Annotated in this window: 43 protein-coding genes and 3 pseudogenes (1 of these 46 running past the window's edge); 22 read left to right on the top strand and 24 right to left on the bottom strand. The window is 47.4% G+C overall.

What is annotated here, in order from left to right; all coding sequences use genetic code 11:
• The 6 genes and pseudogenes from AXFE_RS19130 to AXFE_RS07260 all read left to right on the top strand — a co-directional run.
• Positions 1–915, top strand: a pseudogene (locus tag AXFE_RS19130) (IS1595-like element ISAxf1 family transposase); the annotation flags it as partial.
• Between the two features lie 11 nt (positions 916–926).
• A complete protein-coding gene (locus AXFE_RS07240) occupies positions 927–1,421 on the top strand; it encodes a hypothetical protein (protein ID WP_052605230.1) in 495 nt (164 codons plus the stop codon).
• A complete protein-coding gene (locus tag AXFE_RS07245) occupies positions 1,414–1,893 on the top strand; it encodes a GIY-YIG nuclease family protein (protein ID WP_052605231.1) in 480 nt (159 codons plus the stop codon). Before AXFE_RS07240 ends, AXFE_RS07245 begins: the two co-directional genes overlap by 8 nt.
• 83 nt (positions 1,894–1,976) lie before the next feature.
• The gene (locus AXFE_RS07250; RefSeq protein WP_052605232.1) at positions 1,977–3,416 is read left to right on the top strand and encodes a DNA sulfur modification protein DndB; all 1,440 of its coding nucleotides are present in this window, start codon (positions 1,977–1,979) and stop codon (positions 3,414–3,416) included.
• A gap of 81 nt (positions 3,417–3,497) precedes the next feature.
• On the top strand, positions 3,498–4,907 hold the full coding sequence (locus AXFE_RS07255; protein ID WP_052605233.1) for a DEAD/DEAH box helicase: 1,410 nt from the start codon (positions 3,498–3,500) through the stop codon (positions 4,905–4,907).
• A 555-nt stretch (positions 4,908–5,462) separates the two neighbouring features.
• Entirely contained in the window at positions 5,463–6,188 is a 726-nt protein-coding gene (locus AXFE_RS07260; protein ID WP_052605234.1) for a hypothetical protein, read from the top strand.
• A gap of 275 nt (positions 6,189–6,463) precedes the next feature.
• Here the strand turns inward: AXFE_RS07260 and AXFE_RS07265 are convergent, their stop codons facing one another.
• The 5 genes from AXFE_RS07265 to AXFE_RS07285 form a co-directional block, all read right to left on the bottom strand.
• Positions 6,464–7,408, bottom strand: a complete 945-nt coding sequence (locus tag AXFE_RS07265; RefSeq protein ID WP_052605235.1) for an SPFH domain-containing protein — start codon at positions 7,406–7,408, stop codon at positions 6,464–6,466.
• Positions 7,389–7,913: an NfeD family protein gene (locus AXFE_RS07270; RefSeq protein ID WP_052605236.1), complete on the bottom strand. Its 525-nt coding sequence runs from the start codon at positions 7,911–7,913 to the stop codon at positions 7,389–7,391. Before AXFE_RS07270 ends, AXFE_RS07265 begins: the two co-directional genes overlap by 20 nt.
• A 685-nt stretch (positions 7,914–8,598) precedes the next feature.
• Positions 8,599–9,177 carry a beta-class carbonic anhydrase gene (locus AXFE_RS07275; protein WP_052605237.1) on the bottom strand — a complete coding sequence of 193 codons (579 nt, stop codon included), beginning with the start codon at positions 9,175–9,177 and terminating at the stop codon, positions 8,599–8,601.
• Positions 9,178–9,581: 404 nt separating this feature from the next.
• Positions 9,582–10,916: a hypothetical protein gene (locus AXFE_RS07280; RefSeq protein ID WP_052605238.1), complete on the bottom strand. Its 1,335-nt coding sequence runs from the start codon at positions 10,914–10,916 to the stop codon at positions 9,582–9,584.
• Positions 10,904–11,575, bottom strand: coding sequence for an RNA polymerase sigma factor (locus tag AXFE_RS07285; RefSeq protein ID WP_052605239.1), 672 nt, complete (start codon positions 11,573–11,575; stop codon positions 10,904–10,906). Before AXFE_RS07285 ends, AXFE_RS07280 begins: the two co-directional genes overlap by 13 nt.
• 1,686 nt (positions 11,576–13,261) lie before the next feature.
• Here AXFE_RS07285 and AXFE_RS18385 point away from each other — a divergent pair.
• Together AXFE_RS18385 and AXFE_RS07290 are read left to right on the top strand one after the other, a co-directional pair.
• The gene (locus tag AXFE_RS18385) at positions 13,262–13,678 is read left to right on the top strand and encodes a transposase family protein (RefSeq protein WP_160291761.1); all 417 of its coding nucleotides are present in this window, start codon (positions 13,262–13,264) and stop codon (positions 13,676–13,678) included.
• Positions 13,647–14,513, top strand: coding sequence for an ISL3 family transposase (locus AXFE_RS07290; protein WP_152625924.1), 867 nt, complete (start codon positions 13,647–13,649; stop codon positions 14,511–14,513). Before AXFE_RS18385 ends, AXFE_RS07290 begins: the two co-directional genes overlap by 32 nt.
• A 33-nt stretch (positions 14,514–14,546) precedes the next feature.
• On the opposite strand, the gene AXFE_RS07295 is transcribed toward AXFE_RS07290, so the two are convergent.
• From AXFE_RS07295 to AXFE_RS07310, 4 genes are all read right to left on the bottom strand, one after another.
• Entirely contained in the window at positions 14,547–15,191 is a 645-nt protein-coding gene (locus tag AXFE_RS07295; protein ID WP_152625925.1) for a hypothetical protein, read from the bottom strand.
• 250 nt (positions 15,192–15,441) lie between these two features.
• Positions 15,442–15,765 carry a nucleotidyl transferase AbiEii/AbiGii toxin family protein gene (locus AXFE_RS07300; protein ID WP_407071673.1) on the bottom strand — a complete coding sequence of 108 codons (324 nt, stop codon included), beginning with the start codon at positions 15,763–15,765 and terminating at the stop codon, positions 15,442–15,444.
• Between the two features lie 9 nt (positions 15,766–15,774).
• On the bottom strand, positions 15,775–16,065 hold the full coding sequence (locus tag AXFE_RS07305; protein WP_052605243.1) for a hypothetical protein: 291 nt from the start codon (positions 16,063–16,065) through the stop codon (positions 15,775–15,777).
• Positions 16,066–16,092: 27 nt separating this feature from the next.
• A complete protein-coding gene (locus tag AXFE_RS07310; protein ID WP_052605244.1) occupies positions 16,093–16,821 on the bottom strand; it encodes a MarR family transcriptional regulator in 729 nt (242 codons plus the stop codon).
• A gap of 289 nt (positions 16,822–17,110) precedes the next feature.
• Here AXFE_RS07310 and AXFE_RS07315 point away from each other — a divergent pair, with 289 nt between their 5' ends.
• A complete protein-coding gene (locus AXFE_RS07315) occupies positions 17,111–22,699 on the top strand; it encodes a DUF3320 domain-containing protein (RefSeq protein ID WP_052605245.1) in 5,589 nt (1,862 codons plus the stop codon).
• A 93-nt stretch (positions 22,700–22,792) separates the two neighbouring features.
• Here the strand turns inward: AXFE_RS07315 and AXFE_RS20735 are convergent.
• Positions 22,793–23,240 (bottom strand): annotated as a pseudogene (locus AXFE_RS20735) (IS1595-like element ISAxf1 family transposase); the annotation flags it as partial.
• 364 nt (positions 23,241–23,604) lie between these two features.
• Entirely contained in the window at positions 23,605–24,075 is a 471-nt protein-coding gene (locus AXFE_RS18390) for a glutaredoxin domain-containing protein (RefSeq protein ID WP_082058560.1), read from the bottom strand.
• 760 nt (positions 24,076–24,835) lie between these two features.
• Between AXFE_RS18390 and AXFE_RS07330 the strand changes: the two genes are divergently transcribed.
• Complete coding sequence (locus AXFE_RS07330; RefSeq protein ID WP_052605247.1) at positions 24,836–26,725, top strand: DEAD/DEAH box helicase; 1,890 nt, start codon at positions 24,836–24,838, stop codon at positions 26,723–26,725.
• Here the strand turns inward: AXFE_RS07330 and AXFE_RS07335 are convergent.
• From AXFE_RS07335 to AXFE_RS19925, 3 genes are read right to left on the bottom strand one after another with little or no spacing between them, the layout of a single operon-like run.
• A complete protein-coding gene (locus tag AXFE_RS07335; RefSeq protein WP_152625927.1) occupies positions 26,670–27,779 on the bottom strand; it encodes an IS3 family transposase in 1,110 nt (369 codons plus the stop codon). The two genes, AXFE_RS07330 and AXFE_RS07335, sit on opposite strands and share 56 nt — an antisense overlap.
• Positions 27,725–28,096 carry a hypothetical protein gene (locus AXFE_RS07340; protein ID WP_152625928.1) on the bottom strand — a complete coding sequence of 124 codons (372 nt, stop codon included), beginning with the start codon at positions 28,094–28,096 and terminating at the stop codon, positions 27,725–27,727. The genes AXFE_RS07335 and AXFE_RS07340 overlap by 55 nt, the downstream gene beginning before the upstream one ends.
• Positions 28,053–28,220, bottom strand: a complete 168-nt coding sequence (locus tag AXFE_RS19925; RefSeq protein WP_160291766.1) for a hypothetical protein — start codon at positions 28,218–28,220, stop codon at positions 28,053–28,055. Before AXFE_RS19925 ends, AXFE_RS07340 begins: the two co-directional genes overlap by 44 nt.
• Before the next feature lie 173 nt (positions 28,221–28,393).
• Between AXFE_RS19925 and AXFE_RS07345 the strand changes: the two genes are divergently transcribed.
• The 5 genes from AXFE_RS07345 to AXFE_RS07365 all read left to right on the top strand — a co-directional run bounded on the left by AXFE_RS07345 (position 28,394) and on the right by AXFE_RS07365 (position 43,205).
• Positions 28,394–31,696 carry a helicase-related protein gene (locus AXFE_RS07345; protein ID WP_052605250.1) on the top strand — a complete coding sequence of 1,101 codons (3,303 nt, stop codon included), beginning with the start codon at positions 28,394–28,396 and terminating at the stop codon, positions 31,694–31,696.
• The gene (locus tag AXFE_RS07350) at positions 31,693–34,512 is read left to right on the top strand and encodes a helicase-related protein (protein WP_052605251.1); all 2,820 of its coding nucleotides are present in this window, start codon (positions 31,693–31,695) and stop codon (positions 34,510–34,512) included. Before AXFE_RS07345 ends, AXFE_RS07350 begins: the two co-directional genes overlap by 4 nt.
• Complete coding sequence (locus AXFE_RS07355) at positions 34,509–38,417, top strand: Eco57I restriction-modification methylase domain-containing protein (protein WP_082058561.1); 3,909 nt, start codon at positions 34,509–34,511, stop codon at positions 38,415–38,417. The genes AXFE_RS07350 and AXFE_RS07355 overlap by 4 nt, the downstream gene beginning before the upstream one ends.
• Before the next feature lie 117 nt (positions 38,418–38,534).
• Complete coding sequence (locus AXFE_RS07360; RefSeq protein ID WP_052605252.1) at positions 38,535–40,682, top strand: GmrSD restriction endonuclease domain-containing protein; 2,148 nt, start codon at positions 38,535–38,537, stop codon at positions 40,680–40,682.
• A 438-nt stretch (positions 40,683–41,120) separates the two neighbouring features.
• Complete coding sequence (locus AXFE_RS07365) at positions 41,121–43,205, top strand: nSTAND3 domain-containing NTPase (protein WP_152625929.1); 2,085 nt, start codon at positions 41,121–41,123, stop codon at positions 43,203–43,205.
• 348 nt (positions 43,206–43,553) lie between these two features.
• On the opposite strand, the gene AXFE_RS19930 is transcribed toward AXFE_RS07365, so the two are convergent.
• A complete protein-coding gene (locus AXFE_RS19930) occupies positions 43,554–43,718 on the bottom strand; it encodes a hypothetical protein (protein ID WP_160291767.1) in 165 nt (54 codons plus the stop codon).
• A 765-nt stretch (positions 43,719–44,483) separates the two neighbouring features.
• Between AXFE_RS19930 and AXFE_RS07370 the strand changes: the two genes are divergently transcribed.
• Both AXFE_RS07370 and AXFE_RS07375 read left to right on the top strand, forming a co-directional pair.
• The gene (locus tag AXFE_RS07370) at positions 44,484–45,557 is read left to right on the top strand and encodes a helix-turn-helix domain-containing protein (protein WP_052605254.1); all 1,074 of its coding nucleotides are present in this window, start codon (positions 44,484–44,486) and stop codon (positions 45,555–45,557) included.
• Positions 45,548–46,027 carry a PIN domain-containing protein gene (locus tag AXFE_RS07375; RefSeq protein ID WP_052605255.1) on the top strand — a complete coding sequence of 160 codons (480 nt, stop codon included), beginning with the start codon at positions 45,548–45,550 and terminating at the stop codon, positions 46,025–46,027. The genes AXFE_RS07370 and AXFE_RS07375 overlap by 10 nt, the downstream gene beginning before the upstream one ends.
• 769 nt (positions 46,028–46,796) lie before the next feature.
• Here AXFE_RS07375 and AXFE_RS07380 read toward each other — a convergent pair.
• Positions 46,797–47,462, bottom strand: coding sequence for a helical backbone metal receptor (locus AXFE_RS07380; protein WP_052605256.1), 666 nt, complete (start codon positions 47,460–47,462; stop codon positions 46,797–46,799).
• 247 nt (positions 47,463–47,709) lie between these two features.
• Between AXFE_RS07380 and AXFE_RS21025 the strand changes: the two genes are divergently transcribed.
• Complete coding sequence (locus AXFE_RS21025) at positions 47,710–47,835, top strand: hypothetical protein (RefSeq protein WP_268749146.1); 126 nt, start codon at positions 47,710–47,712, stop codon at positions 47,833–47,835.
• Positions 47,836–48,270: 435 nt separating this feature from the next.
• Here AXFE_RS21025 and vapC read toward each other — a convergent pair whose 3' ends face one another.
• From vapC to AXFE_RS07405, 3 genes are all read right to left on the bottom strand, one after another.
• Positions 48,271–48,681, bottom strand: a complete 411-nt coding sequence (gene vapC, locus AXFE_RS07385; RefSeq protein WP_052605257.1) for a type II toxin-antitoxin system VapC family toxin — start codon at positions 48,679–48,681, stop codon at positions 48,271–48,273.
• Positions 48,678–48,887, bottom strand: a complete 210-nt coding sequence (locus AXFE_RS07390) for a type II toxin-antitoxin system VapB family antitoxin (protein ID WP_052605258.1) — start codon at positions 48,885–48,887, stop codon at positions 48,678–48,680. The genes vapC and AXFE_RS07390 overlap by 4 nt, the downstream gene beginning before the upstream one ends.
• 1,272 nt (positions 48,888–50,159) lie before the next feature.
• Entirely contained in the window at positions 50,160–50,474 is a 315-nt protein-coding gene (locus AXFE_RS07405; RefSeq protein WP_268749148.1) for a PIN domain-containing protein, read from the bottom strand.
• Between the two features lie 272 nt (positions 50,475–50,746).
• Between AXFE_RS07405 and AXFE_RS19140 the strand changes: the two are divergent.
• From AXFE_RS19140 to AXFE_RS07420, 4 genes and pseudogenes are all read left to right on the top strand, one after another.
• A pseudogene (locus AXFE_RS19140) lies at positions 50,747–51,708 on the top strand (IS1595 family transposase).
• Between the two features lie 61 nt (positions 51,709–51,769).
• A complete protein-coding gene (locus AXFE_RS07410) occupies positions 51,770–51,994 on the top strand; it encodes a hypothetical protein (protein ID WP_052605268.1) in 225 nt (74 codons plus the stop codon).
• Positions 51,995–52,010: 16 nt separating this feature from the next.
• On the top strand, positions 52,011–52,568 hold the full coding sequence (locus AXFE_RS07415) for a Clp protease N-terminal domain-containing protein (RefSeq protein ID WP_052605262.1): 558 nt from the start codon (positions 52,011–52,013) through the stop codon (positions 52,566–52,568).
• A gap of 666 nt (positions 52,569–53,234) precedes the next feature.
• A complete protein-coding gene (locus AXFE_RS07420; protein ID WP_052605263.1) occupies positions 53,235–54,653 on the top strand; it encodes an aldehyde dehydrogenase family protein in 1,419 nt (472 codons plus the stop codon).
• 109 nt (positions 54,654–54,762) lie between these two features.
• Here AXFE_RS07420 and AXFE_RS07425 read toward each other — a convergent pair whose 3' ends face one another.
• From AXFE_RS07425 to AXFE_RS07440, 5 genes are all read right to left on the bottom strand, one after another.
• Positions 54,763–54,957: a HipA N-terminal domain-containing protein gene (locus tag AXFE_RS07425; protein WP_052605264.1), complete on the bottom strand. Its 195-nt coding sequence runs from the start codon at positions 54,955–54,957 to the stop codon at positions 54,763–54,765.
• 4 nt (positions 54,958–54,961) lie between these two features.
• Positions 54,962–55,093 carry a hypothetical protein gene (locus tag AXFE_RS21030; RefSeq protein WP_268749147.1) on the bottom strand — a complete coding sequence of 44 codons (132 nt, stop codon included), beginning with the start codon at positions 55,091–55,093 and terminating at the stop codon, positions 54,962–54,964.
• 174 nt (positions 55,094–55,267) lie between these two features.
• Entirely contained in the window at positions 55,268–55,570 is a 303-nt protein-coding gene (locus AXFE_RS07430) for a hypothetical protein (RefSeq protein WP_052605265.1), read from the bottom strand.
• A 242-nt stretch (positions 55,571–55,812) separates the two neighbouring features.
• Positions 55,813–57,087: a BREX system ATP-binding domain-containing protein gene (locus AXFE_RS07435; protein ID WP_235347704.1), complete on the bottom strand. Its 1,275-nt coding sequence runs from the start codon at positions 57,085–57,087 to the stop codon at positions 55,813–55,815.
• Between the two features lie 2 nt (positions 57,088–57,089).
• Positions 57,090–57,671 carry the 3' portion of a BREX system ATP-binding domain-containing protein gene (locus AXFE_RS07440; protein WP_052605267.1) on the bottom strand. Its footprint extends 438 nt past the window's final position, so 582 of the gene's 1,020 nt are visible here — the last part of the coding sequence; the start codon falls outside the window, past its right edge; the stop codon is at positions 57,090–57,092.

A 57,671-nucleotide genomic window follows, 5' to 3' on the forward strand; every position in this document is an offset into this window, starting at 1 on the left:
TACGCTTCGCTTCAGAGGAAGCATGTGAAGATCATTTGATCAAATTGCGGTGGAAAGAGGGATTTAGATGCCCAAAGTGTGACTCTGACCAGTTTACCTTAATCAGGCCAAANCATCGAAGAAATGCAGCATCTTCGAGCTCCACTTTTTCAATGTAAATCTTGTCACCGTCAAACTAGCGTTACCTCCGGAACCATCTTCCATCGAAGCCATATCTCTTTATCCAAGTGGTTCTCCGCTATCTATCTATTGTCCAACGACAAGCGTGGTCTTTCGGCTACTACCATTGCTAAATTCGTTCAAGTATCTTATTCGACTGGCTGGTTGATGCTAAATAAGCTACGAAAAGCAATGGCTGACCGAAATGGTTTATATAAACTTGGAGAAAACGCCTGAGTAGATGAGTTCTTTTTAGGTGGTGAGAGCCATGGCGAAGGCAGAAGAGGAAAGGGAACAAAACAAACCAATGTCCTAATTGGAGTGTCGATTAGCAATGGTGCTCCTACTCATTGCTTCATGGAAGTAATCAAAGATACCACTGCTAAATCATTCAAAGATGTTTTTGTGAGACGTTTAGATTCCGATACCAAGCTGATAAGTGATGGTAACCCAAGTTACGGGGTATGTGCTCGAGACCTTGGACTAGCGCATTCGATCACTCTATCCAAAGACGAACAAGCACATGTAACATTCAAATGGCTCAACATCCTGATAGGGAACTGCAAGAAATTTATCGACGGAACATACCACGGACGTGAGGAACATAAGCAACTTTACCTCGAGGAATTCGCATACCGATTCAACCGAAGGCACTTTGAAATGTCCTTGGTAGAGCGACTTCTCAATACATGTGTGTTTGCGTCTCCACATCCGCTACTCCGCGAATCTGATTCCAAAATGGCTCTTGCTTACTAAACTTGATAAGTATGCAATATTATACAAATGCGTATACCGTAAGCTTCTTGGCTCTTATTGAAGGGAAGTTAGGCGAACCCTTAAAGGCAGACAAGTCGACCTTCTTCGGACCGAACGAAACCCTCATAAATTTACAAGATAGAGAACCACTTGCAATCTCATCATACGAAGATGATGAGATCAAACAAAGATACAGAAAGCTTCCGTCGATCTACGTAGCTTCAAAACGAAGAAGAATCACGGCACCATTTATTCCAACCACGTTCAGAATAGAAACCGAGCCATTCATCTCCTTTTCAGATGAGGGGTATATGCCGACGATAGTCGTAACCTTGCCTAACAATGAGATTTGCGAAATCGCTATAGCCTCATCTTTGGCGAGTGACTTAGAAGTAATTCGTAAGAATCACGGTGCCATCCGAAACGCAGTAGTTAAAGTTGATCAAGTGCCTAACCACGAGGGAAGTAGAAGCAAAATTAAATTCATGGAGTACAACTATGATTGAGCACTCAATACTGTTTGAAAAGTCCAAATTTGAGAGCCTTTCGCAAAGCTCAATTGTCCTCAAGCCGCATGGCGGAAAACGACAGCTCAAGGAAAGTACTATTTCAGCTGTACCTGCTGAACCTGGGATTTATGTACTTTGCGCACGAAGCCGCTTTGAAGATCCAAAAAATCGCACCGGTATCAACTTACTGCTGTCGAGCTTGTACTACGTTATATATGTTGGGAAAAGCAATGACTTGCGCAAGCGATTGAAAGAACATATCAAGGCAAGCCATAATCCTGATCTTTCAAGATACATTAGGGGATTAGATACCAACTCTACAATTGATTTTTGGTGCTTCACGTGTCCTGCCGAACAGCTAAATGAAGCTGAGTCCCATTTAATTAGCCTTCTCAATCCAGCAACGAACAAAATAAATGGTGCACGGATATTGGAAGGGGTACCTGCATCTGGATATAGATCAAAATAAAACCCTGTGCGTCATAAATTGGATTACAAACAATATCAGCAAAAGTAACGAGAGCGTTTAGCTACAACAAGGAGAAATATAAAGTGAAGACCTTTCCCGCAATACGTGCACATATGGGCAGATGGACTTATTACATCACGAAGATGTCAATGACGGAACTAGCCATGCACGTAAAGTTATCCACAGGCGTATACGAAAGTCGAGATATCAGTGACGCTCTGCAACGTGAACTTAATACCTCCCGTGCTAAGGGTGAAATTCTCTCGTATATTCAAAAGCATGAAGATAGGTTTTTCAATTCGTTAGTAATCGCTGCGATAGGGGGAGAAGCTGAATGGTTTTCAGTCGACGTCTCGCAAGATGAGAAATTCATAATGCTAAAAAATGATCCTTCATTGAAAGACTTTGGAATTCTCCTCTTTACAGGGAAAGAGCAGTATTACGCTTTAGATGGCCAGCACCGGCTCACTGCAATCAAAGAATTGCTCAATCCGGACTCGCCCGAATACCGAAATGCTCCTGATGACTTTCGAAACGAAGAGATCAGCGTCATTCTAGTAATGCCCACGATTGACGAAAAGGGTCAAGAGACCCAAGAACGGATGGCAGAATTTCGCCAACGATTTAGGCGACTATTCGGCCATCTCAACCGGTACGCAAAGCCGATGGATAACGCTACCAACATAATTATGGACGAAGACGACGTTCTCGCAATTATTACTCGTCGCTTGCTTCTAGAGAGTTCTATCTTTGCGAAAACAGATGATGCGGTTATCGGAGGAATCAACGTTGACACTACCAAAGGTAAAAATATGAAGGCTTCCTCTCAATACTTCACGAACATCGAAACGTTCTACGACCTAAATACGACCCTAATTTCCTCTAAAACACGTGAGAATTTGGGGTGGGGATCGAAAAACGAAAAACTGAAGGACTATAAGCGATTTAGGCCAGAGGATAACGAGATAGACGAGCTTTACAATGAATTGGTAGAAATATGGAGCGGAATGGTAAAAGCGCTTCCTGAAATTTCAACACAAAATCCTTCTAACTTCCGTGACCATACAGCCGCGAATGAACAAAGTGACAGCAAGAAAGATACCTCTTTCTTCTGGCCGATTGGACAGATGGTTCTAGCACGTGTAGTCCGAGAGCTTCTTGACGTAATAAAAGCAGACTCCGTATCTGAAAAGCTTGCTTACTTGTCTAGGCTCCCATGGGAACTAACAGAATTTCCATGGCGAAATCTTATCCTAGTCCAGACCGCTAACGGCGAGATTGACCATACGGCCAATGCGTCTTGGAAAATGCGCAGCGAAGAACGAACTAAGGCGCTTAGCGCCATTACCAATATTATGCTGCAAGCAGTGGACTTCGTAGTTGGCAGTATCGATGAAAAAGACTGCATCGACGATATTGTGAAAAACTACAGTACGGTGGCGATACCTCCAAATGGGTCAATCTTGAATCATGATGAACTTCGAGTGGACGCGGAATTAATGCTTCGTAAAGCTAGTGAATAAGCGTTTTATCAAAACCTTTCAGTGTTCGATAACGCTGCGAGACTTAGGTTCAATAAGCTCCGCTTCAAAAGGAACATTTAGTTGAATCATTTTGAACTAGCCCTTGAGGAGGAGTGTGAATCACTAAAGAGGCATATCCATGGCGAACGATCGCACCTCCCGCAGAGGGATTTTGCGAGACCAAGCCTTTATAGCGCTGATGTCAGGTCAGAAATCGATGGAAATAATTCGGGAATGATTCCACTCTACAATTTTCAGCGCGAAGGTGTTGAATGGCTGTCAAATAATACGCGAATCCTCTTGGCCGATGACATGGGACTCGGCAAAACGGTACAAGTATTGTCCGCGATTGAGAGAATGATTGGCGATAGACGCATTAATCGTGTTCTGATCATTGTGCCACGTACGCTGATTGGCAACTGGCTAGATATTGCGTCGAGATTTACGCCGTCACTTTGTGTTTCTGCATGTATCGCGCCGGAGAAATCCATCGACTATGTATGGCATGCGGCCTACATTCATAACCACGTAACCGTCACAAGTTACGAAGTAGCGCAATATTTCTCAAAAGCCGCTTCAAAGCGATTTGATCTCCTCGTAGCGGATGAGGCCCACAGAATAAAAAATCCTGCTACCAAGAGAACTAAGGCAATCGGTGAATTTGAGACTCAACGGATGTGGTTACTTACAGGTACACCTCTAGAACGACATCCCGAAGACTACATAAACCTTATGGTCCTTCTAGATCAAAATAAATTCTCAAAACGAGATCTCAATAGAGGTTTGCCTACTTTAAGAAACAGAGCCGCACCTTATATATTGCGAAGAAATAAAGCGGAAGTACTAAGTCAACTGCCTCCCCTGACCGAACGGTCAGAAATTCTCGAGCTATCGGAAGCGCAACGAAAGAGCTACGAATTAGTAATACGTCGAATGAATAATCGAAACCACTTGGCTGACTTTAACGAACTTAGGAGCGTTTGCGATTTTGATCCAGTCACTAAAGAGTCATCCAAGATCGATCGAACTTTTGACATCATCAATAATGCAATCACCGATAACGAAAGCGTCGTAATCTTTTCGTTCTGGAGAGGGTTATTAAAGTTAGCAAACGACCTCGTAAATGAAAAATTTAATGACATTCCTAAATACTTACTCACCGCGGAGACGTCTTCAGCAAAGAGGCAAGAACTAGCAGCCCAATTTGGAAATTCAGGAGGCATATTCTTGGCATCTGGAAAGATTGGATCAGAAGGCCTAACGCTGACAAGAGCTAACCACGCAATCTTTCTTAACCAATGGTGGAATCCTTCCCAAAACCATCAAGCGGCAGATCGAATACGACGAATCGGACAGGATAAGCCAACATTTGTATATAAGTTCACCTGTAGAAATACAATTGAAGAAGCAATCAAAGAAATCCATGCGAGGAAGGACTATAGTTCGAAGATTCTTGTCGAAGCATTATCTGAAACCATTAGCACGAGTTAGTACCTAACAAAAAGGAAGAACTTAGAATAGCAATCCAATGAGCTAAAATCTCAAGTAGATCATAGACCTGCGCTGATGAAAATGAAATCCGATATCTTGGCTACTTCACAACCGTGGTAATCTTGATCCTATCAACGAGATAGTCAACCATCCCAGCTTGTTACTTAGCATGGTCGGTTAGAAGCGAAACATTTAGGCGCAGCCTGATAGCTATTAAGCGTTTGATCAGTTCGACAAAAAATTAAATTAGGACTAGGAAAGGAAGTTAATATAATGGTCAAGTTCGTGAAAATGACATCGATTTCAACGATCGCTGGTATTGCGCCAATAAGTCACGTGCGTAAGTAACTAAATTGATGTTGAACAAAGTCGATAATTTTCAACTCAGATTACGCCCATAGGCAATGGTTACGTGCTGCATATTTCCTCCTTAAACGAAACTCAAGAAAATGGTTAAGATTTCAATAAAGTGTTTGAAGCGAGTCAACAACGGTAGTGATACAAAGAGTAAAATGTATTCCAAGTACCATTGCAAATTAGAGGTAAGGTAATTCAGTGGGCATTTTTCCTGAATTGAAAGTCACACAACTCGGAAATTGGATCGCAGGATACGTAGATAAAAGTATTTTTGAAGCGATCTCATTCTTTCCGCAGTCACAAATATACGACAGCCGTATTTGGCTACCAGGCTTTGCTCTACTTGACGGTCGAAAAAGTTTCAAAGCTATTGAAACAAATAATGAAACTTTCGCGATTGTCAATTCGGCTCCGATAATCAAGTTAGATATTGATCTAAGTCAAATTTCGATGGTTCCATTTATTGCAATTGTAAGTGGAGACCTACCTCCTGATTCGAGCTTCAATAACCACTCAACTTCACCAGCGACAATGATCGAAGATTTGAATAGAAGTTTAACGCCAGCACTTTCATCCGCTAATCGAACTCGAAGTAAATTAGGCCAGCAGGAACTAGAATTCGAACGACGACATTTAGCTAGCTATAGAGCAAGGCTTACAGTGAGCGAGACGCCTGTTGAATTCATCATCCAAAGCGAACCGTATATTCGCTCGACAGCTCTCGGTTACACTGCTACGATCGACGTTCTGACATCGGACGGGGAGGAAATGTTCATATATGCGAGTGCCAAGAGCATCGCCGAACCGCTTGAGGATCTGCGTTCAGAGATGGGAAATATAGTTGGGGCGAGATACCAAATTTACAAAGAATCACCAGATGTACGCGCACGGTTTGTTTTAGAATTCCTCGGATTTATGCAATAAGACAACCAAATACCCGAAGCAAAGTAGGAGGGACTCCTTTGGCATGGAAGGAGGCGTTAAACTTGGGGTAATGTTCGTTAGCTTTCGTATACACCCATTTATCCAACATGGAATTAACTATGAGCAATCCCACGCTCAAATCCCAAACCTAGGATACACAACATTTCTTTCGCGCGAGTAAGGACATAAGGGTCGTCAATCAATAGCTCACTAATGGATAAATCAATCTGCTTTAGCCAGCGGAGGAATTATCCCTCTGAACTTTCGATCAACTCCTAACTTTGACCACTTAACCGATCACTACTCGTGTTGCTCGCAGTAGTCGAACCCATCGCCATGTCGCGAACCCCTGACAGCAGGTTCGTCAACTCCATCGGAAAAAGGATCTTTGTAGAAGGGGAGTTGGCTAGCTCTTTCAATGCACCAAGGTATTGAAGCAGCAAAGTATTTGAGTCTGAGTCCTTGGCAATCTGACCAACAACAGATAGGGCAGTAGAAAGGCCTTCCGCCCGCAAAATCGCAGATTGCCTCTCTGCTTCAGCAGTCAAAATTGCCGCTTGCTGGGCACCTTCAGCTGAAAGAACGTCAGCTTGCTTCTGTCCTTCGGCGACAGTGATGGCAGCCTGCTTCTTTCCTTCAGATTCAGTAACAACTGCTCGTCTGGTACGCTCTGCTGACATCTGGCGAGTCATAGCCTCTTGAACTGCCGGTGGCGGATTGATCTCACGAACTTCAACGTTGGTGACCTTGACTCCCCATCGTTCTGTTACTTCATCGAGTTTTACTCTTAGCGATGTATTCATCGCCTCGCGCTTGGAGAGGACATCGTCGAGGGCCATGTCTCCGACAACGCTTCTAAGCGTGGTAGCAGCAATATTCAGTGCAGCACCGGAGAAGTCACGGATGTTGACAACCGATGTAACAGGATCAAATACGCGGTAGAACATAATGAAGTCAATAGAGATAGGAGCATTGTCCTTAGTAATAGCTGTCTGATGTGGGATCTCAAGAAACTGCTCTCGAAGATCTACTAAGGATATTCTGTCGGTAATTGGGTTTATAACAACAAGCCCTGGCCCCTTTGCGCCATTGGACTTACCCAACCTAAAGACCACCAACCTCTGGTAATCTCTCGTAATTTTGAAGGTCGAAAAGAGAACCCGCACAATTGCGAACAAGAGGACTAAAGCTACGGCTAGTTCAATGATCGTCTTTACCATTATTGTTTTCCTTACCGGTTGATTCATTTAATTCAACACTCGTTGAAGTGCTGGTATTGAAAGTGTCGATGGCGACCTTGAGGTGGATTTGGTCGGCCTCTACCACGAAGATATTGTCACCCTTACTAATGACACCCTCAAGTGCATCAGCGCTCCAGCTCTCCCCATCGACCGTTACGGTCCCCGAGGGAGCTAAATCAGTCGAAGCCACCCCTGTTCTACCAAGTAGCGACTTGTACCTCTGTGGTGTCGATGTCTTTGGCTTTGATAGAACGCCTTTGAGCCCCAAGGCAATCGTTCCCAACGAGATCAAAAAGATAAGTCCGTAGATTAGCAGCGTAAGGGTAGTAATCGATGAGGTGCGACTAGCCAGAACAGAGACGGCTACTCCTGCAACTACAAACGAAGAGACTCCTGCTCCTACGGAGGAGTGTGGGCCTAGGTGCAGTCCAGCCGCAATGACCAATAGGGTAAGTGCCAATAACACTAGGGAAACAATGACCATCGCAAACCTCGCTGATCTATTGCCCTAACTCTATTGCAGTTTCAACCACTATGTCGTTCATCAAAGGTTATTCGTTCGCGGCGCTTAATTATTGAGAACTGAAGTTCGCTGGCGATTCAAACATAATTCACGATGTCACAGAGCATTAAGAGGACTCCAGCACTCTATTGTCTCCCGTATAGTCCTATGGGAACGTCTTTGTCACGAAGACCCTTCCCTCGATATATTCGCGGCAGCTCAGGTAGAACGTCGCGGATAAGCAAAGTCAAGATGGGCGATAATGGACCGATTCATCGTCGGAATTACCAGTTTGTTAGAACTGTGATCGTGGCAAACTCAGAAGGAACGTAGACGCGGGCATTTGGTATTCTTGGCATTCCCACACCGTTGCCATCGGCCTAAAATATCAAAGATAAAATACCAGTCCCAGTCGCCGTTACTTTACCCTTGCAACTATGGAAACGAACGGTGGGCTCCGGGAACCATTCAAGCTACCAGTGATCTCCATCGCCAACGAAAATCGCCGATGTATCGCAAATACGGTTGATTTGATCAACACAGGGGACTAACGGCGATCTCCAAATGAGCGGTCTCTAACAAACACAAAAGAGCCCACTACCTTCGAAGACAATTCGGTGGGGTAGTGGGCTCTTTTGCAAGATATCTTCTCGTGCGAGACGAATCGCTATCGAGCTTGACCAACCTTGGTCGCCTCTGGAACTTCAATTAGGCTTCCAGTTGAAACATCGTAGATATATCCATAGACCGGGATCGACGCTGGCACGAGAGCATGCGATTTGATTCGAGTTACATCCTCAAGTACTGACGATGCCTGATCAGGAATCGTCAACCAATTGATGTACTTTCCTTCATTTGAGCCAGGTCCTTGACCAACATCTTTGAATCCCGCAGCACCAAGTTCAGCGGTCTCAAGGCTCGAAGCCAAAAGGTTACTCATGAGGTCGTTGCTGAAGAACTCCATACCACAATTGGTGTGATGGATGACAAACCACTCTTTAGTTCCCAATAACTTGTATGAGATAACCAATGAACGAATGGCATCGTCGCTAGCTCTTCCTCCGGCGTTTCTAATTACGTGAGCGTCGCCTTCACTTAATCCCGCATACTTTGCTGGATCAAGACGTGCGTCCATACAGGTAAGGATTGCGAAGCGGCGTGCTGGAGGAATTGCAAGGTTGGCCTTGTCTCCGAACTCCTTTGCGTAGCCCTTATTCGCCTCTAGTATTTCATTTAGGACTGACATTTTCTAACTCCCTTGGCTTGGTTTCACCTTCGTTGAAGATTATAAAGCTAAACCTGAGTAAGTTTATCAACTTTTGTAACTTCAGTACTTGCAAGCTATATGAGTCGACGAGCAGAGTTGCTCAAATGGCGCCTCGAGGAGCTTCATGGTTATGAAGGGAGGGCGAAACGTCTTGCATTTCGAAATGAATTGACCTACACACGTCAAACCTGTTCAACTAATTGAATTACCGGGGTAGAGTCTGCCGCTTTCCCTGCTGCGTGGTTTGTTTACAATTAACCTTTTCCGTGACCGGATTCCCAAAGATCTGCCCCTCGGTAGCTCAGCCCTCGCACCTTCAATTCAATTGAGATCCTTGATAGGCGGACCAAAAGTAGTAATTCTCCAGCAGGAACTAATAAGGATCAAGCCGGTTGCGTCAATTTGAATCCACCGTAGCTCGTTTCTGTGGTCGCCATAGTGGCGTGGCCAACCACAGTTGATCCGTCGTAGAAGGTAGCAGTTACTGGCTCGGAGCACACACCATTGCAAGGGGCTGTTGCTACTCCCATGGGCAAGATAAAGAAGCTCCAGCCATCGAGTGTAGTTGGAAGTAGGGCAGTCGATTGATTGCTCGGACCTGAGACACTGACACTAGTTACCCAACTCGGCACAGTTCCAGAGAGAAAGGTCTCTCCGTTGCTTGCATTGTCCCAATTTACAGTTGCCATTGGTTTTGTGCTTCCGCTAGAGGTCACCACCACATTGCCGTATACAACTTCCATCCATGAGTTACTAGCACTCACTGAAGCTGAAAATACCCACGGCTGGTTCTTGATGGTTCCATATGCCAACTCTGTTCCACCAATTGGAACCTGCGGAGTATTGATGGGCGGCGATGCAATTATCCCTGGAGCACATTGGCCACTATGAATCGGGTTCCCGCCTGGCATGCAATTGTCGAGGGAAGGATTAATTACCAAGGCTGAAGCGATGTCCTGAATCTCTGCTGGGCTTAGGTTGAAGCCAACTATCTGCACCCCAAGTATCGGTGATAGTTGCCACTGCAAAATGGTATTGGGACCTTTATGGTTCGGTTGGGTTGTGCCTTGGCATGGATTCATTAACGGAGAACCAACGGAGTTAGTCGGTATCGCATCGGTACAAGCACCGCTAATAGTCATTGATTGGGTACCGTTTGGTCCCTTTACCGATGTGTATGAAATTTGATTAGAAACTTGCAACAAGAGAGCCTTTTGCCCCTTCACCGTTACTTGATCTATGGTTGCATTTGCAATGCCTCCTGCCGGAGGTGTTACGAAATCAGGATTCACCGTTCCCTGATTGATAGTGATGGTAAATGATTTTCCATTCGTCGTCGAATCATTTTCATAGGTGATCGACGATGAGTAGTTGGCTGGAGTCGTAGATATGTTTGTTTGTCGATCGGAGATTAGTCTCCAACCGCTTAGTTGAGGGCCAAGGCTAACCTCGCCATTCAGAAGGTGCGGCGGACCAGGGTTGACAAAGGCTGTCACTTGGGCACTTAGCAATGGTGCATTTGAACTCGAGCCCTTGTTTAGCTCAAACGTAGTTCCAGAAATTGCGACTCCTAAAACCGCGATGGCCCCAAAGATTAAACCGCGGCGACGGCGATCAATTCGCCGGCGGTTAGCTCGCTGGCTAAGTGTAGAAATTGAAGGTGCTTCGGCTAGCGGCACCTCTTGTAGCGACTTCGTAAGTTCTGTCAATCGTGACATTGTGCTCCTTTGGTAATCTGCGCTTTACTTGCTTGTCGCGTTTCATCGGGCAATTGTGTTGACGGGTTCTTTTGTTCATTTTCGATTTGGAAATCGTCATGATTTCCTCTGTCTTTATTGCTTTTCGCAATGTCACCCGACTCGGTAAGTGGTTCTGCCAAGTCGGCTGCGAGTCTTTGTCGAGCCGCACCCAAGGTTCGCGAGACTGTACCTCTTGTAATTCCTAGTGAGTCTGCAACTTCGACTTCGGTAAGATCCCCAACATATCGAAGCATTACGACCTCTCTTTGCCGACACGGAAGTTCGTTGACCAAGAGCCAAATCTCTCCAGCTGGAGCAGGCAGGTCGAAAGGTTTTGTTTGGCGGTTCAGGAAGCGCCTTTCAAAAGTTCGCCTCCTTGCTCGCCGACGAAAGACGTTGTAGGCAACTCGATAGGTCCATCCCTCGGGTCGCTCGGCTTTAGAGATTTTGGGCCAATGGATAAGTGCGCGTACGCAAGCTTCATCGACAACCTCCTTTGCCTCTTCGAGGTCACCAATCACAAGGACCATTGTCGCTAGGAGTTTCGGATAGAACAACTCATACCATCTTGCGAAGCCGTTGTTTTCGTTACCGCTTCCATTGCTGGTTGTCGACCCGTCTTCATTGTCTGATGACACAGGATGCAATTTTCGTACGGGCCTTTCATTCAAGGTGCTGCTTCGACTCTTGCCAAATCATTAAATAGTTAAGTCACAAGTAAGGTCTTTTGCTGAGTGTATCGACGATTTTTAATTCGGAATGGCAACCTGACTGTTGCTACGGGCGTCGACGTGGGTAGGTTCGCGAAACGGAATAGTCACGTCGACCTCCTATGTTCGCTATATTCGATGTGCTGTGACCCTAGGCGTTGTTACGGAACTGAGCGTACTCGATGCAGCCCACATTACGCCAACGGAAATATCCGCGGCGAAGTGTTGCGTGACCGAAAAGCCGTCTCGCCGGTCCGACCCAAATAATGGCATAACGTAGGATGGTAAGAGACGCTACTTGAACCAGCAGTGAGCGAGGATTAACTTGCAATTAGATAACTTCTCTACCACGATGGTAGAACGATATTATCCATAAAAATTTACGCCGTGAACGCTGTAAGGCGTGTCGGCCGTTTCAAATGGCGTTTGATTCGACTAAACATCGTCGCCAGATTCCGCCTCCTTACCCGCATTGATCCCCACGATCAAAATATCGGCCCCTTCGCGGATGCCCTTCTACTAGCAATATTGAATGCATCCACTTGACGTTTGCAACTTACAATGCGCAATGCAGTGCGAACACAGCGGGGGCCAGATACCCGATCCACAAATCTAGGCGTTGGTGGTTTTAGCGGATATCTATTCATTCGATAATTGCGGACTCCGCCTGCGCACCAGTTTTAAAGCGCTGATGAAGGATCGTCTCGTTTTTCAGACGGCCCAGAAGCTGTCAACGGGGGCGACTGCTATGGCAATATCCCTTCCTCGATCTGGATGTTATAGTCCATTTTATGGATATTGGTACGGTAACTCTCTGAACGGTACTAACTTCCACGATCAGAATTTGTTCGAAGTCGGCATAAATCCGACCATAGCTCGCTGGACACAAGTTACGGGTTCAGAGAAATTCTCAGCCTCTCTCAGTTCTCCAAGTCGATGGGAAATCTCGGCGATTCACAGTTAACCGGCTAATCGTGAGGCTCCATTCCCACGAATCAATTTGCCTCGATTAGCAGGTTAACAGGGCATTATCCGGGCTCGAATCGGAGGTTCGAGCGCACTAATGTACCCATTAGCCGGATAATCCCACGACAATGCAATGGCTGAGCCGCTGTTGGCATCTTTGAAAAAAGAGCTCGTGTATCGAACGCCCTTTTAAACCAAAAGGGCGGCGAGAATCGAAATGGCTAACTGGATTCAGTTGTGCAACGGGAATAAAACTTATTCAAGCGTCGGTGATATTTCACCAACTGGGTTCCCTCAAGTCAGCTATGTTGAAGGCTGCATCGTTGAGCGGACGTACGTGTTGCGTTTGGTTACCATGGTGAGCAATCCAAATCTAGGGAATTAGTTTTTGGGTACCTTTCCGATTAGGACCTGACTACGCCCTCTTGAGCTGAAAAATCGAGCCAGTTAACAACATCATCGCCCGAGAGGGATGCCTACCATTTTCAGCTCTATTGACATAGATGTGGGTCCCAGGTGCCACTAAAGCAAGTGATAATCCCAGTACACATCTTGATTTCAGGGCTGAAATAGCCCCTTAAGAAACGTACACAGATCCAAGCCCCTAAATTTGGAGTTGCTAAACATTCAAAAAGGGAGACCGGATCCGTGCACGCTACCACTCTAGTTAAGCAGATCCTTGGCTTAAAAGGTGTCGTTATAAGTGAAGTTTCTCTCTCACAAGGAGAGATAGTTGTAAAGCTCAAGCTCACTCGTACCAAGCTTGTATGTCCGAATTGCAACTACAGTACGTACTTTCGCTACGACACTAGAACTGTCAACTCGCGCTGGAGACATATGGACATGGGAGTCCGCCAGACATGGCTTTATTGTCAACTTAGACGACTCAAGTGTCCCAGCCACGGAGTAATAACTGAATCAGTGCCATTTGCACGACCAGTAAGTGAATCACGTTTTACCAGAGACTTCGAGCACCTGGTTGCCTGGTGCACATCCAAAATGGACAAAACCACCGTTACCAAGCTCACCCGCATTGCGTTTCAGAACAGTAGGGATGATATGTGAGCGGGTAGTAGCTGAAGAGCTCGATCCCAAACGACTAGAGAACCTCTTTTTGGTAGGGGTGGATGAGATCTCCTATCGAAAGCATCACAACTATCTGACTCTGGTAACCAACCACGAAACCGGAAAGATTATCTATGGAGCAAAAGGGAAAAGTGCAAGTAGTCTCGATGGGTTCTTCAATGATCTAGGCCCGGAAAGATCTGCGGAGATAAAAGCAGTCACCATGGATATGGGACCCGCTTTTGCCAAAGCATTTACGGATCATTGCCCTGATGCACGGATCTGTCTCGATCCATTCCACGTGGTAAAATTAGGAACAGAAGCCCTAGAAGAGGTTAGAAAAGATCTCTGGCGTCAGATGAGAAAGCTTCCTTCGCCAGAATATGCCCGCAAATTCGCAGGTGCGCGGTGGGCACTACTAAAGAATCCTGGTGATCTAACGGAACGTCAGAACGAAACCCTTTACCAAATCAAGCGTACCGGTGGAAAACTCTGGCGGGCATACGAGATGAAGGAGTCCCTCCGGGCGGTCTTCGCTGGAGATCTATCTAACGATGAGGTAAATGAACTTCTAGAGAGATGGTGCTCGCGTGCAGCTCGGTCTCGGATTGAAACCTTTGTCCGATTGTCAAAGACAATTCGGACCCATAAGGCGGGCATCATGGCCGCAATCGAACTCGGTGTATCAAATGGTCGAGTTGAAGGTTTGAACACCAAGATCCGCTCGATCATTGCTAGATGTTACGGGCTTCATTCTGCTGAGGCGACTCTAGCTTTGGTGATGCTTTCTTGTGGACCAATTGATCTCAAACTTCCCTATGAGAGGGCGAGTTGATCCACATGAAGGTCAATTGAGCCCTAATAAAGATCAAGCTGGTTGCGTCAATTTGAATCCGACGTAGCTCGTTTCCGTTGTTGCCATAGTGGCGTGGCCGACCACAGTTGATCCGTCGTAGAAGGTTGCGGTTATTGGCTCGGAGCACACACCATTGCAAGGGGCTGTTGCTACTCCCATGGGCAAGATAAAGAAGCTCCAGCCGTCGAGTGTGGTGGGAAGTAGGGCAGTTGTTTGATTGCTCGGACCTGAGACACTGACACTAGTTACCCAACTCGGCACAGTTCCAGAGAGAAAGGTCTCTCCGTTGCTAGCATTGTCCCAATTTACAGTTGCCATTGGTTTTGTGCTTCCGCCAGAGGTCACCACCACATTGCCGTATACAACTTCCATCCATGAGTTACTAGCACTCACTGAAGCTGAAAATACCCACGGCTGGTTCTTGATGGTTCCATATGCCAACTCTGTTCCACCAATTGGAACCTGGGCAGTATTGATGGGCGGCGAGGCGATTATCCCTGGAGCGCATAGGCCACTATGAATCGGGTTCCCGCCTGGCATGCAGTTGTCGAGGGAAGGATTAACTACCAAGGCTGAAGCGATGTCCTGAATCTCTCCCGGGTTTAGGTTGAAGCCAACTATCTGCACCCCAAGTATCGGTGATAGTTGCCACTGCAAAATAGTATTGGGACCTTTATGGTTGGGTTGGGTTGCGCCTTGGCATGGATTCATTAACGGAGAACCAACAGGATTAGTCGGCGTCGCATCGGTACAACTACCGATTAGACGGTACCAGAGTTACAACTTTATTGGCAGGCACTGCTCCGTTCATTCGCACACGGCTAAATGAGAGGCGATAACCCTTGCCTTTGTGGGCGCCTAGATTCGGCTTGTGAACTTGGTTCGAATCGGGGCGCACGCTAAAGGCTCAATTTCGGTCGAGATTCCGTGCCACCTCTACTGTCCGGTTATGCCAGAAATCAACCACAACCTGTCTGGCTACCGGAACTGTCTCGTCCTCGACGACGTCATCTAGATACCCTAATGATTGGACCACAATTATTGCCGATTGTTCGGGTACCTGCGGGCGGTATCGCTCAAGGAAGAAATAAAACCCTTGTTCGATCGGGTATCCAGTTTGCTGATCGATAACCATGAGATCGAAATAGTCCCGCAGTTTTGCTCGCCCGGTTACCGCGTTCAATTTCATTGCCAGTATGTCAGGAATAGAGGCGACGTCTGCGGTATCTATTCGAGAAGTTTAACTGAGCTGTTTTTGCCCTTCTACAGATAGAAACTGCACGACTACTGAACCGCAGAGCACGTTCAGGGTACCTGGGGAGAGGTTCAAGACCGCGATAGGCAGGTTGTGGGCTTTTGGCGCATCAAGAATCTCTTGCGGCTCAAAATCCGAGTGCGCAAAGAAGTCAAGGTCAGTGCTTTGCCGGTGGTGGAGGTAGAGGGCCAATCCAGTACCGTCCGCCAAATAGAAACCCCACTGAGACGCAATCTCCGTTGCAATAGTCCAGGTTTCATGGCTTCGAGCAGGCATGATACCTTCTAATGGATGGGGCAATAGTTACTTGCTTTCAGCTATGTGCGAAGCCAAGGCTAGGGTCTTGGGGGAAAGTCCGCGCCGCTGGCCAGCAGCTACTGAAAATGCCTCCTTGTCGAGGTTGTTAATGATCCAAGCTAGGGCGTGAGGGTCGTACTGTTCGAGGATGGATATCGCAATCGCAGGGCCATGAGTCCTGGTATTTAGTTTACTGAGATCGGCATTCCAGAACAGGTGCTTGAAACGTTGGGGCACGTACACTGCTCGTTCGTTGCATTGGCTTGGCGTTGGTGGTACAACACTTCGGATCAGTGCCGCAAGATCATCTGTCATCCAGTAGGGGTCTATTCTTAGGGTCCACACTTCTATTTGTTTAGCGTGTCCTTCCGCGACTGTAACGCACCGGTGTTCTACGATGCCTCGCTGTTCTAGCTCACGAAGAGCATCAGATGCAGTCGAAGGGGAGATGCCTGCGCACCGTGCGACAGCTCGAGCTGACCTGAGGTCAAACGGACGCTTCTGAAGGACATGGAGGATGAACAGCTCTTCTCGCCTGAACCCATCCAGCTTTGGAGCTTTACCAAGATGTTCGAGTAGGGCTTGTGCACCCTTCTCGCTCAATTGCAGGATTCTTTTGGTACCACGACGAGGTTCGAGATTTAATCTCAAAGCTGCCCTGTGGATCGTGGGGACACTCACTCCGAGGCTTTCAGCAATTTCATTAGTGGAAAATGTAGGGCCAGTAGTGTCCACATTGTTATTCTACCACTTCGTAGTGCAGATTTCGGAATCTGTCCTCGCCTGCTGAGAGGTCGCGACAAGATAGATATTCTTTGCGTACCCGCTGGGCGATACCACCTATACCTTCGCCTTCAAGATGGACCTTTGGAAAATCCAGGGATTCGTGGTTTATAGTGGTTGAGGGATATTCAGAGTTGTCACATTTGCTTATGCTGCACTCTGGGTAAATATAGATGTAGAAAGTTCCTTTTGACGCACCGTATTGGGAATATCTTCTTCCTTGGGAGGAATCAGCGTGTCAATGTCAGAAGCGCAGAATAACCGAGAGCATATCCGAGAGCAACTCGTGCAGTGGCGAAATGATCTCATCGACCTTAGTAAACGAAATGGATTACTCAATTTTCGACATAACAAGGTGTCTACTTTTGAAATTTTAAGCCCCTCCTGGCAAATCATTACCGAACGGTTGGGTGATGGCAAAGCGTTGGAGTTCTTTTTACCCGATTTGGATGAATCCATCTTGAGCGAAGAGCCTGAAACCGAAGAGCTCGATTCGGCTTTTCTCGAGAACGCAAATCGGCCAAATCAAAATGGGTTGTATCTCCCAATTGACGAGCTCGAGATCGAGAGAATTGCCATTTCGAACGGGAAACTTCCGACTGAGTTTGAGCTAATGACCAACAAGGAAGACAATAGTTCCATATCTCGGTCCCTCAGTTCTCTTGACCGAGTTTCTGGCCAGCTATTCATGGATAAAGGGCTATGGGTACTGTACCTTGCAGTAGGGTTATTGAACTGGGTTTGGCCCAAAGATTTGGCAAGCGATAGAGTCGTAAGTCCGCTCATACTTATCCCAGTGACTCTCCAGCGAGAATCGCCAGCTGAATCATTCAAGCTACGGCGGACCGATGGCGACTCTGTCCTAAATCCAATTCTGGCTGTGAAACTGGAAAAGGATCTCGGATTTGCAATGCCAGATTTTGATCCCAATAGCGATACGGACTTTGACACTTTTTTCGACGAACTTGAGTCCATGGCTTCTGGACGTGGCTGGCGCGTGGAACGGAGAGTCGTGGTTTCCCGGTTTACCTTCGCCAAAGAAGCGATGTACCGAGATCTCGTAGAAAATGAAGAATCAATCATAGAGCACGAGATCATTGCTGCAATTGCTGAGAACTCCTTCGAGGATTCGTCTGGACCCGTATTCGAACCCGTTTCACAAGAGCAACTTGACGAGAAGGCTCCGCCCGAGCAATTAGTTAATATTCTCGATGCTGATTCCAGTCAACTTCAGTGCATTGTAGCAGCAAGATCTGGTCAGAGTTTTATTATGGATGGACCTCCAGGGACAGGAAAAAGTCAAACCATAGCCAATATCATTGCAGAACTTCTTTACCTTGGCAAAACTGTCCTCTTCGTCAGTGAAAAGGCTGCTGCCCTCGATGTTGTGTATTCGCGATTAAAAGAAGCTGGCTTGGCTGACTACGTGCTGGAATTGCACAGTCATAAAGCTACAAGAAAAGAAGTTGCGATGTCTCTAGGGGCCGGACTAGATCAATTCCCTAAGCCGGCTGAAGGAATGCCTGAAATTGAACTCAAAACGCTTCTTCAACGCCGCCGAGAATTGAGCGCCTATGCGGATGCGATGAATATGGTTCGGCATCCCTTAGGGCTCACCGTATATTCTGCCATCGGAAGAATATCGAACATAGATGGCGAAAAGATTCCAGTTGCACCCCAGATATCGACTATCGACCGAGGTCTTGAAGCTGAAGAATTTGCTCGGCTTATTGCAATTGCGGAAAGTCTTTCGAGGAATTGGAAACCGGTGGAAGACGGAGCGAATTTTCTTTGGCGGGAACTGGGTGATGTCGAGAAGCTGATTCGGCGTCAGCCAACACTAACTGGCGAAATCAACACCGCAAAAGAGCAACTCGATCTGCTTGAGAGCTTATGGGAAGCGGGATCGGAAGAATGCGGATTTTGGACGAAACGCTCTCTCTCTGGAGCAAGGAAGCTCGCTGAGCTATTGGAACATCTCAGTGCCAAGCCAGACTACGTAAACCCGGATTGGCTGTCAAACAACGACTTCGACCCTGTAACAGTACTATTATCTCAGCTCAGGGAGCTTTCAGCTAGATATCTGGAAACTGCCTCGCAATTGAGTCAGGCATTTCCCGATTGGGAGTCGATGGACCCTGCAAAAAATGATTTGTTTGCCGCAGCGGCTAGCACTATTAAAGTCCTTGATGCAGGAATCACCCTAAGCGACAACCAGACTTCTGAAGTCTTACGACGAACGCTGAAAGTAATTGAGGAAAACTCCGGGGGCTTTGCCAATTGGTCAGAAATATCCACACGGCTGATAGAAGTGTTGGGAGTACAGGACAAAGATCCTTCTCTGAGTCGTGCCCTGGAAATTGGCCAACTCTATCTTCTTTCGAGCTCTCCGCACAAGCCGGAAGCAAATTGGCTAAACAGATCATCGCTTCGTGAACTTCAAGACATTATAAGTCTTCTCCGCAAGTCAGTTGCGGAATATCTTGAGTTGAAGACCGAGCTGGATTCAGTCTTTTCGGAAAAAGTAATCGACCTTAACCTCTCCACATTGGTTCCGCGTTTTACTGCCCTTTACAAAGGTATAGGAAAACTTAGAAGCACTTATCGTGAAGATAGGAAAACTCTCAGTACCGCAACGAAAACTGGCGTTGTCACCGAGCAGGCAATCGCCTTGCTTCCTAAGGCCCTTCAGTTGCAACAACTAGCATCTCGGATTGGACAAACCGAACTGAAGAACGCCCAGCTTTTGGGAACACACTATTTTCAAGGAGTCGATACTGACTTCGGTCAACTCGACGAAGCTCTTAGGACGGCGGAAAGAGCCATTAGTTTGGCGGGAAACTCAGTTGACGAGTACGTCTTAGCCCAACGTATAGGTTACGGTACTGAGTCAGACAGAACCCTACATGCACTTGCGACCAATCTTGTTGAAAACCTTAGCCGGTTGAAAGAAGCGGTCCTAGCTTCGGAGTTTGACCTAAAGACAGTAACCTCATCCCTTTCTCTCATGGATCTCGCAAATCGATGGAGTAGCGTACGTCATCCATTAGAAGAGTTAATCGAAGGATTCGCCACTGTGGAGCGGGGAGCCATTGCGCCAGTATCGTTGCCTGTCTGTCAGCAGGCGCTTGAACAGCGAGCAATACTGGAAGCGATCACCACTTCCATATCTCGTTTTGATGAAGAAGCCAAAATGTGTTTTGGGAAATACTATTCCGGTGCCTCGACTGACTTTGGAGCAATCGATTCAGCCCTCAGGTGGGCAAAGACTTTAGTTTTTATCACGGAGGGTCCCCTCAATGCTCATCAACTGCGAGCTCTTCTCAATTGTGCTCTTCCTCCAGATGAACTAGCCGCGTCGATTCAAAATTGGTCAAAGAGTCTGGACCAACTTTGTTCGTATTTTCAGGAAACAAGAGCTGAGGGCCTCCGGGAGTATTTCGAGGATTCGTTTGAGGATGCTCGGGAACTCTTGGATCAGTTACGAGCGAGCATTTCGGAAATCTTGATATGGAACAGTTTCCAAAACGCAAGTATCACGCTCAAGGAAGCAGGGCTTGAACCGGTAGTTTCCTTTGCTGTTGAGCAGCGAGTTCCATCCAGTGAGGTTGTGAAAGTGATTGAGAGGAGCATTCTTGCTAGTTGGCTGGAAGACGTTCTTGCTAATGATCAGCGGTTCAAGTATCAGCATTCATCCGACCGCGATGAATTCGTGCGAAACTTCAGGGATCTCGATAGAAGGGTTGTAACCGCTTCGGCCAGCAGGGTAATGCAAGCATGTAATAACCGTCGCCCGAAAACTAACGTTGGGGCACCAAGCCTTATTCGCCGTGAGGCCGAAAAAAAGAACCGCCATATGCCGGTAAGAGATCTCATTGCCAAAACTACCCCAGTAACGCAGGCTATCAAGCCTTGCTTCATGATGTCTCCACTTTCTGTGAGTCAGTTTCTACCGAGCGAAAGGATGTTCGATGTAGTGATTTTCGATGAAGCATCGCAGGTTCGGCCGGGAGATGCGGTGAACTGCATTTATCGGGGAAAACAACTAATAATTGCTGGGGACCAAAAACAGCTACCTCCAACGTCTTTTTTCGCTGGCTCTGGATCTGATGACTCAGATGTTTACGAGGAAGGCCAGCTCGAAGACTACGAGTCCATACTCGACCACTGCAAAGGATCGGGTGCCCTACCATCTCTGTCTCTAAAGTGGCACTACAGAAGCCAGCACGAGGATCTAATTTCATTTTCAAACTATTCGTTTTACGATGGCCGCCTTATCACTTTCCCAAGCAGTCTTGTAACTGGCGATGACGTTGGAATCGAACTCTTTCGAGTAAATGGCATCTACCGAAGATCTGGTGCGCGTGACAACCTAATTGAGGCTGACAAAGTGGTAGAGCGAATACTGTTTCACGCCCGTACGAATCCAAGCTTAAGTCTCGGTGTGGTTGCATTTTCGGAGGCGCAAGCGTCGGCAATCGACTCCAGACTGGAAGTCGCGCGGAAAAATGCTCCCGACTTGGACGAATATTTTTCCTCAGATCGCCTCAGGGGCGTATTTGTGAAAAATCTAGAGAGCGTACAGGGTGACGAGAGGGATGTAATTATCTTTAGCATCGGATACGGACCCGACGAACATGGAAAGTTCACCATGGACTTTGGTCCAATCAATAAGCCTGGAGGTCAGCGTAGACTCAATGTCGCCATAACACGGGCGCGCAGAAGAATCGAAATCGTTTCATCGATAGGGGCCGAAGATTTCTCAGACACTCCAAATGAAGGAGTGCGTCACTTTCGAAGATATATGGATTTCACAGAGCGCGGAATCCAGGCGTTAGCCATGGACCTATCGTCAAGCGAAGGAGATGTCGAGAGTCCATTCGAGGAAGAGGTAATTAGAGTACTCCGCAGCCATGGACACGACGTTGTGCCTCAAGTTGGCACAGCAGGGTATCGTATAGATCTTGGAGTTCGACACCCGGACAAAGCAGGACGTTTTGTTCTAGGGATAGAGTGCGACGGTGCAATGTATCACTCTTCAAAGGTAGCTAGAGATCGAGATCGATTACGTCAGCAGGTGCTTGAGGGTTTGGGTTGGCGGCTCTATCGAATTTGGGGAACGTCATGGTATCGTGACAGAGAAAATGAGATAAAGCGATTACTCGACGCCGTAGAGTCGGCTATTCAAGGTGGTCCACTCGGTTTACCGATACCTAAAGCGCCTGAGTCAACGACGGAATTGGAATATGAGCAGTGCGTCTTTAGCGCGGTGCCAGAATGGGTCAAGCCTTACCAGGTCGCTCACGTGGAAGTTGCGAGAGATCAGATAGGAATGGATCGGGCTTCTTCGCTACCAGAGATGAAGCGTCTAATCCTCCAGATAGTTGCCATCGAAGGTCCTTTACACCAAGATTTAGTTTTGCGTCGCTTACTAAAAGCATGGGGTATCAAGAGATCCGGGCAAAATATAAAACACAATTTTGCTACGGCTGTAATACAACTCATCTGGAGCGGAGAAATAATCAGGAGGGAAGAGTTTCTTTATACCGCTAAGACGAAAGAGGTCTCTGTTAGGATTCCCGTAGCCGGTGAGGAAAATAGCCGTCGTGGACCACTGCAAATAACTAGAGAAGAGTTGGGCCACGCAATCATGAATTTAGTTGACGATGCTCAAGCAATTCAACGAGACCAACTCCTGGCAGAGGTAGCTCGAATATTCGGCTGGCAGCGGAAGGGAAGTGAGGTAACGCGAGTTCTTGAATCTGTAATCGATGAGCTGGCTGAAGCTGGAAGAATATCTGAAAAAGAAGGCCGTATTCAAGTCATGTAAGTCGTCCGCCATTCCGCCGGGATTGCCAATCTTCTTCTTGATGTTCAGAGTCTGATTTATTCGAAATGGGAGTATCTTTTAGCGTCAATTGAGTCATTGGAATTCATACCTATCAATTTCGTAAGCAAGAGCTATTTTGGAGTCAGATTCTCGGATAAGCGGATCTGGAGAAGCAAGACACCCATGAATTGAGCGGTCGCTCGACTAATGACACTAAGAGTGCCTTCGGTTGAATCGGCATGCGAATTCCTCGAGATAAAGTTCACTATGTTCTTCTGAGTCAGCGGTAGGTTCCGTCGATAAATTTGTTGCAGCTTCCAATTGACGATCTTGAACCATTTGAATGTTACGTGTACTTGTTCGTCTTTGGATAAAGTAACTAAAGTGCACTAGTGCACGCTCGTTCAGCACATGCCTCAGGACTTGGGTTACCATCGCCTATTGGCTTGATATCGGAATCTAAAAGTCTCACAAAAACGTCTTTAGGTGATTTCGCGGTGGCATCCTTGTTTAATTCCATGAGGCAAGTAGACCTTTGCCCTTACTGAATCCCAAAATGAACAAGAGGGCTCTAGTCGCCTTAATTGATAGTGATCCTGATGGGGATATCGAGGTCCTTTCCTCAAGACATGGCGAGGGGTCGACGAATATTGTGGTGTAACCAAATTTCGTGGGCAGAGGTTGAACCTTGATTCCGAGATATTTTCCATCGGCTCCCGTAGATGGTGATCGAATCACTTGATCAGCGAAGACGATCGACAATGATACGTTATCCAGCAAAGAGTTCTTAGATTACCGAACAACAAGATCACTTATTACTTGCCCTGAGGTCGACTTTGACGCAAGGGTTAGCGACCGAATTCATGCTTTTCATTCATCAGGCCCGGTGGGAAAGTGGAGAGCCTTCAGCTACTTGCGTGATTCTTGATTCTCTTGCGCGATCGAAAGGTTCTAAAACTTATCCAAAAGAGAACGCTGACAACGTCAACTCCCCAGCCGTAAGAGGTAAATCCTAACTTCTCAACGTAAAAACTCAATGCAACCAGGATCGCGATCACTATCCACTGGGAAATCGCACGGCGACCATCATTATCCGGGGTACTATCACTACCCTTTATAAGTAGGCCAGGGATCAACTGTCGAATGACCTCAATAACATCTTCAACCGTTGGATTTATAAGGTTCGTATCTCCGATGGCTACGGTTGGAACGGTTTCGTTACCGCTAGCGACCTTGCGAACATATTCGCGGGCTGAAGGGTCGGCCCAGATGTTGCGTTCAAGAGTTTCAATCCCCAACTTGCTAAGACCACGCCGAAGGTACATACAATCAGGGCAACCAGGACGCCAATAAACCTCTATATTTGCATCATTCACATCGTGATCAACCTCACTTCGATATCCAAGATTTCAGCACTGTGCGATTTTAGATATATCGAAACGCGTACATTGAACCACCTAACCACCAAACCGTGAGACAGCCCAATCGCAGCAGTTAGAGACTATTTCGATTATCCAAACGTTGAGAGCGTGCTTCTGTAGCCTGGAAACGCTTGACTGGAATGGCCCGAGCCGAACTAAATGAGTGCCTCTCTCGATTGTGACTTCTATCGGAGACCTCTAGTCAATCTTTGCACCATAACTCTGTCATCATTGGACCATCAACAGGAAGCCGCGCAGTTCGGTCCCCCTAAAGTTCACAGGGTCGCGCTCGAACCATTTACGTAAAGACCGAAAAACGGCGCCAAGTATGAAGGCTAGATTCGACTTATTTTTAAAAGCTTTTGCGCAAAATCCGTTCGCTGCGAGAACCTCAATTTCAAGAATACGAATTTCTAATTTCCAGTAATTGCGCTAAAGAACTTTGCGAAGAAACCTAGTTGCACCCTTCAGCCATAGGTACATTAGCAATACCGCGCTGTCCACGTTCGGATTTTACAACTGCTTCGAATCCAGCTCTAACGTTAATCTCGCAGTCATTACGCCTCTCAATTCCCATTTGCGCTCAATGGATCGATTTTCGAACGATAATTGCCACTAAAGAGAACAGGCAGGTAGTAAGGTAAAGAAATTGAGGTGGATTTAGAAACTATATCCACGAAATAGTTCCCAGAACCTGAGATAGAAAGTTACCACCTTGGACGTCTTTGAGCTCCGAGATCAGATGGTCGGCGAGTACGCCGACTACGTCCAAAGCTTTCTGAAAATAGCAGATGAGCGCATCAAGGATGCCGTTGAGCAAGAAATAAAGTCAGGGCTCCTCTGGCCAGACCCACGCATCGGACTAAATCCAAGCTTCGAATCCGGTGGACGCATTGACACTCTGGCCGATGGAGAATTTCTCCACCAAGAATGTCGCCGCATATTTCAAATCAAAGATAGCACTGGGAATGTTATAAGTCCCTTGGAGCTCCACCGACATCAGACAGAAGCTATCGAAGTCGCCAAGCGCGGCGTCAACTATGTCCTTACTACGGGCACCGGATCCGGCAAAAGCCTCGCGTACATAATTCCAATTGTTGACGCAATCCTCCGAGAAGGACCAGGAAAGGGCATAAAAGCTATTGTCGTCTACCCCATGAACGCACTTGCCAATTCACAAGCCCAAGAGCTTGAAAAATTTCTAAACTTCGGCTATCCCAATAAAAAAGGTCCGGTTACTTTTCGGAGGTACACGGGGCAAGAGAGTGACACGGATCGTCAAGAGATCATCGAACAGCCCCCCGACATACTTTTGACCAACTACGTCATGCTTGAGTTGATCCTTACACGTACAGATGAGTCTCGTCTTGTCGATGCTGCCAGAGACCTTCGATTTCTTGTTTTCGACGAGTTTCACACCTACAGGGGTCGCCAAGGAGCCGATGTTGCCTTCCTTGCGCGACGCGCCCGTATTGCGTGCGGAGGAGAAAAACTTCAGATAGTCGGAACTTCGGCAACTATGAGCAGCGCTGGTGACTCACGGGCTGAAGTCGCACGAGTTGCAAGTCTCTTATTCGGAAGTAAAGTCACACCGGATTCAGTCATCGGAGAGACTCTCAGACGCGCTACCAAACCCTACGACTTTTCTGATTTCGCGTCGATTGAACTCCTCCGCCAGCGAATAATCTCTGGTGAAGATCCATCTTTAGAGGCCGATCAATTTGCCAATGACCCATTGTCTTCATTCGTAGAACAAAACTTTGGGCTGAGGGAAGATGAATCAGGAAAGCTCGTGCGACAGTTGCCGAGCCCTATCGGAAAAGATACGGGAGCCGCTGCAAAACTAAGTGATTTGACTGGGATCGAAATCGACACTTGCATCAACGCGATTCGAAGACAGCTTCTGGCCGGCTACAAGATCATGCGTCCAGGGGGCCGTTTCCCCATCTTTGCATTTCGATTGCATCAATTTCTATCTCGCGGGGACGTCGTATCCGCAACAGTTGAAGGCGCTGAAGACCGCGAGCTTTCATTCGATGGCTCCGTTTGGCGTGCAAAGTCAAATGAGAAAAGAGAGGCGCTCTTTCCGCTTGTGTTTTGCCGTGAATGTGGGCAGGATTACTACCTAGTCCACTTACTAGGAACCACAGCAGAGCGCCTTGCAAAGAACCAAGGACTTAGTGGAAATACCGTTCCGCGCTTTATCCCGCGCTCCCTTAGCGATAGCAACTCGGATGACGATTCTCAAGCTGGATATCTTTTCATTGGCGACTGGTCAACCAACGAATCCGATGTAATCGACGCGATACCTGAAGATTGGACAGAGGTATCGAACAACACCTCAAGAATTACAAGTAAAGCGAGGGTTCTGGTACCGATTCCGGTTCGAGTTGGCATCGACGGTACAGTCGACGAAGGTGGACACAAGGCGTTCTACTTCAAGGGTCCTTTTAGGTTCTGCCTCAATTGCGGAGTCACCTACAGCAACCGCCAGAGATCGGATATACCGAAACCGGAGCCTGCCAAGGAAGTTGTCACTTTCGCACCATCTAAGCTACCTCCTTTCGTCTCCCTTTTGGTCCATCTCCAACCGACTTATTCGTAGGAATAATAGGTACCTCTGATACTGGATCCCAGTCTCTGCATTTGCCCGAGATCCACCGTCCTGGTTTGGATTTGCGAGCTCCCTCGTAGAGCTCGCGCCGTCTATTTAGTAGCTCGATGTGTTCTCCACTGTGTGCCTGTTGTGGGGTTACGAACTTGATACCAGAGTGCTGGTGATCATTGTTGTAGTGATCAACGAATTCACTCATCCACCTGCGTGCAGCATCGATGGTTGCAAATCCTCCATAGGGATAGGTTGGAAAGTACTTCACCGTCTTAAAGAGCGACTCGATATGAGCATTATCGTTAGATACCCGAGGCCTTGACCTCGATATATTTACATCTAGCTCATATAAGTACTCAACTAGTGACCATCCCTTCATGGGTGATCCATTGTCACTATGGATCACTTTCGGAGCCATATTCTCTCTAGCCATTGCTCGCTTTACGACTCTCTTTAGCTGCTCAGAGCTTTCGGATGCGTATATCTCCCATCCGACTATCTTGCGTGAGTACAGATCAATGATCACATATGCGTAGTAGTAGATTCCCCTAGCTGGTCCATTTAGCCAGGTGATATCAAGTGTCCAGATGTCACCTGGTTTTACTGCTGTGTGCACTGGTCTAGCTCTCTTCTTCGGCGGTTTCGTCCTGCTCCTGCGCTTGTTTAGATTGCTATCCTTTAGTACTCGATAGAAGGTCCTCTCAGATGCAATGTATCTGCCCTGATCAGCGAGCTTTGGAACTATTTGGGCAGGAGTAAGAGAGGAGAACTTACTCGAAGTACATACTTCGATGATCTCATGTCTCTCTTCCTCCGATAGTGCGTTAGAGCGACGTTTGTGTACAGCTCCTCGCCGGCGATCTGTAGCACCAGATTCCCATCGCCTAAATGTACGAGTGGATATCTTCAAAACTTCACAGGCTTTGTAACATCTAGCACCTGCATCTACTGCTTCATTGATTAGAGCTACAGCTTGAGCTCGATCTGAGGGAGAGACTAAACGTCCCCTTCTTCCCCCCAGATCTCTCGTACTTTTTTTTGAAGAACCAATAGGGCAGCAGCTTCTGCTAGTGCCTTTTCTTTTCTAGCTAGTTCACCTTCAATACGAATTCTGGCTTTACGCTCTTTATCAAGTTCCGCCTGGTGAGCCCTATTAGCAGCACTCTTGTTGTCAAGAGCTGACTCTAGGGTGTTGCGCCACTCCTCTAAATCTTCTGCTAGAACTCCATTTGATCTCAACCAAGAACCGAGTTCGTGTTCATTCATCGCGGCTGTGTCAACAACAGCTTTGATCTTGTTGATCTTATCGCTAACTGCATTTGCACTAGCCTTGCGCTCTGAGTTCCACTGGTAGAGAAACGTTTGCATTGATTTCGTTATCCCTTGCAATCTTGGCGATAGCACCAGGTGTAGCATCTCCTGAATTGTCGAGCTCATATAGAGCTGCAACTACTTTATTCTTTAGTTCTTTGGGGTACCTTTTCATGACCATTCCATCTTCGCCCTCTTATAAACAAAAATCAAGCTAGGTGACAACAATCTTGGCAGAGAGGGAAACTCACAACCTTAGGATCCGGAGGAAGGTCAACCTCGACCACTATCCTTTCTCTTTCACTGCTAAGACAACTGAGGAAAACGGCAACGCTTCCTAAGGAAGCACGTAAATTGCTCGTCTTCACCGACAATAGACAAGACGCCTCTCTGCAAGCGGGTCACTTCAATGACTTTATAGAGATGACCCAACTGCGTTCAGCTCTCTATAAAGCCCTTCAGAACGTGGGTACGGATGGGGTTTCTTACGAGAAGTTGACCCAAGCAGTATTTGAAGCGATAGAGATTCCCTTTGAAGAGTACGCAGCATCGCCAGACGCGCTCTTTTCGGCCAAAACAGATGCAGAAAAAGCATTTAGGGACATCCTTGGCTATCGGATCTACCGCGATCTCGAACGAGGTTGGCGGATAATGTCACCGAACCTCGAGCAAACGGGCCTATTGAAATTCGCCTACAACGATATCGATGAAATAGTAAAATTAGATTCGCTTTGGTCTGACAGTCATTACGGACTGTCATCAGCCTCACCAGAACTCAGGAAGAAGATCGCCATCGTCCTCCTTGATTACCTGCGTCGGGAATTGGCCATAAAGGTCGATTTTCTAGAGGCGGAATTTCAAGAACGTCTTCAACAAAGATCGGGGCAACTTCTTAGACCACCATGGTCAATTGATGAAAACGAACAATTAACGCGGTCACAAATTGCATTTGTAGGCTCCAGAGGAAAAGCGAATCTCCAAGGAGCCGTATGGATATCTCGCCTCGGAGGATTCGGGCAGTGGCTGCGCAAGCCGTCTACCTTGGACCATTTGAACGTCCGGATTCCCTCCAATGAGGTCGAGACGGTAATTTCAGATCTACTCGAGGTTCTAACAACGAGTGGGGTAGCAGCTGAAGTACCACCTCCCAAAGGAACCACCAATAAGGGGTATCAACTAAAGGCCTCCGCTATGACTTGGTTCGTAGGCAATGGAGCTATCGCAGAAGATCCAATTCATATTCATCGTCCGCCAGCGGAAGGACGAAGACCCAATGAGTACTTCAAAAAGCTTTACACCGGAGCGGCGTCGTCTTTTGCCGGACTTGAGGCGCGTGAACATACCGCTCAAGTTCCGGCTGATATCAGGGAGGAGAGGGAACGACGCTTCCGCGAAGGAAAGTTAGCTGCTTTGTTCTGTTCTCCCACCATGGAACTAGGCGTAGACATTGCTGAGCTTGCAGTAGTAGGTCTACGAAATGTTCCACCAACACCTGCCAATTACGCCCAGAGATCAGGACGCGCAGGAAGGTCGGGGCAACCTGCACTTGTCTTTACATATGCGACAACAGGCTCACCTCATGACCAATACTTCTTCCGGCGACCCGACAAGATGATTTCTGGTCAGGTCACGCCACCTCGTCTTGACCTTGCGAATCAAGACCTTGTCAGGGCACATGTTCATTCTCTATGGCTTAGCTCTGCAAAGTTCAACCTTCACTCGAAGCTAACCGAGATACTTGATGTAAGTGGAGAAAGACCAAAGCTCACACTGCTCGACAGTGTTGCCGATGCACTGCAAGAGCGAACTCCTAGAGACAATGCCGCCAAAAAGGCAGTCAGTATGCTCGCTGATGTAAATTCACAACTTGAAGAATCCGGGTGGTGGAGCGACCAGTGGCTAAATGAAACCGTAAATTCAATAGCAATTAGATTCGACAGAGCTGCAGATCGATGGAGGGACCTTTATCGCGCGGCAAGTTCACAAGTAGCGCTGCAAAACCGCATCAGCAATGACGCCTCACGCTCTCAAGATGATCGAAGGAACGCCGATCGGCTGAGACAAGAGGCTAGGTCGCAACTCGAACTTCTGCTTGCTGAGACGCGTAATTCGTCAAGCCAATCGGACTTCTACTCCTACCGGTACTTTGCAGCTGAGGGCTTTCTCCCCGGATACTCCTTCCCTCGCCTACCTCTCTCAGCATTCATACCCGGAAGAAGGCGGGGATTTGGCGAAGATGGATTTCTATCGCGACCTCGTTTTCTTGCTATTAGCGAATTTGGCCCACGTAACTTCATTTATCACGAAGGTTCGCGCTACGAGGTGAACAGGGTGATAATTCCAATCGCCGGTGCTGAAGTGGGCGAACGCGCTGACCAACTCATAACGCGACGTGCAAAAGTCTGCGAAAGCTGCGGATACTTACATCCGATTGAAGGCGAAGCTGGTGTTGACCTGTGTGAAGGTTGCAACGTCGAATTAGGCGTCGCTATGAGCAACCTGTTTCGATTGGAAAATGTTGTCACAAAGCGCCGAGAGCGAATTAATTCAGACGAAGAGGAGAGGAGGCGTCACGGTTATGAGATACTTACCTCTTATCGTTTCGGCCAAACAACTCCCTTGCGAGGTAATGCGATCATCGACGACGAAGTTGCCATCAACTTCTCCTATAGTCAGGCAACAACTCTTTGGCGAATCAACTTAGGTTGGTCAAGACGATCGAACCCGTCGCAAAACGGCTTCGGCCTTGACATCGAGCGTGGATACTGGGCGACACGGCCAGAGAGCGACGGCACAGTTGAGAACGACGATCCAATCAATTCCAACGCAACGAAGGTTGTAGTACCTTTCGTAGAAGATACAAGAAACTCCCTAGTGGTCGAGGTGCAAGGACTGCCATCTGACAGCGCGGAGCGCATGGAGTTTATGGCTTCTCTACAGGCAGCCCTAAAAACTGCGATCCAGATTCAGTATCAGCTCGAAGATAACGAATTGAGCGCCGAACCGCTACCTAGCAACAACGATCGGCGAAGGCTCTTCTTTTATGAGTCGACTGAGGGTGGAGCTGGAGTTCTTCACCGTCTTATCGAAGAGCCTGATGCGCTAGCCAGAGTTGCTCTCGAGCTGTGCCACGTCGATCCAGAGACAGGAGAGGACAGAGAAGAACTAGGAGCATCTCACTGTAGTGTTGCATGCTACGACTGTCTCCTTTCATACTTCAACCAAGTCGATCACCGAATACTCAACAGGCACCGCGTAATTGGTTATCTAATGGATCTAACTCGTGCCAAAGTAGCGGCAACCGGTGGCGCTAGAGATGCAGAAGACGCAATGAAGAAGCTCAAAGCTGCTACGGCTAGCGATCTCGAGGATAAGTTCTTGGATTTTCTATCGGAGCGCGGTCTACACCTTCCATCAAGTGCCGCTCGCTTGGTCGAAGCGGCAAATTGCAGACCTGACTTTTTATATGAACGCGAATCAGTGGCCGTCTTCATCGATGGCCCGGTCCACAACTATCCAGAAGTTTCACTTCGTGACGAAACGGCGGCGAAAAGACTCCGCTCGCTTGGGTGGAGTGTTGTGCGGTTTAGTTATCAAGAGGATTGGTTGGATAAAGTTCGGTCGAGACCGGAGGTATTTGGAAAGGTGCAACCTTGACTTTTTCAATTGGAAGTCTCGTTAAAGCCAGAGGGCGAGATTGGGTAGTCTTACCCGAATCAGACGACACTTTACTGATCCTTAGACCACTCGGTGGCTCTGATCGAGAGATAGCAGGAGTTCTAACTTCACTTGAAACAGTTGCTCCGTCGTCCTTTTCTCTACCGACGATTGGCGACCTTGGTGATCTTGCTTCGGCGCGGATGCTGACCAACGCATTGAAGTTGGGGTTCCGTTCTTCTGCCGGTCCATTCCGCAGTTTTGGACGTCTTGGATTTGACCCCAGGCCATATCAATTTGTCCCCCTGATGATGGCACTCAAGCTTGATCCCGTAAGAATCTTGATCGCGGATGATGTTGGGATCGGAAAGACAGCAGAAGCTCTCATGATCGCAGCTGAGTTACTAGCACAAGGAGAGATCAACCGTCTAGCGGTTCTTTGCCCGCCTCACTTGGCAACGCAATGGCAACAGGAGATGGCCTCCAAGTTCGGCCTCGAAGCAGAGGTTGTATTGGCATCAACGGCAGCCACTCTAGAGCGAGGTTGTCGAACAGGCGAGACCCTCTTTGACCACTATCCAATCACAGTAGTTTCAACCGAATTCATCAAAGCTGAGAGACGTAGAGCGGAGTTTTTGCGTACAGCACCGGAACTTATTATCGTCGATGAAGCTCACGGTGCTTCAGCTGATCTACGATCTCGATCGTCACGTCACCAACGCCATGAATTGGTGAAGGCGCTGGCTAGCGACGAATCTCGCCACCTAATTTTAGTAACCGCGACACCACACTCTGGAAACGAGGGCGCATTTCGCTCACTCCTCGCCCTGCTCGATCAAGATTTTGCAAACTTACCTGAAGAACTCTCTGGGGATGCAAACCGTCGCATACGAGAGAGAGTGGCTCGTCATCTCGTCCAACGACGTAGGGCAGATCTAAAGAGTTACCTGGGAGAGACTTACTTTCCCGAAAGGTTATCGAGAGAAGTTGCATATCAGCTGTCAGATGAATACAAGGACCTCTTCGACCGAACGATATCGTATGCAGCTAGCCGGACTTCAGAGAACGAAGGAGATGAACGTCTAAAGCGCGTCACTTGGTGGTCGGTTCTGGCACTACTACGGGCGATGGCATCTTCACCTGCTGCAGCCGCCGCCACTCTCAGGAAGCGAGCGGAGACCGCTGGGGCAAAAGACGTGGAAGAGGTTGAGCGCATAGGACGTCAACGTGTCTTAGACCTTGGAGATGACGATGACTTATCTGAGATCGATGAAGGTTTAGGTGCAGATGACCGAGTTGTCGACGAAGGAGAGTCAGAGACACTTGAATCTTCGGAGAAACGACTCCTTCGCGATTTGGAGCGCCGAGCGCTAGCTTGTCAGGGCGATAAAGATGCGAAGTCGCAACAACTTGTAAAAGAGGTCAAGGGTCTGCTTGCAGAAGGATACTCACCGATCGTCTACTGCCGGTTCATAGCGACCGCAGACTACGTCGCTGATTACCTCAAGGAAAAGCTCAAAAACACAGAAGTTATTGCAGTCAGCGGTAGGGTTCCCTCTGCTCTTCGTCAAGATTTAGTCGAAACACTTATCGAACATCCAAAGAGGGTCTTAGTGGCGACTGACTGTCTTTCTGAAGGTATCAACCTCCAAGAGGGCTTTGACGCTGTCATACACTATGACCTTTCATGGAACCCAACACGCCATGAACAGCGGGAGGGACGAGTCGATCGATTCGGACAACGATCCAAAGAGGTCAGGGTTATCACGTGCTACGGAAGCGATAATCGCATCGACGGCCTAGTGATGGATGTACTTCTTCGAAAGCATCAGTCGATTCGAAATTCACTTGGAATATCGATTCCTATCCCCGGAGATCCAAACGCTGTAGTTGAGACACTCATCCGAGGAGTTCTGAGCAGCGGGGAACGTCTGGGGCAGGGAACCCAATTGACACTGGAAGGGTTGGGGCCGAGCGAACGTGAACTTGCTAGCGCATGGGAGATAAGCGCCGAGCGAGAGCGAAAGCTTAGGTCCATCTTTGCACAAGACACCCTGGGGCCTGACGTAGTTTCAATTGAATTGGAGTCGGTAAAGGAAGCAATAGGCAGCATCGCTGACATGAAAGCATTCGTTGAAGATGTGATTGGTTCAGTCGGCGGAAGTACGCTCGGCAATGACCCAGTAAGGATAAGCCTCCAAAACGCCCCGATTGCAATCAGAGAGCTGTCGGATAGTAAATCCGATAGCAAAAAGGACTTTTATCTGAGCTTTGATACTGGGGTCAATAGACCCAATGAGCGAAAGGCATCGAGAGTAGATTCATTTATCTCCGGGCTAGCGAGTTGGGTGGTGGACTCTGCCCTTGATAACTCCGGTCCAGCAGCTAGAGCGGGTGTTAGGCGGACGTCGGCTGTGGAAGAAGTGACTACGGTGCTAGTTACACGACTTCGATTTGAGCTCATATCACCCAAATCGCAGATGCTAGCAGAGGATCTTTTGATTACTGGCTATCGCGGATTTGGAGATGGGATCACTTGGCTAGATAACGCAAGTGCGGCCCAATTACTTGATGCTCAAGTGACCGGAAATGTACTTCAGTTTCAAGCAGAGGAGTTCATTGGCGACGCACTTAGCGACTATCACAACTGGATTGGCGAACTTGAAAATCAAGCTGAGCAACGGGGAGAGTTCCTCAAAGAGAGTCATAGACGAGTTCGTGAAGCTTCGAGAAGTCGCGGTGAAGTAGAGGTTAAATTGATGAAGCCCCTTGACATAATAGGCGTTTACCTTCTTCTTCCAGGAGGCGCCAAGTGAGTACCTCGGAAAGCCATGGAAGTGGCATTCGAAGCGTAGGGGGTCTACTACCGTCTGAGTTCTTGGCCAGAGTCCGCGATCCCAGAAGTGGCGTAGGCGGATTACGAGAGGCCGATTACCACTTAGCCGTAAACGAACGCTTGGGCGAGATAATCACGCGCTCTTGGAATCGCCTTGTAGAGGCGTGGCGTTCCTTTTCGGAACGCCTTCGAGAGTCGGATGATCCAACTGATACGGCTAGGGCACTAACAAGAGAGAAATGGCTAGGGCCGCTATTCAATGAACTAGGATTCGGTCGCCTATCGACGGCGAAGAGTATTGAAATCAACGGACAGATTTATCCGCTCTCAAATGAATGGCAGAAGGTACCGATTCACTTAGTCGGAGCCAAAGTTCCACTTGATCGTCGAAGTGCGGGGGTGCGGGGTGCGGCAGGCATGAGTCCGCACGCGCTGGTGCAAGAGATACTGAATAGATCCGAAACCTACCTGTGGGGTATGGTGTCAAACGGCCTGATATTGCGCCTCCTTCGCGACAGCACGAGCCTAACTCGCCAGTCATATCTTGAATTTGACCTAGAAGTCATCTTTTCAAATGAACGTTACGAGGACTTCGTCACGCTTTGGATGGTTATGCACCAGAGTCGCTTTGAAGGTGAAGATCTGACCCAGTGTTGGCTCGAAAAGTGGCGAGCAGAGATCAATACGTCGGGAGTAAGAGCCCTCGATGCACTTCGTGGTGGAGTAGAAAAAGCCATCGAGTCATTGGGGAGAGGATTTATAGCGCACCCCGATAATCAAAGTCTCAGGGAGGCTTTACGCAACCGGGATCTAACAGGTAGCGACTACTACAGAGAAATTCTTCGACTCGTTTATCGAATCTTGTTTCTCTTCGTTGCAGAAGATAGAGATCTTCTGCACGCTCCGGATATCGACAGAGAAATAAAAGACAGATATAAGAAGTGGTACTCTACTGAGAGATTGCGCAATCAAGCGTGGGGGATTCGCTCTGATAGACACGACGATATGTGGCAGATGCTTTCGGTCGTCATGGAGGGTCTTGGGAACCCCGATGGGATTTCCGATCTTGGCATAGCGCCTCTTGGAAGTTTTTTATGGTCAGAGGAGGCGATTTCCAACCTAGTCAAGTGCCGAATCGTCAACAGTTACTTTGGAGAGGCACTTGTTCATCTTTCGACGACACAGTCAGAAGGAGTTCGAAGAAGTGTTGACTTCGCCAACCTGGGAGCAGAAGAACTCGGAAGCGTCTACGAGGCTCTACTAGAGCTCTATCCTGAGATTGAAGTTGATACAGCTAGCTTCAAATTGCTTAGCTCCTCGGGAAATGAGAGAAAGACGTCGGGGAGCTACTATACCCCGAGTGAATTGGTCGCTAGCCTTTTAGAAAGCGCCCTTGACCCTGTATTGGAACGTGCTGCTAAGGAGAAGGACCCCGAAAGTGCAATACTTGCGCTCAAAGTCTTCGACCCTGCTTGTGGTAGTGGCCACTTCTTGATAGCCGCAGCGCACCGGATCGCTCAAAAGTTAGCTCAAGTTAGAACAGGGGAGCCCGAAGCTTCACCGTCTGAAGTCCGCCACGCACTTCGAGAGGTAGTTGCGAAGTGCTGTTACGGAGTCGACATCAATCCAATGGCGGTGGAATTAGCTAAAGTGAGCCTTTGGATGGAGGCGATGGAGGCTGGTAAACCACTTACATTTTTGGAGCGACATATCGTTGTCGGAAATGCGCTGTTTGGCACAACGCCGGCGCTAGTCGCCGCGGGCGTCCCGGACGAAGCGTACAACTACCTTGAAGGAGACTCCAAACCCAAGATCAAGGACACGAAAGCTCTAAATAAGAAGATCCGACTACAGGGTCTACAAACTCTGAACCTGCTCGCTAGTGCCCCGAAGACCTCTGATATTGTTGACAAGGTAGTGCTTCTTGAATCGCTACCGGACGATGACCTAATGGGCATTCAAAGAAAGGCTGCGCTCTGGGACGAACTTAAATCTTCGTCTGAGCTGGAGACTACAAAGCTCGCAGCAGATGTTTGGTGTGCCGCGTTTGTAAATGAGAAATTACCTGACGCCGCGGAGATAACAACTGAGACCGTAAATCGGGCGCTAGAAATTGGGCGGTCAGGGGTTGCGTTACGGGAATTAGAGGCGGTAGATAGGCTGGCCAATCAGTATCGATTCCTGCATCTTCACGTTGTATTTCCTGAAATCTTTAGAAGCTCCGCAAGTGGAAGAGGTGGTCAGGATCTTGGCTGGGCGGGCGGGTTTGACGTTGTACTTGGTAACCCCCCGTGGGAGAAGGTAAAGCTCGCCGAGAAGGAGTTCTTTGCGACCAGCGCACCCGAGATCGTTAAAGCAAAAGGGGCTAATCGTAAAGCGCTAATCAAGAAGTTAGAAGTTGAAGATCCAGGGCTCTTTGCTTCGTATCAAAGTGCTCTACGCCAAGCATCTGGTGAAAGTAGCTTTCTTATAAAAAGCGGTCGATATCCTCTCACTGGAAAAGGCGACGTAAACACTTACGCGATCTTCGCTGAGATGGCACGAACTTCACTTAGCCCGACAGGGCAGTGTGGGATAATCGTCCCTACTGGAATAGCTACAGATGATAGTACCAGTGTGTTCTTCAGCGATCTAACAGGGCGTCAATCGATAGTTAGTCTTTATGACTTTGAGAATTCTAAGCCAGTATTTCCGGGCGTCCATCGCAGCTATAAATTTTGCCTCCTTACAATCACTGGATCCGCGCTACCAGCCAAAGCGGGTACCGATTTCGTCTTCTTTGCACATGAACTATCTGATTTGAGTAACGCAGATCGTCGGATCCGAATTAGTGCTGATGAAATCAGACTATTTAATCCCAACACGGGCACAACGCCAATATTTAGAAACCGGAACGACGCTGAGATAGCCAAGCAGGTATACCAGAAAGTTCCAGTCTTGATCAAAGAGGGGCCACCGGAGGAAAACCCATGGGGAATTAGCTTCAAACGACTCTTCGACATGACCAACGACTCTGCTCTCTTTGCGACGCGGTCTCAGTGCGAGGAGGCGGGCGCAAAGCTGGAAGGAAATATCTTCGTCAACGAAGATGGAACGCGTCTTCTACCTCTCTATGAGGGCAAACTGATTCACCACTTCGACCACCGCTTTGCAACTTACGAAGGAGTCACGGGGGACAAACCAGACGAGGTGAGTAGTCGCAGCAAAGAAGATCCGAACTTTACGGTTTTACCCTGGTATTGGGTTCCCGAACACGAGGTGGACGCAAAACTGGAGGGTTGGGATCGCAAGTGGTTGATGGGCTTTCGAGGCATTGCCAGGACAACGGACGAGAGAACGGTAATTTCTGCCGTTTACCCAGTTACCGCTGTTGGCAACAGCCTACCGCTTCTACGCTCGATGGTCGCGAATGGCCACTTGGCGGGAGCATTGATCGCTTGTATTTCATCCTATGCCCTCGACCTTATTACCCGCATGAAGGTGGGAGGGTCAAACTTCAACTTTTATATCGTTAAGCAGCTCCCTGTTCTTCCACCAGATGCATTCGAAACACTAGCAACATGGTCAGACGTAAATTCAGAAACGGTGGCAGCATGGATATCACGCAGGGTAGTAGAGCTAACGTATACATCCCCGGACATGAAACCATGGGCGGAAGAATTGGGATATGACGGACCGCCGTTTAGCTTCAATGAAGAAAGGCGACAAATTCTCAGGGCAGAGCTCGATGCATGCTTCTTTCATCTGTATGGATACAGCAAAGAGCAGGTCGAATATGCGATGGACAGCTTCCCAATCGTAAAAAAGAATGACATTGACGAATTTGGGAGCTACCTCACAAAAGAGCTGATTCTCAAGGAATTCGATGCGATGCAAACTGCCTGATAAACAAAGAGCACCCTACTTCGAAAAGGAGCACGCCACTACGGCGCGTCGCTTAACACTTCACAAATTGCAAATACAGGTGTAATTGATTCACCAACTTACCAAAGGAAACCGTGATTGGATACAAACGTAGTTCCACCAAAAGATGTATTCTCGAACAATCTCCAGTACTTTATACCGCTTTTTCAACGGCCATATGTTTGGACTGAGAAAGACCAATGGCAATATTTATGGGAAGATATAGCTTCCCTAGCCGACGCTGAAGATAGGGGAGTACCACTACCAAGGCACTTTTTAGGCGCAATAGTTCTCCAAGAGCAATCAACGCGCGCCAGCGACATCAGGAGATTTCTAGTCGTGGACGGTCAGCAGCGGCTAACAACACTCCTTGTTATCTTCGATGCGGTCAGCAGATCTTTGAATTCAATTGGCGAAAATCGATTGTCGCGAAAGCTCTCCAAGCTAGTCGAAAACGATAGCGACTATGTAAAGCACGAAAAAGATCGTTATAAAGTACTTCCGACAAACAGCGATCGGAAGGCATTTGAGCAAGTGATGACTCATGGTTACGAGGCGATCCAGCAAGACGCTTTAGGGCAGAATCGAATCGCTCAAGCCCATAATTATTTCTTTCATAGATCAAAGGAGTGGCTAGCCGAAAACAAAAACTCATCTACCCACGCAGAAGCACTCGCTGATACGCTTATGGCCCACCTTGAACTTGTGTCGATAACTCTCACGGTGGACGAAAATCCTCAGCAAATCTTTGAAACCTTAAATGCCAGAGGTAACCCTCTGACCGCAGTAGACCTGATCAAGAATTATGTTTTCCAAAACCTCGCAGGTGATGATCGAATACAAGAAAAATTTTACCTCGACTATTGGAAGATTTTTGAAGAAGAATTTTGGAACTCTGAAATTACTGTAGGTCGACTGAGGATGGCAAGATCGTCTCAATTTATTACCCATTGGCTAATCGCAACTACTGGTAGAGAAGTAATTACAACTGAGGTCTTCAACACCTTCAAAGGTTTCACAAAGACGTCGGGTAAAGCGATCGAAGAAGTCGTTCCGAATTTATCTCAGCTAGCTAAAAGCTATCAGGTTTTGATTGAAGCAGAGAAGAGCAGTGCTACGAGTGTTGACCTTTTGCCTACATTTCTTTACCGCACTCGAATTATTAATGCTTCGACGGTCATTCCGCTTTTCTTATGGCTTATCAATCCAGAATTGCCTGCAATACCATCCGACCAAATGGAAAAGGCAATTGACTCGCTCGAAAGTTGGATGGTACGGAGGGCGATTCTTTCAGTCACAACAAAAAACTACAACCGCTTTATTCTAGACATAATTACAAAACTCAACTCCACAAGTCGAACTAGGGTAGGCGACGCGATTAGGGATATCCTCGAGAATGAAACGGGTGAATCAACTTTTTGGCCTTCAGACGAGATGATTCGCGAAGTACTCTTCCAGTTCCCTACCTACAAAACGTTGGGCAAAGCGCAAACGCGAATGCTGCTTGAAGCCATTGAAGACTACAAGCGAGGGTACCCCGAAAAGTCAAGTTCCAGCTTCCATGAAGCACCTCTAAAACGAGACATTTGTAGTGTCGAGCATATTATGCCTCAAAAGTGGGAATCTAATTGGAACGCTCCGATCGACGATTCAGCATATGATCGCAACCTCACGGTACATCTATTGGGAAACCTAACACTCGTGAAGGATAAGCTAAACAGCTCGCTTTCTAACGCAAAGTGGCAAGGTGTAGGAGGAAAACGCCAGAAAATGGAAGCCTCGACTTCGATTCTTCTAACTCGTGAAGTAGTGGAACTCGGCAAAAACGAATGGACCGATGAAATTATTACAGATCGAACAAGGTCGCTTATAGAGGCTGTCCTAAAGATTTGGGAGTCACCCACGAAGCACAAAAGTGAACTTTACCATCGAGTCTTGCCGAAACTCCAAGTAAGTCCTATGTTAGACGACCGGCCCTCAATTTACCAACTGCTAAGACTAGGCGTATTGAAGGTGGGACAAATTCTGTACGCGGGACCAGCTCGCTTTCAGGACCGTACTTGTGTTGTAACTGCCAGTGGTTACCTCGAATGCTATGGCAATACCTTTGAATTTCCAACAGGGGCCGCTAAAGCCGTAAATGGTAACCAATCTGTCAATGGGTGGACATTTTGGAGGACGTCAAATGCGGGCAAAGAAACTCTGAGCGATCTATGGCAATCGTACCAATTGAGACTGGGCAAGTAATTTATAGATGGGGTAAGAGCCCTTCATTTCCAGAGAATTTCTAAAGTGCGAACTGTCAGATGTATAATCAATTTCGATGAATAATGCAATCGAGTTCTTTCCATTACGCAAAGATAGATTCAGCGATGAGGTGAAATTACTTCCTGCGAGTGTCCCTGTTGAAATTTCTTAGGTTCAACGAGAAATGATGACCATCCGCAAAAGGGAGTCCGGACTAACCTGCGACAATAAATTGGTCATCCACGCCAAGATAGGATTGTGCCTCTAATGTCCACGGTGTTGGAATTTAAGCTCCATCAGCTTGGCTGGTTCTCATTTGAACAGTTGTGTCGGACAATCGTGCGCGAGAGTTGGCGCCAACCTGTGGAGGTGTATTCAAGGGGACCTGACGGGGGTAGGGATGGCTTCCTTTATGGGAATCGGCAAACGGGATCGACATTGTCACCCACAATCCTGCAATTCAAACATAGCTCAGCCGCTGATGCACACTTCTCTCCCTCAAAACTAAAGCTCGAACTGGATAAGGTCAAGAAACACGTCTTAGAAGGGAGATGTGAGGTCTACGTTCTAATGACCAACTTCAAAGTTACAGGTGACTCGGCTTCAGAAATCCAGAATTTATTCAAGGAAATCGGCGTGCGTGAGGTAATTATTATGGGGTACGAGGCGCTGTGTGAAATACTTACTGAACAAAAAACACTACGTTCCATGGTACCGCGGCTCTACGGGCTTGGAGACCTTAGTGAGATTTTAGATGAGCGACATTATGCTCAGGCTGAAGAAATCCTGGCACTGATGCACGATCATCTTGCGAGACTAGTTCCGGTTAGGGCTCATCGTGCAGCGGCTAAGGCCCTAAGGAACCAGCGATTCGCGCTTTTAATAGGTAAACCTGGTTCAGGAAAGACTTCGATTGCCGCCAGCCTAGCCATCGGAGCGATGGACCTTTGTGACGCTAGGCCAGTAATGTTATCTCGGATCGATGATCTACATGAACGATGGAACCCCCGAGATCCGAATCAATTATTTTGGCTTGATGACGGCTTCGGTGTTACACAATATGATTCCACAACAGCTGAGGCTTGGAATCGTGCCGCAAGTCAAATCGCTGCCGCCATTAGAGGTGGTGCACGGTTCATTGTGACCTCGAGGGACTACGTATACGCGGCCGCGAGAAGAGATCTCAAGATCAGTGCATTCCCGCTACTTGAGGAGACAAGGGTCGTAATCGAGGTGGAGTCATTCTCACCGGAAGAACGTGAACAAATACTTTACAATCACCTCAGACTAGGAAACCAGCAAAACGAAGTGCTTATGTCCATGAGTCCTATTGACCTAGAGGAAGTGGCAGCGGACGCAAGTTTTCTTCCGGAAATTGCACGTCGGCTCGGGGAGCCCCTGTTTACACAAGGTTTGCGAGTAAGTAAGCTCGATAGTCTCCTGGATTTCTTCCGCAAGCCCACCGCCTTCTTACTTGAAGTACTTACGAACCTAGACGTTGCCTCTCAGGCCGCTCTAGGCTTGGTGCATCTTCACAGCAATCATCTACCAAGCCCTTACGTTGCGACAGACGACGATAAGGAATTCCTTCAACGACTCGGAGTGTCACTAGGCGCAGTCCTTCGAGCACTTCCTACACTTGAGGGTAGCTTCCTAAGGTTGACCTCGGTCGCCGGGGAACGCTGGTGGAAGTTTCAACATCCAACCTTCACGGATGTATATCAAGGCTGGATCGAAAAGGAGCCCGAGCTTCTAGCTGAATACATCGGAAGTGCCCGGTTGGACGATCTAATCCGGACTATCACTTGCGGGAATGTGGGGATCAAGGGCGCGGTAGTTGTTCCTACCTCTCTCTGGGAGAACGTGTCAGCTCGATTGATAAAGATTCAATCGTCATCAAAACTGCCCCGTATAACAGTCGCTTGGAATGACGCAGTATTCCAATTTATCGCCAAACGCTGCGATAGAGAATTTCTCCGACTGCTTATTAATCGCAAACAGACTCTAGTCGAAGAGGCATTTACCATTGAATCGTCAATCTCAGGCTACACTTCCAAGCGACTACTTGCCCGTGTTCTCCTAGACGAGGGATTTGCTGGTGACTCAGACAGGGTGCGGCTCGTTGAATCGTTGACGCGGAAGGTTGTGGAAGAAATGGGCGGCTCCTTCTTCGCTGATGAAGAGTGGCTTGGGTTTTTCACTGAAGCCGAGCTTAATGAACTCGACCGAAGAGTACTTGAAGTGCTTAGCGACCTCGACGATTGGGTTAGGGACGAGTTGCAAGACCCAGAATTTGGCCTCGCTTTCGCAGACGAATCAGTCGCCGGGTACGAATCTCGATATTCGGGGAACCTTCACGTCCTAGAAGCGCGGCGACGTATTGAGGAATTTACTGACTATGAACCGGATGTCAACAGCGATGCTTGGGAAGATGAGGGTCTAGCAACCATGTCGGCACCATCCCAGGCAGCAGATTTAAATCGTAGCATTTTTGAGGATCTTACATTTTCTCGTGTTGGATAAGGACTCGCACGAACCTTCTCGCGATACGCGCCACGGTTTTGTTTAATTCGAAGGAGAAGGGTAGTCATGGAAGAATTGCGTCCACAAGAGGCAAGGCCTCGTCGAAGGTTTGACCCGTAACTTCAAAAAGTGACATTGCTCAAAAGTAATGCATTCAAACAGGTACAGATCTCAGAACCGATTCATTAGGCGGGTAGCTAATGAGTGAGGTATCTCTATCGACATGCCAGAAAGCGTTCTTATTTTTCAGAAGCGCGACTTCAGGGTCGATGAAACGGATTGACTTTGGGTTAGTGACATTACCTTTAACGGCTCCAGGGAGGGCTAGCAATAAGGAGGTGCGCTGCATTATGGATGCATCGCTTCTTTGAGGGCAAACTGATTCACCACTTCGACCACCGCTTTGCGACTTACGAAGGAGACACTGGAGACAAACCGGATGAGGTGAGTAGCCGCATCAGCAAGGAAGATCCGAACTTCGTCGTTCTGCCCCGTTATTGAGTTCCCGAACATGAGGTTGACGCAAAGCTGGAGGGTTGGGATCGTCAGGGGCTGATGAGCTTTAGAGGCATCACCAACACAACTATCGAAAAACCGTAATTTTTGCCGTTTACCCTATTTCCGGCATCGGTAACAGGCTACCCCTTCATCTCTTGACAGTCGCGAATGGTTAATTGGCGACATCGTTGATCGCTTGCCTTTCATCTTATGCGCTCGACTTTATTGCTCGGATGAAGGTCGGGCGAACTAATTTCAACTTTTATATTACAAAGCAGCTACCGCTCCTTCCTCCGTCAACATTCGATGAGACAGCGCTATGATCCGAAGTTACATCTGAGACGCTCGCTAGTTGGATATCCCGAAGGGTAGTGGAGCTAACGTGTACAACCCCGGATATGCAACCATGGGCAGAAGAAATGGGATTTCACAGTCCGCCGTTTAGCTTCAACGAAAAAAGGCGTCAACTTCTTAGAGCTGAATTAGTTGCGTGCTTTTCTAATCTATAAGGGTACCACAAAGAACAGGTGGAATACGCGAAGGATAGTTTTCCAATCGTAAATAGGCAAGACGTAGATATTTACGGTGAATATCGAACCAAGAGGATGATTGTTGAACACTTCGAAGACTACAACCGCTAGGGGCTGCGAGCGTTCGAATCATCGATCAACCGTGCTGACTACGGGCAACCGGTGAGGTGAAATGTATTCGCCGCGCCCGCATTCGCAATTGCAAACTCAAAGTTTACAAAACACACATCCATAAGCTATATTGTAAACCATGACAAGCGAACAAAGCTCCATCGGAATTCGCATCGAACGTGGTCGAAAGGCTTCTGGTCTATCGTTGCGTTCCCTAGGGGAAGAGGTAGGAATCTCACACACAGCTGTGAGCAAATATGAACAAGGCTCGGTTATACCTTCATCAACCATGTTGATAAAACTTTCGCGGGCTTTGGGAGTTCGGATTGAATACTTCCTTCGACCAGAGACTTATGAACTATCTAATATTCAATACCGAAAGAGGCAAGGTCTTACCAAAGCAGAACTTAGCGCCATTGAATTTGATGTCATGGATCAAATCGAGCGACAATTCGAACTCGAGTCACTCCTACCTTTACCAGAAAACAAATTAGGCAAGTGGTATTCTCAACCTTCAAAAATCGCCAATAATTACAGCGGCATCGAAGAGATCGCTGACGAAGCGCGAAGTAATTGGCATCTTGGCTCAAGCGCGATATCGAACTTCGTAGACATCGTAAAAGAGAAGGGAATCCGAATAATCTTCACGAAAGTCGAAATTCCTGCGAAATTCGATGGGCTTTCAGCAATGATTGGGGAAACACATCTAATTGTCGTGGCTAAAAATGTAACCGGGGACAGGCAGCGGTTCACGATTGCACACGAACTAGGTCACCTCGTGTTGGATAAGCGAATATCTTCAGAATTAGATATTGAAAAAGCATGCAACCGCTTTGCGGGCGCTTTTCTTTTACCAAGGACTTCTGTGATTGAACGACTCGGGCGGACACGTAAAGACATAGACATTGCAGAATTATCAATCCTAAAGGCTGAATTTGGAATAAGTATGGTCGGAATTCTCTACCGCGCACTTGATCTCGGCATAATAAGCCGCGAACTACATCGCAGGATGATGATAGATTTTCGCAAAAATGGTTGGAATAAGATTGAACCAGGAGATCAATACCCAACCGAAACTGATTATGCCTTTCAGCAGCTGATCTATCGTGCATTAAGCGAAGAATATATTGGCCCAAGCAAGGCCGCTGAACTCCTTGGAGTCTCAATTGATGAATTCAACGAAATACACGACTTCACTGCTACATGCGAGTAGTTGTCTCCGACGCAAATGTACTGATAGATCTCGTAGATGGCGGTATCGCATCTGCACTCAGTCACCTTCCGTACCAGATAGTGGTACCGGAAATACTTTTCGAAGAAGAACTTAGGGCCCGGCACGGCAATTTGCTCGATTTGGGCATTTCCACTGAACCATCGGCGGAAGATTCGATTTTAGAGGTTGAACGCCAAATTCGGAGATATCCACGAATAAGCCGCAACGATGCTTTTGCACTTGTGCTTGCACAAGAAAAGCAGTGTGTGCTTCTTACAGGGGACCAAAATCTTCGTAAAGCGGCAGAAAATTGTGAAATAGAGGTCCACGGAACAGTTCACCTTATTGAAAATTTTGTGGCGATGGATTTACTTACTACCGAACAGATACGCAGGGCCGTCGAACTAATGCGGTCTCGCGGAAGGAGGCTTCCTTGGGCTACAGTCGACCAACTAATTGGTAGATTGTGAAAGCCATGGCTTCTTACTTCATAAATTTTACATAATATATATTTTCGGCGTTTGTAAACAGGGCAGTCAAGCAACCTGTTGACGCATTACCAATGGCACCGCATCCGTCGTATTGGCCCATTACGGTTGTCTTTAATATCTTCATAGATCAACTTCGAACTCAATTCAACTGCGCAACTGTCGGTTGAATTTTTACTCTCCGGATTAGATCAGTGATTGAAGCAATTGGATACACATAATCTTCATTGACATTGGCGCTAGCTGGCCATTTGGGAACGTTCGAATTTCGTGAGCATTTGGAGTGATCCGAAAATATACAAATCTAAATTAGATCGTCCTACGTTAATGCCATCCCGAAGATATCGCATTTTACCACGCTGCGTGGTATGTGTCCCACATTGCGAACCCTAAAAGAATCTCTACAGCAAGTACTGCACCGAATTGCTGATTGTTTACCCGAAAACCATTTACAGCGAATCCTCCTGAATGAAGTTTGTACTTAGTTGGAAATAAGTACAAACTATCCCAATTGCATGTTTGAGATCGCTTTTATCACCTTAGTGACGTCCTATCTAGCGAACATCCATCTACCTCTGAGTGTCTACCGTTTGAATATTCGCTATCAAGTACTGTAGAACTTCTCGAAACTATCAATTATAAATGACCGCATCCTCCTCTCGACAGAGAAAATGATACCGAATACCGTATCATTTCGTCCCCCCTTGGCATTCACCCCCAGTTATCGGTACTAAAAATCCAATTGGCAGTTCTAGTAAGCCGAAAGCTTCCTAGCAAGTCTTTGGAGTGCCACTTTAGTCCGACTTCCCCACCAAAAGAGATCTTGACCATCTACGAAGATCACTTCAGAGATTGCACCTAGTTCAGGAAGTTGGCGTTTAGTAAATTTATATGGCTCGCTTGGGGCGATGATCAAATCGACTCGTCCTACAAAGTCCCCAAGGTCGATCTTTGAATATGTCGTTTCACCCCCAATAACCTCAAAGCCTAGGTGAGACAGGAGATCACCGCCATAAGTGTCAGGTCCGAGGGCCATATAGGGTCGTCGCCAAATTGGAACAAGAACTTTTATTCGAGAAGGTAACCTTATGAAATCATCGAACTTTGGAAGCTCTAAGTTGATAATCTTTGATAGCTCGGTAAAGTCGCGGTTCATGTCGGAAATTGATGATATTGAAGTTGCAAAAGTATCTATTTTGGCTTGCCGCAGAAGTTCGTAATCTGCAAGTAAATTCTCGTGGCGATCCAAAATTACAAGATCAGGCTCTAAGCTCGCTATCTTTGCCAAGTCAGGATCCTTCGTGCCTCCTATTAATGGTAAGTCATCGCGATTGCAGTACCTCGTAACGCCGACGACGTTAGCACCTGCTTCGAGAAGCGTTTCAGATATTGATGGCACCAAGGAGACAATTCTCATGGTATTTGAGCCTATTCAATTATTGACTTAGGGAGATTGCTGGATCGCTACGTCTCGCTCAATACTTGGATGTTTGCAGCAAATTTCCTTGCGAATCTATAAGTCCGCCAAAGGCATTTTGACATCGAACATCCTCGGAATCTCGTGTGTCAAATCATATCTAGCGAGCGCCGATGGAAGGCTCCCATTTAATTGATCCGCTACCAATATCAGCTTTGTATCCATAATGTAGATGGAGGAAACTAATGTGAAGTCCAAAAGGCATACCCGTTCTACTCAAGGTAAGCAGGGCGCAGGTGCGCAAGAAGATCGCCCAAGGGGACAAGATGCTAAATGGCGGTCAACCATAAGTGAAGTTGCCGCTTTGCCATAAAAGAACTAAGGCGCTGCAGTTACCGAGACGACCTGGCACCGATGGAAGAGTACCTACGCTGCATTGAAGGGAACCAAAGTAAAGCTTACTCATTGAACTTGAATCTAAAGAACCATCGTCTAAAGAGCATCGTTGCTGACCAGGCTCTTGATATTGCAATGGCCAAGGAGGTGACGATAAGAAACTTCTAACCCCGAATCGTCGTCGCATAGTAGTTCGCAAACTACAGATACGATTCGGGGTTTATAAAGAGACGAGCCTGCAAAATAGCAGTTCAAAATCGTTCTACGCAGCGCACCGTAGCGCCTGAACGCAAAAGTTCAGATCTAGACGAAGAGATCACGCAATTCCTTAGAACGTTTGCCCTAGGACACAAAGCTCAAGGTTACAAAAGAGCATACCTGACACGACGTTGTGGCGTTTTCCTGTTCGAACCTACTTGAAAATTGAAGCATCATCTATGTCAATTTGTGCAATCTTTGCAATTCTGATTAGGTCAGCATCGGAAGTTAGCAATGAAGCTTCGTATCTGCTCGCTACTGAAGCGATCATACAGTCGACCATGCCACGAGGTGTTATGCCTGAGAGGCGACATTTACGGTAAAGTCTCGCGGCACCTTCGAAATCTATGGCTGCATCGAAACCAAGAAGATCAAATCTAAGTAATAGACGGCGTAAGTCGGATTCATGCTGTTGGCTTCTTGCCTCAGCTATTATCTCCATGATTATTGGCTCTGTAACGACTAATGAACCGCTGTTACTTATAAGTTCGGTAATTCGCAAGTCAACCGAGCTTCCCGTAGCACGGTCGAATTCAATCCATGCCGATGTGTCAGCCAAAATCATCGAGGCGTCGGTTCGCCGTCTACTGGAATTTCACCGATAGCATGTGCACCACGCATCGCAAGAGCTTCTTCTCGGGTCATAGGTTGTCCTGCCATCCACCGCAAAGCTAAATTGACCGCTTCGGTTTTAGTGTGGATGCCGTACCGATCCATGATGGCTTCGAGGTAAACGCTCTCAATGTCAATATTGGTTCTGATCTTTGCCATACACCAACTATACACAAAGTATGTATAGTTAGTGTATTCTAGAAACGCTGTTTTTCGGGCTCTAGTTACAGTTGCTTGATTCGATACTCCCCTACCTAAGGTTAAGAGCCATACCTAAAAGTGCCTTCGGCGCTATGAACGTTGTTACTTCGCTTGATTTGTGTTTCCAAGAAAGCGAAGACAGAATAGCAATGAATAAGTATCCAGAGGAACTAGAGATAAAAGTAGCAGCGGCTCTCTATGAGCTCGACAAGTCGAATCCGCTAAAAGCTGGCGCAATTGCCAAGATTTAAACGAGATTACGGTATCAATCCAAACGTTTCTTTACCAGTGGAGTTCAGTGGGAAAAGCTGGAGCTACCAACCCTAAGGAATCGATCAAGAAGATCAGGTACTAAATAGAATTTCGTTAGCGCCGATAACGGGGGTAACCCTTGTGATCATCAAGGAATATTAATAGCTCGCGGATACCCCTTGATGCAATCGGCGCTAGGCCAGAGTCATCAATTATCATAACGTCTTTGGATCTTAGGTTGGCTAAGAGTGACTTGTGAGAACCGATAACTCTCGCTATGGCTATTCGGTCCAGTAGGTGAGATATTGGAAAGTAACGAATGGGTATGAACAGCCACAATTGCGCCATTGGCGATAGAGCAGACCAGATCCTGTGGCTGGCCCTGCCCCGTTGACGCTAACCTTTCGTGAGACTACTGAAGCAGAACCACCGAGTTGACGGGAAACGGTACTTAATAAGTCGTCACAACCGAATCCCCGGAGGAGTTCATCGCATTGTGAGATAGTGAATGAATCTCTTCGTGTAGCTCAGGTAATCGCGACCGGACCATCTCGAGTCTGATCACGCAGCATGATCTCGGTGGCCATGCGGCAACAGCCAACCTGTTTGGCAAATGTTCGCAGACTCTACCTCGGCTCCGAAGACGCTAGCCAGGGGCGCGCTGTTCGATGGTGAACCTCCGGCAATGGGAACACTTCCGATAATTGAATCGTGCACCATTGAATTCTTCTCGAGCGTTGCAATCACTTGCTGATGCAAAGCTCCTCGCACCGACTGGGATTGCGTAGCCAGTGACCACTCGAGAAGCCTCGTCCAGGTTTCTTGTGTTCTGACACCCAGTGGGAGCCACCGGGCAACGCAATCATCGCTGCGCCACGGGCTACATTCGGACATTTTGCTGCGTCGAGTTTTGCAATGGTCTGTATCTCACTGAGTTTGGGGTTCATCGAGACGACTTTTTGGTGTATCAGAGCCATTTCAAACGGGAACTCCTACATAATTCGGGTCAACCTCCTCGGAGGAAAACCCGTCCTTATGGTTAGTGCAGATGATATCCACCTCGGCCGCCAACGCCGCAGCAAGGACGTGCTCGCCATCGGGATCCTTTAATTCGGGATCGTCGAAGACGTAATACTCTGATTCCACGGCGACCATCGACTCAAGGAAGTGCTTCTCCAATAGCCAACGCAGCCGCGTTGCGTCCTTAGATGCGTTCGGGTTCTTGTCTGCGTACTTGCGGGCCAGTTTGGTCTCCAATTCGACCATGATGCTGTCAGACCAGCGAAATTCGATTAGACCAAACTGATGGGTTTAGATCAAGTAGTCGCGGACGGTCCTGCCAAACAGAACGTTGGTGTCCGTCAGGACAACGCGGAACATTAGTCGTCGAATCCAGCCTGTCAACGGCCATTTGAAAACATACTTATCGAGTTTCGTAAGTTTCGCCTCCACCGAGACCAGATTGGAGCTAATCCTTAGTAGAACAGATATTCTACTAAGGTGGCATGGTGGATATCTCAGGCTTTATGGTACGCTTCGCTTCAAAGTAAGCATGTGAAGATCATTTGATCAAATTGCTATTGCTATGAGGGATTAAGATGCTCAAAGTGTAACTTCGATCAATTTACTTTAGTAAGGCCAAATCATTTCAAGAAATGCAGCATCTCGAGCTCCACTTTTTCAATGTAAATCTTGTCACCGCCAAACTAGCGTTACCTCCGGAACCATCTTCCATCGAAGCCATATCTCTTTTTCCTAGTGGTTTTCTGCTATCTATCTATTGTCCAACGACAAGCGTGGTCTTTCAGCTACTACCCCCTAGCCATTAGAGCCCTTGCTAAATTCGTTCAAGTATCTTATTCGACTGGATGGTTGATGTTAAATAAGCTACCTAAGGCAATGGCTGAGCGTAATGGCTGAGCGCAATGGCTGAGCGCAATGGCTGAGCGTACCGGCTGACCGAGATGGTTTATACAAACTTGGAGAAAACGCCTGAGTAGATGAGTTCTTTTTAGGTGGTGAGAGCCATGGTGAAGACTAAAGAGGAAAAGCAACGACCCAAACCAATCTCCTAATTTGAATATCGATTAGCAATGGTGCTCCTACTCATTGCTTCATGGAAGTAATCAAAGATACCACTGCTAAATCACCCAAAGATGTTTTTGTGAGACGTTTAGATTCTAATACCAAGCTGATAAGTGATGGTAACCCAAGTTACGGGGTATGTGCTGAAAGACCTTGGACTAGCGCATTTTAGTCACTTTATCCAAAGACGAACAATCACATGTAACATTCAAATGGCTCAAGATCCTCAATTGTAAACTCCAAGAAATTTATCGACAGAACCTACCACGGACTCACCAAGAACATAAGCAACTTATGCCTCGAGGAATTCGCATACCGATTCAACGCAAGGCACTTTGAAATGTCCTTGGTAGAGCGACTTCTCAATACATGTGTGTTTGCGTCTCCACATCCGCTACTCCGCGAATCTGATTCCAAAATGGCTCTTGCTTACGAAACTTGATAAGTATGATTCAAAATGACAATCTGCCTTGACAACTTTGCTCCGACAAGATAGATTGACAATCGTGACGCATCCTGACCTAGCGGAAAGCGCGGGAAGTGACGATCCTGCAGTTGGGCTTCGAGCCGTTGCTTCCCTTCGACGGCTAGCCGAACAGTTGGAGTACTTGCACGTTGACAGAGCCCGCGACCTTGGTTGGTCGTGGTCCCAGATCGCCTCAGAGCTCGGTGTATCCAAGCAGGCTGTAAACCTAAAGCATGGATTCCGTGCTGACCCAAGCACTTAGAAAAGGAGCTGAGCAAATGTCGATATTCGCGGAGTCATCCAAAGCGGTCTTTTTCCAAGCACAGGATCTCGCCATAGAGCTGGGCTCTCGCTACTTGAGTGTGGGCCATCTTCTTTACGGCTGCGCCGAAGTCCGGGATGAGACTGCGGGTGGGCCCCTACGAGAGTGCGGTATCACGGCAGTGGCTATTCGACGAATTCTCCCACGTACGGCTGAACAGCCAGCAGAGCAGGCCGATCCTGAAGTGCTGAGCTCTATCGGGATCGACTACGGGGGCGTCCGAGCAGCGGGCGATGGAACCTTTGGGGCGGGCGCACTCGAAAGCGCCCCTGATCGGCGCGTATCGATCACTCGGACCTGCCCGCCAACCTTTACTCCCAACGCAAAGCGGACACTAGAGCTATCGCTTCGAACTGCTCAGGAACTGCACCACCATCACATCCTCCCTGGCCATTTGTTGCTAGGACTGCTTCGCCTCGACGATGAGCTCGTGTCGAACATCATCGAGCAGTCTTGCACGACCGTGGCTGCCCTCTCGGCCGCGGTGCTAACCAGCCTTGCAGTCGTTGTTTAGTCAACGCAATGTCAATTGCGAAGGTTTTTGGGATACTTACCTGACTCTTCGTTGAGGTCGTGTAGTAGGAGTCCGAACAGGTCTCTGGTGGTTCGAAGTTCGAATAAGGACAACGCACCTCCACCAAGTTCTAGTATCGTCCCTGAAGGTTCTCCCATTAACTGCTAAAACAACAATTGAATAGGTCTGACTACACCATCCTAAGCATCCACTCAATGATGATTGTAACGAGCGAATTGCCCGACTTATGGAGAGACCTAGCTGTTAGATACCCTAGGTGTCTGGATGGTTGGCATCTGCTCAAGTGGATTATGAATAACTCGACAGGACGAGAACTTGAGGAATGTTGATAATTTATCCACAGGATCGAAAAGAATCCCAATTTGCAATATAAACAAAGCAAATCATGATCGATCCTTTCCTCAAAATTGCATCAATCGATTGAGAGATTAGGGAAGTTTTTTGTGAACTCGTCTCCTTAGAACCGTCAAACAAATTGCCACGTTGTGTCATTATTCGGCGACTCAATTTCGCTGGCACTACTATAACGAGCGTAGCAATTCGCTAAGTGCTACGATTAGAAGTAGCTTGCCCCGCTCAAAAGTTGGCGAAGGGCAGCTCCGAATTCAGTCTTTCAATTTCACTATTACTTACAGGGAGCCCTTCATGATAGTTAGAGATTCTATATACGTAGATGGATCGTGGATTAAGTCCAATGCAACCTCGACTATTGACGTCATCAATTCCACCACCGAAGAGGTTATGGCAACGGTCCCTGCCGGCACTGCTGCCGACGTAGAAAAGGCGGTAGATGCAGCAAAGAGGGCATTCAAGACTTGGTCAAAGGTATCAGTAGATGAGCGCTCAAAGTATTGCACAAGAATTGCCGAGGGGCTTCAAGCTCGCCTAGACGAAATCTCCACAATCGTTACTCAAGAGGTCGGCATGGTAAAAAACCTAAGCTCCCTCATCCAAGTAGGTTTACCTATAAATTCATTCAGCACCGCAGCATCGATAGCATCAAGCTTTGATTTTGAAGAGCGCTCTGGGAACTCGACCATTGTTCGAGAGCCAATTGGTGTTGTTGGATGTATCACCCCATGGAACTACCCTCTCCATCAGATAGCCGCAAAGGTAGCCTATGCAATTGCTGCGGGTTGCACAGTTGTCCTAAAGCCGTCAGAGGTCGCACCATTGAACGCATTCCTTCTAGCCGAGATAGTGGACGAAGTTGGTTTACCTGCCGGAGTCTTCAACCTAGTTTGCGGGGTCGGTCCAATCGTCGGTGAGGCTATAGCTTCACATCCAGACGTCGACATGGTCTCTTTTACAGGATCTACTCGAGCAGGGAGCCGAATCGCTGAAATTTGCGGATCACGCATCGCAAAGGCTACTCTTGAACTAGGTGGAAAGAGTGCAAATATCATTCTCGAAGATGCTGACCTTGAACGCGCAGTCGCAGATGGAGTATCAAAGGCATTTCTCAATTCAGGACAGACCTGCTCTGCTTTGACGAGAATGCTCGTTCCGAGAAACAAAATTACGGAAGTAGAGCAGATCGCAGCGCAAACTGCTGAAAAGATGACTGTTGGCGATCCTTTTGCTAGGAATTCCCGCCTCGGTCCCCTAGTTTCGAAGTCTCAATGGGATAGGGTGCAACACTATATCTCAATAGGTATCGACGAGGGCGCGACTCTAGTAACCGGCGGCCTTGGCAAACCCGATGGCCTTGATACTGGATTCTTTGTCAAACCAACGATCTTTTCAAATGTCTCTTCTGATATGACAATTGCTCAAGAGGAGATATTCGGCCCAGTGCTCGTCATAATACCCTTTGACACAGAAGAAGAGGCAATTGCAATTGCAAACGACTCTAATTACGGTCTTGCAGGCGGAGTGTGGGCATCGACTCAAGAACGAGCTCTATCAATTGCACGTCAGATACGAACTGGACAAGTAGAGATCAACGGAGGGGCGTTCAACCCCAATGCTCCATTTGGAGGATACAAAAAATCAGGAATCGGTAGAGAATTTGGTCGCTTCGGCTTGGATGAGTTCCTCTTGGTTAAATCAATTCAAGAGTAGTGCCAAAAGGAGTGAAGGTCGAGGTGCTTGTCTTGCCTTTAGACCATGGTGGGTTCGGCAACTAAATTATTGCGGTATTGAAGTCGTAAGCCAAGATTCGACGCGCTTCTCACTCTGGAAGCAACCCTCGAAGAAATGCGCGTACCTTTTTATCTCCATAGGGTTTTGAACTTACGGCCATTGCTACTGATACAAGAGGTGCTCCAATCGGACGTGCTCCATCTGTATAACGAAGTTGCATTCGCTTTCGCTTTTCGCTAATTAGTGCGATACACTCACCATTTCGCCAAATTTCTAAGTCCATACCTCTATGAAACTTCGCTACGGGGTCGAACGATGATCTCTAGGTTCAGAGCATTAAATGCATCTACCAAATATTTGACTGCATTTGTAGTCGAACCAGTTTCGAGCTCTGCGATGTAGCCCGGATTTTCTTGCAAGCTCTACTTGAGTCACACCTACGATGTTGCGAAATTCTCTAATCGCTAGTCCAAATGACTGAGGTACAATGATTATGAATTCACTATCTGTCTCTCTGGGCATAGTGAATTCATAGTCACTCTAAAGGCTCATTGTCTGATTATACAGACAATGACTGATCTTGTAAAGTTATCTCATTTTACCGACAATATGTCGATCTCCGAACGTTCATCAAGAATCAACGGGTTGGCTCCTTGAGTACAAACCATCCCGGCTAATACTCTCTTCGAACATGGAGTTATCGCGCAAATCGATTCATCTGCCCATGAGAGTGAAGAGTCAATTCTGCTACGACAGCAAGCAAATGAGATAAAGTCTAAAAAGGATTTAACTCGAAGTTCTTGGCGGTCTATCAGTTCGATATTTCCAAGAGTGTCAACGTTTCCGGTTGCCTTAATAATTCCGCGAACAGTTACCCAAATGGATTTACAAAGCAATAATTTTTAGCATATGGAGATATTAGAATTACTTGAACCGTTGGTAACGATTTACACCACAAATCAATACAACATCGCACCTTTCTACCTATCGAAGGAACCGATCGTCAAATTCGACGATCGGTTACCATCCATGGGCTAAAGATCACTTGAAGAATCAAGTAAATCCATCCAGAAGTCAAAGGTCTATGCCTTCGAGAAACCATGGTTTCAAAAAGAAAAGAAGAATCTTATCGCTTTGCCTAAGAGTTATCAACCGACTCGAATAACGGGGACTGAGTCAAATCACCGTCTTCCCCATAGTCAATCTCAACCTTGGTTACGGTAGTCTGCGGTATGAAGGTAGGGTCAAGACGGATCAAATCCCACTCATTGATCCACGCTCGCACATACTGACGCATTCTATTTGAGCCCAACCTCTCTAGCCCACCCACATGTGGTGGGTCCCAGTTATAGGCAGCGCCGTGAATTCTTCGAATTGCCTCATAGGTTACGTTCAATTCATTATCATTTGGAGACTGAAGCTCTGATTGACGACTGCCCAATATCTTCATCCCAGCTATAGCGTCGATTGAAAGCATTGCCTCTTCGAGTCGGTCTTTGGCAGCTAAGCGTTGGGGAATCTTGTTATAGTCACCCTTACCGATTAGGACTTCTCCTTCAAAGTCGTCCACACTGGTTAGAACCGAGATAATTGGCGAAGGTGGGTATTTCTTAGAACCCTCCACCCAGCGACGAATCTCCGCATAGGACTTTGCCCGTTGCATCAGGGAGTAACGTCCGATCAATTCAACTTCGTCGATCAAAAGCACCCATCCAGAAAAACCCGCCGCATGAATCAAGCGGGATACAAATGCAAATCTATCCAAGGAGAGATCCATTGCCTTGGTGGAACGAAGAGAATAACCTCCCAACCAACCAGCTTCGCGAAGGCGTTTTCTCATCTCTGCTATAGAAAAGGGCTCTCCGGCCCAAAACTGAGTAAGCTTCTCGGCAAACTCCTCATCACCCTGAAAGCTCTCAAATAGCCGCAGTGACGCACTAAGGCGCTGGTCTAGCTTACACTCGGGCTGATGGAGCCAAGAATAGAGCGCGGCATATCGAGGTGAATCAAATTTCAATGCAGCTGCAATCTCATCGATAGCCGATCCAGATCGTTCTGGTACTTTAGCTGAAGCTATCGCCGCGCGAAACATTGCAGTAGGATTGTGAAGCGGAGTCTCTTTGGAGATGACAATCTTTGAGACCACAAAACGTTTGGCCAATGCGACTTCGCCTAGATATTCAAGCAGGTGACTCTTTCCTGATCCAAAACCACCCTTGATGACCATGCCAAGGGAAGATCGATCGCTGGTAGCATCGGAGGTCTCGGTAAGCAAACCTTCAAATCGATCCACAATCGAACGCTGCGTTGTTCCAAGTGCCTTGACACTCTCGCCATTAGGAACTCCAGATCGAAGTGCCTCTATCGCTCGCCGGGCGATCTGTCGTACATCTTCTAAGCTCTCTTGATCCACGTTCAATGCGACACCTCCTTCAAAGTTGCCAAGTTACCATCTAAGAGATCTTGGGAGAGCTCCTCCGCGGTTGAAGAGGAGAGAGAAATAAGAGAAGAGTATGGGTTGTCACGGTTTTTATCTCTCACCTCGTCATAAATCCGCAGCTTAAGGGCTTGATAGGCTGACAGGCCTCGCGAGTCGTCACTCAAAAACTCTGGTGAGATAACGACGATCGTGGCAAAATTAGAAAATTCGTCCGCATTGTCGATGAGTTGGCGTAATGATTCATAGGCATCCATTACTGCATTGCGACTATAAATTATTCCGGGCGACTCAATGTCTGGTTCTTTTCTCAATTTCTGAAATTGACGGATATCGAGCGTCAATAGAAATCCCTCATAGCCATTCGCCACTATCCATCGAGAGAGAGAAAAGAGCATTGCCCTCGCATTCGAACGAGAGATCTTACGAAAGATTAGAGCACTCTTCAATAGAGAGATCTGCCTTAGGGATCCCTCCAGCCAAGCAATTATTGAATCACGCTCTAGTTCTGTAACCTGTCCGCTCTTGAGTTCGTACTGGCAAAGTCGCATCATTGCTAT

The organism is Acidithrix ferrooxidans (assembly GCF_000949295.1).
Classification (GTDB): Bacteria; Actinomycetota; Acidimicrobiia; order Acidimicrobiales; family Acidimicrobiaceae; genus Acidithrix; species Acidithrix ferrooxidans.

Excerpts from the sequence above, each read along its gene's own strand:
- AXFE_RS07240 (WP_052605230.1), top strand. The coding sequence starts at position 927 with ATGCAATATTATACAAATGCGTATACCGTAAGCTTCTTGGCTCTTATT.
- AXFE_RS07245 (WP_052605231.1), top strand. The coding sequence starts at position 1,414 with ATGATTGAGCACTCAATACTGTTTGAAAAGTCCAAATTTGAGAGCCTT.
- AXFE_RS07265 (WP_052605235.1), bottom strand. The coding sequence starts at position 7,408 with ATGGTAAAGACGATCATTGAACTAGCCGTAGCTTTAGTCCTCTTGTTC.
- AXFE_RS07270 (WP_052605236.1), bottom strand. The coding sequence starts at position 7,913 with ATGGTCATTGTTTCCCTAGTGTTATTGGCACTTACCCTATTGGTCATT.
- AXFE_RS07275 (WP_052605237.1), bottom strand. The coding sequence starts at position 9,177 with ATGTCAGTCCTAAATGAAATACTAGAGGCGAATAAGGGCTACGCAAAG.
- AXFE_RS07280 (WP_052605238.1), bottom strand. The coding sequence starts at position 10,916 with ATGTCACGATTGACAGAACTTACGAAGTCGCTACAAGAGGTGCCGCTA.
- AXFE_RS07305 (WP_052605243.1), bottom strand. The coding sequence starts at position 16,065 with ATGCCTGCTCGAAGCCATGAAACCTGGACTATTGCAACGGAGATTGCG.
- AXFE_RS07315 (WP_052605245.1), top strand. The coding sequence starts at position 17,111 with ATGTCAGAAGCGCAGAATAACCGAGAGCATATCCGAGAGCAACTCGTG.
- AXFE_RS07340 (WP_152625928.1), bottom strand. The coding sequence starts at position 28,096 with ATGCAAACGTTTCTCTACCAGTGGAACTCAGAGCGCAAGGCTAGTGCA.
- AXFE_RS19925 (WP_160291766.1), bottom strand. The coding sequence starts at position 28,220 with ATGGTCATGAAAAGGTACCCCAAAGAACTAAAGAATAAAGTAGTTGCA.
- AXFE_RS19930 (WP_160291767.1), bottom strand. The coding sequence starts at position 43,718 with ATGTTCGGGAACTCAATAACGGGGCAGAACGACGAAGTTCGGATCTTC.
- AXFE_RS07370 (WP_052605254.1), top strand. The coding sequence starts at position 44,484 with ATGACAAGCGAACAAAGCTCCATCGGAATTCGCATCGAACGTGGTCGA.
- AXFE_RS07375 (WP_052605255.1), top strand. The coding sequence starts at position 45,548 with ATGCGAGTAGTTGTCTCCGACGCAAATGTACTGATAGATCTCGTAGAT.
- AXFE_RS07380 (WP_052605256.1), bottom strand. The coding sequence starts at position 47,462 with ATGAGAATTGTCTCCTTGGTGCCATCAATATCTGAAACGCTTCTCGAA.
- vapC (WP_052605257.1), bottom strand. The coding sequence starts at position 48,681 with ATGATTTTGGCTGACACATCGGCATGGATTGAATTCGACCGTGCTACG.
- AXFE_RS07390 (WP_052605258.1), bottom strand. The coding sequence starts at position 48,887 with ATGGCAAAGATCAGAACCAATATTGACATTGAGAGCGTTTACCTCGAA.
- AXFE_RS07415 (WP_052605262.1), top strand. The coding sequence starts at position 52,011 with ATGTCGATATTCGCGGAGTCATCCAAAGCGGTCTTTTTCCAAGCACAG.
- AXFE_RS07420 (WP_052605263.1), top strand. The coding sequence starts at position 53,235 with ATGATAGTTAGAGATTCTATATACGTAGATGGATCGTGGATTAAGTCC.
- AXFE_RS07425 (WP_052605264.1), bottom strand. The coding sequence starts at position 54,957 with ATGGACTTAGAAATTTGGCGAAATGGTGAGTGTATCGCACTAATTAGC.